This is a genomic window from Erwinia sp. V90_4, assembly GCF_029967685.1.
GTDB classification, from domain to species: domain Bacteria; phylum Pseudomonadota; class Gammaproteobacteria; order Enterobacterales; family Enterobacteriaceae; genus Erwinia; species Erwinia aphidicola.
Genome location: NZ_JASCAQ010000001.1, coordinates 1 through 57,671 on the forward strand (window position 1 = coordinate 1; position 57,671 = coordinate 57,671).

Annotated in this window: 52 protein-coding genes (1 of these 52 running past the window's edge); 25 read left to right on the top strand and 27 right to left on the bottom strand. The window is 57.0% G+C overall.

The annotated features are described in order from the left end of the window. The first annotated feature begins 227 nt into the window (after positions 1–227). Both QLG07_RS00005 and QLG07_RS00010 read left to right on the top strand, forming a co-directional pair. Complete coding sequence (locus QLG07_RS00005) at positions 228–893, top strand: DUF3313 domain-containing protein (RefSeq protein WP_282468179.1); 666 nt, start codon at positions 228–230, stop codon at positions 891–893. Between the two features lie 56 nt (positions 894–949). Beyond that, positions 950–2,059: a PQQ-dependent sugar dehydrogenase gene (locus QLG07_RS00010; RefSeq protein ID WP_282468180.1), complete on the top strand. Its 1,110-nt coding sequence runs from the start codon at positions 950–952 to the stop codon at positions 2,057–2,059. A 30-nt stretch (positions 2,060–2,089) separates the two neighbouring features. Here the strand turns inward: QLG07_RS00010 and QLG07_RS00015 are convergent, their stop codons facing one another. Beyond that, complete coding sequence (locus QLG07_RS00015; protein WP_048916586.1) at positions 2,090–2,746, bottom strand: HAD family hydrolase; 657 nt, start codon at positions 2,744–2,746, stop codon at positions 2,090–2,092. A gap of 277 nt (positions 2,747–3,023) precedes the next feature. Between QLG07_RS00015 and QLG07_RS00020 the strand changes: the two genes are divergently transcribed. After that, positions 3,024–4,229, top strand: coding sequence for a serine hydrolase (locus tag QLG07_RS00020; RefSeq protein WP_048916585.1), 1,206 nt, complete (start codon positions 3,024–3,026; stop codon positions 4,227–4,229). A 131-nt stretch (positions 4,230–4,360) separates the two neighbouring features. On the opposite strand, the gene QLG07_RS00025 is transcribed toward QLG07_RS00020, so the two are convergent. From QLG07_RS00025 to QLG07_RS00035, 3 genes are all read right to left on the bottom strand, one after another. Continuing rightward, entirely contained in the window at positions 4,361–5,644 is a 1,284-nt protein-coding gene (locus QLG07_RS00025) for an HAAAP family serine/threonine permease (protein ID WP_133624095.1), read from the bottom strand. A gap of 307 nt (positions 5,645–5,951) precedes the next feature. Then, a complete protein-coding gene (gene ybjG / locus QLG07_RS00030; RefSeq protein WP_048916583.1) occupies positions 5,952–6,557 on the bottom strand; it encodes an undecaprenyl-diphosphate phosphatase in 606 nt (201 codons plus the stop codon). A 311-nt stretch (positions 6,558–6,868) separates the two neighbouring features. Continuing rightward, positions 6,869–8,557 (bottom strand): aspartate:alanine antiporter, encoded by a 1,689-nt coding sequence (locus tag QLG07_RS00035; protein WP_048916582.1) that lies wholly within the window; start codon positions 8,555–8,557, stop codon positions 6,869–6,871. A gap of 257 nt (positions 8,558–8,814) precedes the next feature. On the opposite strand from QLG07_RS00035, the gene ybjM reads away from it, so the two are divergent. After that, on the top strand, positions 8,815–9,189 hold the full coding sequence (gene ybjM / locus QLG07_RS00040) for an inner membrane protein YbjM (RefSeq protein ID WP_048916581.1): 375 nt from the start codon (positions 8,815–8,817) through the stop codon (positions 9,187–9,189). Between the two features lie 52 nt (positions 9,190–9,241). Here ybjM and QLG07_RS00045 read toward each other — a convergent pair whose 3' ends face one another. Then, the gene (locus QLG07_RS00045; RefSeq protein WP_048916580.1) at positions 9,242–9,505 is read right to left on the bottom strand and encodes a GrxA family glutaredoxin; all 264 of its coding nucleotides are present in this window, start codon (positions 9,503–9,505) and stop codon (positions 9,242–9,244) included. A 198-nt stretch (positions 9,506–9,703) separates the two neighbouring features. Between QLG07_RS00045 and QLG07_RS00050 the strand changes: the two genes are divergently transcribed. From QLG07_RS00050 to potI, 8 genes are all read left to right on the top strand, one after another. Beyond that, on the top strand, positions 9,704–9,991 hold the full coding sequence (locus QLG07_RS00050) for a YbjC family protein (RefSeq protein ID WP_282468181.1): 288 nt from the start codon (positions 9,704–9,706) through the stop codon (positions 9,989–9,991). Further along, on the top strand, positions 9,975–10,697 hold the full coding sequence (gene nfsA, locus QLG07_RS00055; RefSeq protein ID WP_048916578.1) for an oxygen-insensitive NADPH nitroreductase: 723 nt from the start codon (positions 9,975–9,977) through the stop codon (positions 10,695–10,697). The genes QLG07_RS00050 and nfsA overlap by 17 nt, the downstream gene beginning before the upstream one ends. A 24-nt stretch (positions 10,698–10,721) precedes the next feature. Beyond that, positions 10,722–11,624: a 30S ribosomal protein S6--L-glutamate ligase gene (gene rimK, locus QLG07_RS00060; protein ID WP_187497114.1), complete on the top strand. Its 903-nt coding sequence runs from the start codon at positions 10,722–10,724 to the stop codon at positions 11,622–11,624. Positions 11,625–11,716: 92 nt separating this feature from the next. After that, complete coding sequence (locus QLG07_RS00065) at positions 11,717–12,199, top strand: YbjN domain-containing protein (RefSeq protein ID WP_048916576.1); 483 nt, start codon at positions 11,717–11,719, stop codon at positions 12,197–12,199. Positions 12,200–12,669: 470 nt separating this feature from the next. Beyond that, positions 12,670–13,776, top strand: coding sequence for a spermidine/putrescine ABC transporter substrate-binding protein PotF (gene potF / locus QLG07_RS00070; RefSeq protein ID WP_048916575.1), 1,107 nt, complete (start codon positions 12,670–12,672; stop codon positions 13,774–13,776). Positions 13,777–13,902: 126 nt separating this feature from the next. Continuing rightward, a complete protein-coding gene (gene potG / locus QLG07_RS00075; protein WP_282468182.1) occupies positions 13,903–15,042 on the top strand; it encodes a putrescine ABC transporter ATP-binding subunit PotG in 1,140 nt (379 codons plus the stop codon). Between the two features lie 11 nt (positions 15,043–15,053). Further along, positions 15,054–16,016, top strand: coding sequence for a putrescine ABC transporter permease PotH (potH, locus tag QLG07_RS00080; protein ID WP_048916573.1), 963 nt, complete (start codon positions 15,054–15,056; stop codon positions 16,014–16,016). Next, positions 16,013–16,858, top strand: coding sequence for a putrescine ABC transporter permease PotI (gene potI / locus QLG07_RS00085; RefSeq protein ID WP_048916572.1), 846 nt, complete (start codon positions 16,013–16,015; stop codon positions 16,856–16,858). Before potH ends, potI begins: the two co-directional genes overlap by 4 nt. A gap of 64 nt (positions 16,859–16,922) precedes the next feature. Here potI and QLG07_RS00090 read toward each other — a convergent pair whose 3' ends face one another. From QLG07_RS00090 to QLG07_RS00100, 3 genes are read right to left on the bottom strand one after another with little or no spacing between them, the layout of a single operon-like run. Continuing rightward, positions 16,923–18,026: an amidohydrolase gene (locus QLG07_RS00090; RefSeq protein ID WP_282468183.1), complete on the bottom strand. Its 1,104-nt coding sequence runs from the start codon at positions 18,024–18,026 to the stop codon at positions 16,923–16,925. A gap of 24 nt (positions 18,027–18,050) precedes the next feature. After that, positions 18,051–18,524 carry a YjiG family protein gene (locus tag QLG07_RS00095; protein ID WP_099754074.1) on the bottom strand — a complete coding sequence of 158 codons (474 nt, stop codon included), beginning with the start codon at positions 18,522–18,524 and terminating at the stop codon, positions 18,051–18,053. Next, on the bottom strand, positions 18,514–19,185 hold the full coding sequence (locus QLG07_RS00100; RefSeq protein ID WP_048916569.1) for a nucleoside recognition domain-containing protein: 672 nt from the start codon (positions 19,183–19,185) through the stop codon (positions 18,514–18,516). Before QLG07_RS00100 ends, QLG07_RS00095 begins: the two co-directional genes overlap by 11 nt. 380 nt (positions 19,186–19,565) lie before the next feature. On the opposite strand from QLG07_RS00100, the gene QLG07_RS00105 reads away from it, so the two are divergent. Further along, positions 19,566–20,054 carry a YbjO family protein gene (locus QLG07_RS00105; RefSeq protein WP_048916568.1) on the top strand — a complete coding sequence of 163 codons (489 nt, stop codon included), beginning with the start codon at positions 19,566–19,568 and terminating at the stop codon, positions 20,052–20,054. 120 nt (positions 20,055–20,174) lie between these two features. Further along, positions 20,175–21,302, top strand: a complete 1,128-nt coding sequence (gene rlmC, locus QLG07_RS00110; RefSeq protein ID WP_282468184.1) for a 23S rRNA (uracil(747)-C(5))-methyltransferase RlmC — start codon at positions 20,175–20,177, stop codon at positions 21,300–21,302. Between the two features lie 109 nt (positions 21,303–21,411). On the opposite strand, the gene QLG07_RS00115 is transcribed toward rlmC, so the two are convergent. The 6 genes from QLG07_RS00115 to QLG07_RS00140 form a co-directional block, all read right to left on the bottom strand. Continuing rightward, on the bottom strand, positions 21,412–22,143 hold the full coding sequence (locus QLG07_RS00115; protein WP_099754072.1) for an arginine ABC transporter substrate-binding protein: 732 nt from the start codon (positions 22,141–22,143) through the stop codon (positions 21,412–21,414). A gap of 134 nt (positions 22,144–22,277) precedes the next feature. Next, positions 22,278–22,946 carry an arginine ABC transporter permease ArtM gene (artM, locus tag QLG07_RS00120; RefSeq protein ID WP_048916565.1) on the bottom strand — a complete coding sequence of 223 codons (669 nt, stop codon included), beginning with the start codon at positions 22,944–22,946 and terminating at the stop codon, positions 22,278–22,280. Next, positions 22,946–23,662: an arginine ABC transporter permease ArtQ gene (gene artQ / locus QLG07_RS00125; protein ID WP_062818333.1), complete on the bottom strand. Its 717-nt coding sequence runs from the start codon at positions 23,660–23,662 to the stop codon at positions 22,946–22,948. The genes artM and artQ overlap by 1 nt, the downstream gene beginning before the upstream one ends. A gap of 3 nt (positions 23,663–23,665) precedes the next feature. Beyond that, positions 23,666–24,397 carry an arginine ABC transporter substrate-binding protein gene (gene artJ / locus QLG07_RS00130; RefSeq protein WP_282468185.1) on the bottom strand — a complete coding sequence of 244 codons (732 nt, stop codon included), beginning with the start codon at positions 24,395–24,397 and terminating at the stop codon, positions 23,666–23,668. A gap of 15 nt (positions 24,398–24,412) precedes the next feature. Then, a complete protein-coding gene (artP, locus tag QLG07_RS00135; RefSeq protein WP_099754071.1) occupies positions 24,413–25,141 on the bottom strand; it encodes an arginine ABC transporter ATP-binding protein ArtP in 729 nt (242 codons plus the stop codon). 213 nt (positions 25,142–25,354) lie between these two features. Beyond that, the gene (locus QLG07_RS00140) at positions 25,355–25,885 is read right to left on the bottom strand and encodes a lipoprotein (RefSeq protein WP_048916561.1); all 531 of its coding nucleotides are present in this window, start codon (positions 25,883–25,885) and stop codon (positions 25,355–25,357) included. Positions 25,886–25,983: 98 nt separating this feature from the next. On the opposite strand from QLG07_RS00140, the gene QLG07_RS00145 reads away from it, so the two are divergent. After that, on the top strand, positions 25,984–26,307 hold the full coding sequence (locus tag QLG07_RS00145) for a heavy metal-binding domain-containing protein (protein WP_048916560.1): 324 nt from the start codon (positions 25,984–25,986) through the stop codon (positions 26,305–26,307). Next, complete coding sequence (locus tag QLG07_RS00150; RefSeq protein WP_282468186.1) at positions 26,307–27,149, top strand: N-acetylmuramoyl-L-alanine amidase; 843 nt, start codon at positions 26,307–26,309, stop codon at positions 27,147–27,149. The genes QLG07_RS00145 and QLG07_RS00150 overlap by 1 nt, the downstream gene beginning before the upstream one ends. Positions 27,150–27,155: 6 nt before the next feature. Here the strand turns inward: QLG07_RS00150 and ltaE are convergent, their stop codons facing one another. Then, the gene (gene ltaE / locus QLG07_RS00155; protein WP_282468187.1) at positions 27,156–28,160 is read right to left on the bottom strand and encodes a low-specificity L-threonine aldolase; all 1,005 of its coding nucleotides are present in this window, start codon (positions 28,158–28,160) and stop codon (positions 27,156–27,158) included. 59 nt (positions 28,161–28,219) lie between these two features. Then, positions 28,220–29,941, bottom strand: a complete 1,722-nt coding sequence (gene poxB / locus QLG07_RS00160; RefSeq protein WP_048916557.1) for a ubiquinone-dependent pyruvate dehydrogenase — start codon at positions 29,939–29,941, stop codon at positions 28,220–28,222. Between the two features lie 153 nt (positions 29,942–30,094). Between poxB and QLG07_RS00165 the strand changes: the two genes are divergently transcribed. Further along, on the top strand, positions 30,095–31,753 hold the full coding sequence (locus tag QLG07_RS00165) for an ATP-dependent endonuclease (RefSeq protein ID WP_282468188.1): 1,659 nt from the start codon (positions 30,095–30,097) through the stop codon (positions 31,751–31,753). Between the two features lie 123 nt (positions 31,754–31,876). On the opposite strand, the gene cspD is transcribed toward QLG07_RS00165, so the two are convergent. Next, entirely contained in the window at positions 31,877–32,104 is a 228-nt protein-coding gene (gene cspD, locus QLG07_RS00170) for a cold shock-like protein CspD (protein WP_048916555.1), read from the bottom strand. A 322-nt stretch (positions 32,105–32,426) separates the two neighbouring features. Between cspD and clpS the strand changes: the two genes are divergently transcribed. After that, the gene (gene clpS, locus QLG07_RS00175; protein ID WP_048916554.1) at positions 32,427–32,747 is read left to right on the top strand and encodes an ATP-dependent Clp protease adapter ClpS; all 321 of its coding nucleotides are present in this window, start codon (positions 32,427–32,429) and stop codon (positions 32,745–32,747) included. Positions 32,748–32,775: 28 nt separating this feature from the next. Then, on the top strand, positions 32,776–35,052 hold the full coding sequence (gene clpA / locus QLG07_RS00180) for an ATP-dependent Clp protease ATP-binding subunit ClpA (protein ID WP_133624077.1): 2,277 nt from the start codon (positions 32,776–32,778) through the stop codon (positions 35,050–35,052). Between the two features lie 58 nt (positions 35,053–35,110). On the opposite strand, the gene QLG07_RS00185 is transcribed toward clpA, so the two are convergent. The 7 genes from QLG07_RS00185 to trxB form a co-directional block, all read right to left on the bottom strand. Continuing rightward, positions 35,111–35,941, bottom strand: coding sequence for an alpha/beta hydrolase (locus QLG07_RS00185; protein WP_282468189.1), 831 nt, complete (start codon positions 35,939–35,941; stop codon positions 35,111–35,113). Positions 35,942–35,948: 7 nt separating this feature from the next. Further along, positions 35,949–38,591 carry an autotransporter outer membrane beta-barrel domain-containing protein gene (locus QLG07_RS00190; RefSeq protein WP_282468190.1) on the bottom strand — a complete coding sequence of 881 codons (2,643 nt, stop codon included), beginning with the start codon at positions 38,589–38,591 and terminating at the stop codon, positions 35,949–35,951. Between the two features lie 201 nt (positions 38,592–38,792). Next, entirely contained in the window at positions 38,793–39,011 is a 219-nt protein-coding gene (gene infA, locus QLG07_RS00195) for a translation initiation factor IF-1 (RefSeq protein WP_002211347.1), read from the bottom strand. A 360-nt stretch (positions 39,012–39,371) separates the two neighbouring features. Continuing rightward, the gene (aat, locus tag QLG07_RS00200) at positions 39,372–40,064 is read right to left on the bottom strand and encodes a leucyl/phenylalanyl-tRNA--protein transferase (RefSeq protein WP_282468191.1); all 693 of its coding nucleotides are present in this window, start codon (positions 40,062–40,064) and stop codon (positions 39,372–39,374) included. 31 nt (positions 40,065–40,095) lie between these two features. Beyond that, positions 40,096–41,826, bottom strand: coding sequence for a cysteine/glutathione ABC transporter ATP-binding protein/permease CydC (cydC, locus tag QLG07_RS00205; protein WP_048916549.1), 1,731 nt, complete (start codon positions 41,824–41,826; stop codon positions 40,096–40,098). Next, entirely contained in the window at positions 41,823–43,592 is a 1,770-nt protein-coding gene (cydD, locus tag QLG07_RS00210; RefSeq protein WP_187497093.1) for a cysteine/glutathione ABC transporter permease/ATP-binding protein CydD, read from the bottom strand. The genes cydC and cydD overlap by 4 nt, the downstream gene beginning before the upstream one ends. Before the next feature lie 146 nt (positions 43,593–43,738). Continuing rightward, complete coding sequence (gene trxB, locus QLG07_RS00215; protein WP_048916547.1) at positions 43,739–44,704, bottom strand: thioredoxin-disulfide reductase; 966 nt, start codon at positions 44,702–44,704, stop codon at positions 43,739–43,741. A 526-nt stretch (positions 44,705–45,230) separates the two neighbouring features. Here trxB and lrp point away from each other — a divergent pair. From lrp to QLG07_RS00245, 6 genes are all read left to right on the top strand, one after another. Then, entirely contained in the window at positions 45,231–45,725 is a 495-nt protein-coding gene (gene lrp / locus QLG07_RS00220; protein ID WP_006118610.1) for a leucine-responsive transcriptional regulator Lrp, read from the top strand. 119 nt (positions 45,726–45,844) lie between these two features. Then, the gene (locus QLG07_RS00225) at positions 45,845–49,285 is read left to right on the top strand and encodes a DNA translocase FtsK 4TM domain-containing protein (protein WP_282468192.1); all 3,441 of its coding nucleotides are present in this window, start codon (positions 45,845–45,847) and stop codon (positions 49,283–49,285) included. A 183-nt stretch (positions 49,286–49,468) separates the two neighbouring features. Further along, the gene (lolA, locus tag QLG07_RS00230) at positions 49,469–50,080 is read left to right on the top strand and encodes an outer membrane lipoprotein chaperone LolA (protein ID WP_048916545.1); all 612 of its coding nucleotides are present in this window, start codon (positions 49,469–49,471) and stop codon (positions 50,078–50,080) included. A gap of 7 nt (positions 50,081–50,087) precedes the next feature. After that, the gene (locus QLG07_RS00235; RefSeq protein WP_048916544.1) at positions 50,088–51,431 is read left to right on the top strand and encodes a replication-associated recombination protein A; all 1,344 of its coding nucleotides are present in this window, start codon (positions 50,088–50,090) and stop codon (positions 51,429–51,431) included. 96 nt (positions 51,432–51,527) lie between these two features. Beyond that, on the top strand, positions 51,528–52,820 hold the full coding sequence (gene serS / locus QLG07_RS00240) for a serine--tRNA ligase (protein WP_099754065.1): 1,293 nt from the start codon (positions 51,528–51,530) through the stop codon (positions 52,818–52,820). Between the two features lie 291 nt (positions 52,821–53,111). Further along, positions 53,112–54,263, top strand: a complete 1,152-nt coding sequence (locus QLG07_RS00245) for an MFS transporter (RefSeq protein ID WP_187497543.1) — start codon at positions 53,112–53,114, stop codon at positions 54,261–54,263. Between the two features lie 88 nt (positions 54,264–54,351). On the opposite strand, the gene pflA is transcribed toward QLG07_RS00245, so the two are convergent. From pflA to focA, 3 genes are all read right to left on the bottom strand, one after another. Next, on the bottom strand, positions 54,352–55,092 hold the full coding sequence (gene pflA, locus QLG07_RS00250; protein WP_048916541.1) for a pyruvate formate lyase 1-activating protein: 741 nt from the start codon (positions 55,090–55,092) through the stop codon (positions 54,352–54,354). 131 nt (positions 55,093–55,223) lie between these two features. After that, entirely contained in the window at positions 55,224–57,506 is a 2,283-nt protein-coding gene (pflB, locus tag QLG07_RS00255) for a formate C-acetyltransferase (RefSeq protein WP_253538750.1), read from the bottom strand. An 89-nt stretch (positions 57,507–57,595) separates the two neighbouring features. Beyond that, positions 57,596–57,671, bottom strand: partial view of a formate transporter FocA gene (gene focA, locus QLG07_RS00260; RefSeq protein ID WP_048916539.1) — the end only. 782 nt of this gene lie beyond the right edge of the window; only the last 76 of its 858 coding nucleotides appear in the window; its start codon lies off the right edge, out of view; it ends in the stop codon at positions 57,596–57,598.

The window sequence follows — 57,671 nt, forward strand, 5'->3', positions numbered from 1 at the left end:
CACGCGATCCCTTGCAGGGTCGAGGCGTGCCTGGCCCCGGTGAAACCCCACGCGATCCCTTGCAGGGTCGAGGCATGCCTGGCCCCGGTGAAACCCCACGCGATCCCTTGTAGGGTCGAGGCATGCCTCGACCTTTGTCTGTGAGATCAAATATTTCTTAACCATTGCTGGTGAACGCCGCTGTGCACTCTATGATTGAAAGACCTTAATCGTAAAGGAACGTGACAATGCGCAATGTGCGTATACCTCTCATCGCGGGTCTGGCAATGGCGTGTCTGGTGCTGGCTGGCTGCTCGTCAAAAGTGGCTGATACCAGCCAGTATTCCGGTTTCCTGCCGGATTATAGCCACCTGAAGCCGGAAAAATCCGCCAGCGGCGTGCAAACCCTGCGCTGGGTGTCACCGGACTATCAATCCGCAAAATACAACGCTATCCATTACACGCCTGCCGTTTACTACCCTGCCGCGAAGCCGACCGCCCGCGTCAGCCAGCAGACCCTCGATCAAATCCGCGCCTATCTCGACCAGACGCTGAAAGCCGCCGTGGCCCGGCACAAACCGCTGGTTAACCACGCGGGGCCGGGCACGCTGGAGCTGAAAACCGCCATTACCGCCGTCAATGCCGAAAATCAGGATATGAAGTTCTATGAGGTCGTGCCGATTGCAGCAGTGGTCGCCAGCACCATGGCGGCTTCCGGCCACCGTACCCAGAACAGCGTGCTGTTCCTGGAGATGCAGCTGGTGGATAGCCAAACCGGTAAGCCCGTGATGGAGGCGGTGCGCAAGGCCTATGGCAACACGGTGCCGAACAATAATGCCCCCATTACTCTTACCCAGTTGAAAAGCGGTATCGACCAGATGGTCAGTGATGTAGTGAACTTCCCCGATAAGTAATTCCTGTTTTATGGGCTGACCAATAAAAAGGTTGGCCCCTGCCCGGAGTGATTACGATGACGCGTTATCTGCTGCTGCCTGCACTGGCTGCCTCCCTGCTGTTAAGCCCCGCCCTCAGAGCTGAAAAAATCACCGTACAGGAGCTGCAAAGCGGTCTCGATCACCCCTGGGCGCTGGCCTTTCTGCCGGGCGAAGAGGGGGTGTTGATCACCGAACGCGCCGGCCAGCTCAGGCGCTGGCAGCACGGCTCCGGCCTCTCCCAGCCCATCAGCGGGGTGCCGCAGGTGTGGGCTCAGCGCCAGGGGGGCCTGCTTGATGTGGCGCTGGCGCCGGACTTTGCCAGCAGCCGTCGCGTCTGGCTCAGCTACACGCTGGCCGGAGAAGATGGCGCGGCTGGGGCTGTAGTCGGTTATGGCCGCCTGAGCGAAGATTACCGCCAGCTCAGTGGCTTCCAACCGGTGCTGCGCCAGCAAGGTTTATCCAGCGGGGCGAATCTTGGTACGCGCATGGCGTTTGACCGCAGCGGTCATCTGTTCATCGCCTTTGGGGATAATTTCCAGGCTGCTAAAGCGCAGGATCTCAACGCATTGCAGGGCAAAATTGTGCGCCTGACCGCCGATGGCAAAATCCCCTCTGACAATCCGCTGGTTGGCCGCCAGGGCGTTCGTAGCGAGATCTGGAGTTGGGGAGTGCGTAACCCGCAGGGGTTAGCGCTCAACCCGCAGAGCGGTGAAGTCTGGGAGAGCGAGCACGGCCCGCGCGGCGGCGATGAGGTGAATATCCCGCGCAGGGGAAAAAACTACGGCTGGCCGCTGGCCACCTGGGGCATTGATTACAGCGGCGCGAAGGTACCGGGTTCAAAAGGCAGCACGGCCGCGGGAACCGAGCAGCCGCTGTTCTGGTGGAAAGTCTCCCCGGCTATCAGCGGCATGGCGTTTTACCAGGGTACGCGGTTTCCGCAGTGGAAAAATTCGCTGTTTATCGGGGCGCTAAAGGAGAAAAGCCTGATCCGCCTGAGCATCAACGGTGAACAGCTGAAAGAGCAGGAGCGCCTGCTGAGCGAGCGCGGGGAGCGCATTCGCGATGTGCGCAGCGGGCCAGACGGCTGGCTTTACGTGCTGACGGATGAAGCCAACGGCAAGCTGCTGAAAGTGGGTATTGAGTAAAATAAGCGGGCACTCCGTTGCCTGCCAATCTTATTTCACCCAGTGGCAGATTTCCCAGCCGCGCTGCTGCGCTAGCTGCTGCAGCGGCTCTGCCGGATTGATCACCCAGGCGTGATCGGCATGTTCCAGCATTGGCAGGTCGTTGATTGAGTCGCTGTAAGCCCAGGTGTGGGCAAAGCGGTGCTCCTGCTGCTGCGCCTTCCAGTCGCTGACGCGGCTGACTTTTCCCTCTTTGTAGGTCAGAGTGCCGTAGATTTCGCCGCTGTAGCGGTCATCAATAATCTCCACGCCAATCGCCAGCGCCGCGTGCGCGCCCAGCTGTTGCGCAATAGGCTTCACCAGATGTTCACCGCTGGCGGAGATCACGATGATTTTATCGCCGCGCTGCTGGTGCCACGCCAGGCGTTCGCGCGCGGCGGGGTAAACGCGCGGCAGGATATCGCGATGAATAAACCGGCGTATCCAGCCTGCTACCGTCGGCGTGGCCATTCCTGCCAGCGGCGACAGCGTGGTGCTCATATACTGTTCCATAGACAGCGACCCCTGATAGTAGTGCTCCATCAGCGCGCGTTCTTGTTCTATCAGCGCGGCCGGGGCAAACCCCTGGGAAACCAGCCAGCGCAGCCACAGGCCGGTACTGTCTTCACAAATCAGCGTTTCATCAAGGTCAAACAGCGCTAAATCCATCGTCGTCACTCCTCTGGCAGACTTTTCTCAGGTTAGCGGATTTTTGTGACGGGCTTAACTGTTCAGTGAAAATTCGGAATTTAACCTGTTTTCAGCCCACACCTAACGGCGATAATTTGGCCAGCCGTCTGGGCAAGCCTAAGATTTTTCTAATAAACTCTAAGAAACTTTACGGTTTAAACGTTTTTTTTAAGCTTATAACGCCTTAGTGTAGGGCGGCTAATCGTCAGATGCGCTTTGATAATCATTGTCTTTCAAATGGATACCTGGTCTCGCCATGAAGAAAACGCTCCTCTCTACCGGTGTGTATGCACTGGCTACTACTTCGACGTTATTGCTGTTTACCCTCTCCCCCGCGCGCGCAGAGCAGGCCCCTGCCGCCCCGCAGATCGATGCCAAAGCCTGGGTGCTGATGGACTACAACAGCGGTAAAGTGCTGGCAGAATCCAATGCGGATCAGCGGCTCGACCCGGCCAGCCTGACCAAAATGATGGCCAGCTATGTTACCGGGCAGGCGCTGAAGGCGGGCAAAATCAGCAATGACGACATGGTCACCGTGGGCAAAGATGCCTGGGCGACCGGCAACCCGATTCTGCAAGGCTCTTCGCTGATGTTCCTCAAGCCTGGGGACCGGATCCCGGTGTCGGAGCTGAATAAAGGGATTGTGATCCAGTCCGGTAACGATGCCAGCATTGCGCTCGCCGACCACGTAGCGGGCAGTCAGGACTCTTTCGTTGGCCTGATGAACAACTACGTGCAGGCGCTGGGCCTGAAGAATACCCACTTTAAAACGGTGCACGGGCTGGATTCGGACGGCCAGTACAGCACCGCGCGCGATATGGCCCTGATTGGTCAGGCGCTGATCCGCGACGTGCCGGATGAGTACGCGCTGCATAAAGAGAAAGAGTTCACCTTTAATAAGATCCGCCAGTACAACCGCAACCGCCTGCTGTGGAGCACCAATCTGCAGGTGGACGGGATCAAGACCGGGCACACTTCCGGCGCCGGCAATAATCTTGTGGCATCAGCGAAAGAGGGCGATCAGCGCTTAATTTCTGTGGTGCTGGGCGCGGCCACCGATGCTATCCGCTTCCGCGAGAGCGAAAAGCTGCTGACCTGGGGCTTCCGCTTCTGGGAAACGGTGACGCCAATCAAGGCCGGGACGGCGTTTGCCACCCAGCGCGTCTGGTATGGCGATAAGAGTGAAGTAAATCTTGGCGTAGCGAAGGATGCGGCGATTACCCTGCCAAAAGGGCAGATGAAAAACCTCAAGGCGAGCTTTACCCTCAGCCAGCCGCAGCTGACGGCCCCGCTGGCGAAGAATCAGGTGGTGGGAACGATTGATTTCCAGCTGGACGGAAAATCCATTGAGCAGCGCCCGCTGGTGGTGCTGGACGAAGTGAAAGAGGGCGGTTTCTTCAGCCGCATCTGGGATTTCGTTATGATGAAGATGACCGGATGGTTTGGCAGCTGGTTTTCATAATGGATAAGGGCCGACCGAAAAGAGGGTCGGCCCCTACATCTATCCTGCGTAAGGGCCGACCGAAAAAGAGGGTCGGCCCCTGCATCTATCCTGCGTAGGGGCCGACCGCTTTTCTGGTCGGCCCTGAACAATCAAAACAGATCGTAAGCCACCGCAGAAATCGCCACCAGGCCGACCAGCACCACGAACACATTACTTAACTTGCCGCTGTACTGGCGCATGGCCGGGACCTTGTTGATGGCATACATCGGCATCAGGAACAGCAGCACCGCAATAATTGGGCCGCCCAGGCTTTCGATCAGGCCGAGAATGCTCGGGTCCAGCGTCGCGACAATCCAGGTTGTTATCAGCATAAACAGCGCGGTAAAGCGGTTCAGCTTGTGCTCGGCAAGGGTTTTGCCACGGCTGCGCAACAGCTTATTCACCGTGCCGTTAAAGCCTTCACGCGCCCCAAGATAGTGGCCGAGGAACGATTTGGTGATCGCTACCATGGCGATAATCGGCGCCAGCCACGCCATCAGCGGGGTATCAAAGTGGTTCGCCAGGTAAGAGAGAATGGAAATGTTCTGCGCTTTGGCTTCCGCCAGGTTCTCCGGCGTCAGGCTCAGCACGCAGCTGAAGACAAAGAACATCACCGTCAGCACCATCATAATATGGCTGCGCGCGAGGATGCGGGAACACTTCGGCTCTGCCTGGTCGCCGTACTCTTCCCGTTTGGCCACGGCAAAGGCGGAAATAATCGGCGAGTGGTTAAAGGAGAACACCATCACCGGGATCGCTAACCACAGGGTCATCATCAACCCCTTGCCGCTGCCGCTCAGGCTGGCATTGGCAAAAATCGCGCTGCTCCAGTGCGGGATAAGATAGAGCGCCAGCAGCATCAGCACCAGCACGAACGGATAGACCAGTACGCTCATGGTTTTGACGATCATCTCTTTGCCGAAGCGCACAATGGTCATCAGGCCGACAATCAGGATTAGCGCCAGCAGCGCGCGCGGCGGAGCCTGCATCTGCAGCTGGTGGGTGATAAAACTCTCAACGGTGTTAGTGATGGCGACGCTGTAAACCAGCAGAATCGGGTAGATGGCGAAGAAGTAGAGCAGGGTGATCAGCTTGCCGGCGCCGACGCCGAAGTGCTCTTCTACTACCTCAGTAATATCCTCGCCGGGTTTGCGCCCGGAGAGCACGAAGCGGCACAGCCCACGGTGGGCAAAGAAGGTCATTGGAAACGCCAGCAGCGCCATAATGACCAGCGGGATAAGGCCGCCAATCCCGGCATTTATCGGCAGGAACAGTACGCCAGCACCAATGGCCGTGCCGTACAGCCCCAGCATCCACATAGTGTCGGTTTTACGCCATGCGCTGGCATCCTGAGACGCTTCGGGGCTGAGCACCGCCGTTTGGGATGTGTCCATTTGATTCTCCAGTGTTTAAAACGATGAAGTTAATCGCGCCATCGACGCGTCGATTGACTTCATTGCTCTGGTTTAATGGCGCACACTCTACCACCAGAAAAAATAGATGAAAGCTCTGCGTCGTGGTTTATTGGAGTTTTTGTGACTTGCGCAACATAGAGATTAATTTGCACATTTATCAAGCAGATTGCGCAATAAACCTTGAGGAAATGGCAGGTTTTTTTGGCAGTTTTTTAGCGGTTAATAGCAATTAGGATGATATTAATCAGGGTAAAGCGGGACCGGTTAATATAGTCCCGCCAGCGAGTTAATGGCGTACCCAGCCCTTGCTGATAGGGAAAGCAAAAACGACGCGATAGAGTGCAGAAAGCAGCGGCATCAGACGTGCCCCGGTCAGCTGCCAGAAAATTTGCGCAAACAGGCAGGAGAGCAGGCCCACCAGCATGCCGCCCAGCATATCCATCGGCCAGTGTACCCCAAGGTAGACGCGTGACCAGGCGATAGCGGCACCGGTCAGCAAGAGTACGGCCCCAGACCAGGCGCGATGCCAGCTGATAAAGGCGATGGCAAAGGTGAAAATTACCGTACCGTGATCGCTCGGGTAGGAGTCATCCGGCGCGTGCGACAGGAACTGATGACCCAGGCCAATGGCAAACGGGCGTGGATGAGGAAACAGCTGCGCCAGGCACCAGGAGATCGCCAGGGCATAGAGCAGGGCGATACCGGTTTTCACCACCAGCACGCGCTGCGAGGTCAGCTGGCTGCGCGGCCCCCACAGCCACAAGCCCACAATCAGCAGCGGCACAATGGCGATAAGATCGCGGGCAATAAAGGTGGCGAGGGCTATCAGCCACTCGGGGGAACGGCCGTCAGCGTTGATCAATAAAAATAGCGACCGGTTCAACTCATCCATCATGACTTTCTTTACCTTTTGTTCGCAGTAGTAGCACGAATTGCTTAAGGTAAAAGCGTGCGGCGGGCAGGTAAAGGGCCACACTCTTAATTACCGGGTTCGTTTGGCTTTTGTTGAGATTGAATGACGTTTTTGTGACGTTAAAAATATCGGCAGCAGATCAGACGATTCTGGGCCAAATGACAGGCAGAAAAAAACCCGCTAATCATAAGATTAACGGGCTCCTCAATTTGGGGATTTCAAAGAAAAGCAGTGGCACTAATTAAGACTGTGGCCCGCTATAAAAGTTCTCCCCAATCGATAAATTATTTTTAACCACCAAAAAACGGCCAGATTATCACAATCAGCGTGCCTGCCAGCGTCAGCAAAACGTTAGCAATAGCATAAGTTCCGGCATAGCCCAGTGCCGGAATGTTACTGCGCGCGGTGTCGCTGATAATCTCCATTGCCGGGGCGCAGGTGCGCGCGCCCATGATGGCGCCAAACAGCAGGGCGCGGTTCATTTTCAGTACCCAGGCACCGAACAGGAAGCAAATAATGACCGGCACCAGGCTGACCACCAGCCCGGCCCCGAGCATCAGCAGCCCGGTCTCCCCCAGGCCTTTGGTGATGCCGCTGCCGGCGCTCAGACCGACGCCCGCCATAAACACCATCAGCCCGAACTCTTTCACCATGGTCAACGCCCCCTGCGGGATGTAACCGAAGGTGGGGTGATTGGCACGCAGGAAGCCGAGCATAATGCCGGCGAACAGCAGCCCGGCCGCATTACCAATGCCAAAATTAAAGCTGCTGAACTGAAAGGTGATCATGCCGATCATCAGACCGATGATAAAGAAGGCGCAGAACGCCAGCAGATCGGTGACCTGACTGTGAATCGAGATAAAGCCAATGCGATCCGCCACCGATTTCACCCGGCGCGCCTCGCCGCTGATATGCAGCACGTCACCTTTATTCAGGATAATGCTGTCATCGATTGGCATCTCAATCTGGCTGCGGATCACGCGGTTAAGGAAACAGCCGTGATCGGTGAGCTTCAGCTGGCTGAGGCGTTTGTTCACCGCATTGTTGTTCTTCACCACGATCTCTTCATTAACGATGCGCATATCCAGCAGATCGCGGTCGAACACCTCTTTGCCGTTGCGGAAACTCGGGTCAAGGCGCGAGTGCGCATCCGGGTAGCCGACCAGTGAGATCTCATCGCCGGGCTGCAGCAGCGCATCGCCATCCGGATTTGCCAGAATGCCGTTGCGCCGAATACGCTCGATGTAGCAGCCGGTCTGGCGGTAGATGCCGAGCTCGCGCAGGTTTTTGCCGTCGCTCCAGGCGACCAGCTCTGGCCCGACGCGATAGGCGCGGATCACCGGCAGGTAAACTTTACGCTGGCTGTCCGGGTCGAGGCCGCGCTCACGGGCGATCTGCTGGGCGCTGGTGGGCAGATCCTGATGCTGCAGTTTTGGCAGATAGCGCGCGCCAAAAATCAGGCTGACGAGGCCAATCAGGTAGGTCAGAGCGTAGCCGAGGCTGAGGTGGTCCTGTGCCAGGCTCAGGCTCTTACCGTCGCTCAGCGTCTGGCGCAGGGTATCGCCCGCGCCGACCAGCACCGGGGTCGAGGTCATGGCACCGGCCAGCATCCCCGCCGTCAGGCCGATGTCCCAGCCAAACAGCTTGCCAAGCCCCAGCGCCAGCACCATCGCGCTGCTGACCATCACAATCGCCAGCATCAGGTAATTTTTACCGTCGCGGAAGAAGATAGAAAAAAAGTTGGGTCCGGCTTCGACGCCGACGCAAAAAATAAATAGCATAAAGCCCAGATTCAGCGCATCGGTATTAATCGCGAAATGCTGCTGGCCGAGCAGTAAGGAGACAACTAAAACGCCAATAGAATTACCGAGTTGAACAGAACCTAACCGAAGTTTGCCTAAGCATAACCCCAGCGCCAGTACGACAAATAACAACAGAATGTAATTTCCACTTAACAAATCTGCGACGTTTATATTCACGGTTTAACTTCTTATTTACCAGTAACCTATTGATGGGAAGGGGTTTATGCGCTAAATTTCACCCACTGATGCGATGAGCGCTATGCTCAATCGGCAATAATCACGCTGAATGGGATAAAAACGCCGCTCATTTTAATCGCAATAGCTTATGACAGCCAGCATTCGCCTGGCTTATTTGTTACGGATTTTAATTTTATCACTGCGCTATCCGTAGGCTTATTTTTATCGTGAAGGGAAAATAGCCTGGAGAAAATTCTATGTGGATAAAAGGGATTAGCTGGCCCGGCCTGGTCGCCTGTAGCATTTTGTATGGCGCGATCTATATTGCCGTGCGTTTTCCGCTACCGGTGGGCTATGTCGGCCATGCTCAGCTGGGGTTGCTGCTGTTTTTACTGCCCGGGGCGCTGGCGGCACTGACCTCGAGAGAGGCGCCGCTGACCGCGATGGCGCTGGCGATTGCCCTCGCTTCTGCACCCTGCCTGGCGCTAATGCAGCTGAGTGCATTTCATCACCTGGAGCTGGTTCAGGAGATCGCGTTTATCACCAGCGCAGTGTTCTGGTGTGGTTCAGGGACGTTGGCAGTGATGTTGGGCAGGACGCTGCTGGAGATGCGGCATCAGCAGCGGTTGTAGGGGGCGGGCATGCCCGACCCCTACGGTAACAATAACCGCAAGGCGGTTATTGTTACTGGTACAGACCGAGGTTTTCTTTGGCCCAGGCCTGGAATTCGGTGCAGCCGCCAATGTGTTTCTCGTCGACGAAGATCTGCGGGACGGTTTCAACGGGCTTACCTACAGTTTTTTCCAGATCGGCTTTGGTGATGCCTTCAGCATGGATGTCGATATAGCGGAAGTTGAAATCATCACGCTCTGCGGTCAGTTTCTCTGCCAGCTCTGTTGCACGTACACAGTAAGGGCAGCCCGGACGTCCAAAAATCACTGTAAACATAGCTCTCTCCTCAAAGGTCAGATTCTTTTATGTGACTCAAGTCACACCTTAACGCTTAATGGCGCCTATGATGCCCGCATCAACGAGTGAAATAAAGAAGGAGTTGCCTGTCAGTCCGATTGGTCGCTATGCATAACTTGCCGACTTAGGCTTTAATAACCCCACTGTTTTTATCATGCCGCCTGTCGGAGAGTGTTCATGCGTGCCTTTAGTCAGATGCCCCATGCCGTACTTATCCTTGAAGTTATCGGCATCCTGCTGCTGGTCCTCTCTTACCTGACGTTGCACGAAGTGCTACCTTTACCGTCGCTGTTACGCGGTAAGCTGGCGGCAACGGTGATGATTTTCGCCGGTATCGCGCTGATGCTGCCTGCGGCCACGGTAATGATGTGGCGCACGGCGAAAGTAATGGCACCCGAACTTTTTAACACGCGCGCTTCGCGTGACACGTCTAAACCAGGAGATTCCCATGACGCCGACCATTGACCTGCTGCGCTCACACCGCTCAATTCGCGCTTTTACCGATCGCGCTATCAGCGACGAGCAGCGCGCAGCCATTCTTGCTGCTGCCCAGTCGGCTTCCAGCTCCAGCTTTCTGCAATGCACCTCAATCATTCGTATTACCGATCCCGCACTGCGCGAACAGCTGGTGACGCTGAGCGGTGGCCAGAAGTATGTGGCGCAGGCCGCAGAGTTCTGGGTGTTCTGCGCCGATTTTAACCGCCTGCAGCAGATCTGCCCGGATGCCCAGCTGGGTATGGCGGAGCAGCTGCTGCTGGGCTGTGTCGATACCGCTCTGATGGCGCAGAATGCGCTGACTGCAGCGGAATCGCTCGGCCTGGGCGGCGTGTATATCGGCGGTATTCGTAACAATATCGCGCAGGTGACCGAGCTTCTGCATCTGCCGAAATTTGTCCTGCCGCTGTTTGGCATGTGCCTGGGTGAACCAGCGCAGGACCCTGAACTCAAGCCGCGCATGCCCGCCGCGATGCTGGTGCATGAAAACAGCTATCAGCCGATCAACCCGGAAGTGCTGGCGCAGTATGACAACGAGCTGGTGGAATATTATCAGCACCGCGACAGCAATCGCCGCAGCGAGAGCTGGAGCGAACACATCCAGAAAACCATCATCAAAGAGAGCCGTCCGTTTATTCTTGACTACCTGCACAAGCAGGGCTGGGCGACGCGCTAATTCTGACGGCTTCGGAGGCTGCTGGTGAAAATTGCCATTCTTTCCCGCGACAGTACGCTTTACTCCTGTCAACGCCTGCTGGAGGCCGCCCGCAGCCGCGGGCATAGCATTGAGGTGATTGATCCGCTCTCCTGCTATATGAATATCAATCCCGGCTCGTCGGCCATTCACTATCGCGGTCGGCAGCTGGCGCATTTCGATGCGGTGATCCCGCGTATCGGTTCGGCGATCACCTTTTACGGCACGGCAGTGCTGCGTCAGTTTGAGATGTGCGGCAGTTACCCGCTGAACGAGTCGCTGGCGATTGCGCGCGCGCGCGACAAGCTGCGCTCGCTACAGCTGCTGGCGCGCGCAGGGATTGCCATGCCGATCACCGGTTTTGCTCATTCGCCGGATGACACCCGTGACCTGATCGAGATGGTCGGCGGCGCGCCGCTGGTGGTAAAACTGGTGGAAGGGACGCAGGGAATTGGCGTGGTGCTGGCGGAAACTCGTCAGGCGGCAGAGAGCGTGATTGATGCCTTTCGCGGGCTGAATGCGCACATTCTGGTGCAGGAGTTTATTCAAGAGGCACGCGGCAGCGATGTGCGCTGCCTGGTGATCGGCGGGGAAGTGGTCGCAGCGATAGAGCGCCAGGCGAAAGAGGGGGATTTCCGCTCCAATCTGCACCGCGGCGGTAGCGCCCGGCGCGTGACCATCAGCGACAGCGAGCGTGAAATCGCTATCAAAGCCACGGCCACGCTCGGTCTGGACGTGGCCGGCGTCGATATTTTACGCGCCAGTCGCGGCCCGCTGGTGATGGAGGTGAATGCCTCGCCGGGGCTGGAAGGGATTGAAAAGACAACCGGTCTGGATATCGCCGCCATGATGATTCACTGGATAGAGCAGCAGGCGCAACCTGGCTTCAGTCTTAAAACCGGTGGTTGACGTCATATTTCTGTCGTAATCGTGGTTTTTGGCGAGGTTTTTACGTAAGCTAGTGCGCAATTTTGTGGCGGCCAGAGAAAGAGACAAAGCCTATGGATTCACTCGTTGTTCCCGATATCGACGTGTTACGACGTTGGTTGGATCAGCAAAGTATCACCTGGTTTGAGTGTGACTCCTGCCAGGCCCTTCATCTGCCTCATATGCAGAATTTTGATGGGGTGTTTGATGCCAAGCTCGATTTGGTGGATAACGTGATCCTGTTTTCCGCCCTGGCGGAAGTTAAACCGACGGCGCTGATCCCGCTGGCGGGCGATTTGTCGCAGATTAACGCCAGCTCGCTATCGGCGAAAGCCTTCCTCGATATCCAGGATGATAACCTGCCGAAGCTGATCGTCTGCCAGTCGCTGAGCATTACCGCAGGCCTGACCTACGGGCAGTTCGCCTATTTTATGAAGCAGAGCGAAGAGCAGATCTCGATGATTGTGATGGAAGCCTTTGCCAATCATCTGCTGATGATCGGTGAAGATGACGATGACCGTACGCCGATGCTCGGCGGCCAACCGATGCTGCATTAAGCGGCTGACGTTTACGGCATTTTTTCCTGCGGGCGGACCTCTAATCCGCCCGTTTTTATTCTGTCTTTCTTACCCCATTCAATTTCTACGCTACTCCCTGTGTTAAATGCTGTTTTTAGCGACACTTCGTTCTGGAGCAATACCACTTTTTATTCTGCATTTTGCCCTCTAATGCCAGATTTCTATCGCCATTTATGCCGTGAATGGCATATCACATAGAGGAAACGTGCATAAAAAATCGATAAAAGGCGTTTTTTACCCTGAGGGCTGGTCTGGCCGGGTGAGTGGGGCTATTCTTGCGTGGCTGCATGAAGCGTGCAACGTCCCCAGATATATAGGTTTTTAGTATTAACCACGGGATGAATAATGATTCATTCTGTAGCCTTTAATGTACTGACCTATATTAAGAGGCAGGTGCTAACCAGTTAGCCTGCCCGGCATAAGATTATCCCTGTTCAGGAGGATGGAAGATGTTCAACCAACGTAAAAAATGGTTGTCAGGTGTGGTTGCGGGAACGCTGATGGCGATCTCTGCAGGCTCACTGGCCGCAGACAAGACGCTGCACGTTTATAACTGGTCAGATTATATTGCGCCAAATACCGTGGCGGATTTTGAAAAGCAAACCGGCATTAAAGTGGTGTACGACGTCTTCGACTCCAACGAAGTGCTGGAAGGCAAACTGATGGCGGGCAGCACCGGCTATGATGTGGTCGTCCCTTCCTCCAGCTTCCTGGCGCGTCAGCTGCAGTCCGGCGTGTTCCAGCCGCTGGATAAGAGCAAGCTGCCAAACTACAAGAATCTTGACCCCGATCTGATGAAGAAGCTGGAACAGCACGATCCGGGCAACAAATATGCCATCCCTTACCTGTGGGCGACCACCGGTATTGGCTATAACGTGGAAAAAGTGAAAGCCGCGCTGGGCAAAGATGCGCCGGTCAACAGCTGGGACCTGGTGCTGAAGCCGGAGAACCTGGAAAAACTGAAAAGCTGCGGCGTGTCGTTCCTTGATGCCCCGGAAGAGATCTTCGCCACCGTGCTGAACTACATGGGCAAAGATCCGAACAGCAGCGATGCCAAAGATTACACTGCGGCAACCGACCTGCTGCTGAAGCTGCGTCCAAGCATCCGTTATTTCCACTCGTCCCAGTACATTAACGACCTGGCGAACGGCAATACCTGCGTGGCTATCGGCTGGGCAGGGGATATTCTGCAGGCGAAAAAACGTGCGGTAGAAGCGAAGAACGGCGTCGATATTGCTTACAGCATCCCTAAAGAGGGCGCGCTGGCGTTCTTCGATACCCTGGCGATCCCCAAAGATGCCAAAAACCTGGATGCAGCCTATCAGTTCCTCAACTATCTGATGGATCCAAAAGTGATGGCGAACATCTCTAACTCGGTCTACTACGCCAGCGGCAACAAGGCCTCTGTGCCGTTCGTTGATGAAGCGATTCGTAACAACCCGGGCGTCTATCCAACGCCGGACACCATGGCGAAACTGTTCACCCTTAAGGTGCAGGATCCAAAACTTGACCGTGTACGTACGCGTGCATGGACTAAAGTTAAAAGTGGTAAGTAACTGATTGCAGTGACTGCATAACTGCACACTGTCAGCCCACAACAGAGGCGCGTTACCGGCCTCTGTTTTGTTATTTTTAGGGTGGGGCACCCGCACAGCCGTCCCCTCTTTTAGCGCCGGAGTAAAATGGTCGTGAACGACGCAACCCCTCGTACTCAAAGCAAAGCAGGCAAGGCGTTAACGCCGCTGCTGGAGATCCGCAACCTGACCAAGTCGTTTGACGGTCAGCACGCGGTGGATGATGTGAACCTCACCATCTATAAAGGCGAAATTTTCGCGCTGCTGGGTGCTTCAGGCTGTGGTAAGTCCACGCTGCTGCGCATGCTGGCAGGTTTTGAGCCCCCGACTCACGGGCAAATTGTGCTCGACGGCCAGGATCTCTCTCACGTGCCGCCGTATCAGCGCCCAATCAATATGATGTTTCAGTCCTACGCACTGTTCCCCCATATGACGGTGGAGCAGAATATCGCCTTTGGCCTGAAGCAGGACCGTCTGCCAAAAGCTGAAATCAATGAGCGCGTGGCTGAGATGCTAACGCTGGTTCATATGCAGGAGTACGCCAGGCGTAAGCCGCACCAGCTGTCTGGCGGACAGCGGCAGCGCGTGGCGCTGGCACGCAGCCTGGCCAAGCGGCCGAAGCTGCTGCTGCTGGATGAACCGATGGGCGCGCTGGATAAAAAACTGCGCGACCGCATGCAGCACGAAGTGGTGGATATCCTTGAGCGCGTGGGTGCCACCTGCGTGATGGTGACGCACGACCAGGAAGAAGCGATGACCATGGCCGGGCGTATCGCCATTATGAACCGTGGCAAATTCGTGCAGATTGGCGAGCCGGAAGAGATTTACGAGCACCCGACCACCCGCTTCAGCGCTGAGTTTATCGGCTCGGTAAACCTGTTCGAGGGGCTGCTGCGCGAGCGGCAAACCGATGGCCTGATTATCGACAGCCCGGGCCTGCTTCATCCGCTGAAAGTGGCGAGCGATGTCTCGATCGTGGACGGCGTGCCGGTCTCGGTGGCGCTGCGCCCGGAAAAAGTGATGCTGTGCGATGATATCCCGCCGGACGGCTGCAACTTTGCCGTGGGTGAAGTGGTGCACATTGCCTATCTTGGCGACCTGTCGATCTATCATGTCCGCCTGCACAGCGGCCAGATGATCAGCGCCCAGCTGCAGAACGCGCACCGTTTCCGCAAAGGTGCCCCGACCTGGGGTGACGAAGTGCGCCTCTGTTGGGAAGCCGACAGCTGCGTGGTTCTGACGGTTTAAGTGGGGGAGAGATGAGCCAATATTCTGAACGTACCACTGAGCCACCGAGCGGCCAGCAAACCGGCTTCAAAGGGCTGCTGACGCGCTTCCAGATGGCGCACGGTCGCAAGCTGGTGATTGCGCTGCCTTACCTCTGGCTGTCGCTGCTGTTCCTGCTGCCGTTCCTGATCGTGCTGAAGATCAGCTTTGCCGATATTGCGCGCGCTATTCCGCCCTATACCGAGCTGCTGAGCTGGGCCGACGGCCAGCTGAATATGGTGCTGAACTTTGGTAACTATATTACGCTGACCGATGATCCGCTGTATGTCGATGCTTATCTGCATTCACTGCAGGTGGCGGCGATCTCGACGCTGATCTGCCTGGCGATAGGTTATCCGCTGGCGTGGGCAATCGCCCATGCAGCCCCGTCGACGCGCAACATTCTGCTGCTGCTGGTGATCCTGCCGTCGTGGACCTCTTTCCTGGTACGCGTTTATGCCTGGATGGGTATCCTCAACGATAACGGCGTGCTGAACCGCTTCCTGATGTGGACTGGCATTACCGACCATCCGATCGCCATTCTTTACACTAACCTGGCGGTCTATATCGGCATTGTTTACTGCTATCTGCCGTTTATGGTGTTACCGATCTACACGGCGCTGACGCGCATTGACTACTCGCTGGTGGAAGCTTCGCTCGATCTGGGCGCGCGCCCGCTGAAAACGTTCTTTAGCGTGATCGTCCCCCTGACCAAAGGCGGAATTATCGCCGGGTCGATGCTGGTGTTCATTCCGGCGGTCGGGGAGTACGTGATCCCGGAACTGCTCGGTGGCCCGGACAGTATTATGATTGGCCGCGTGCTGTGGCAGGAGTTCTTCAACAACCGCGACTGGCCGGTGGCTTCCGCGCTGGCGGTGATTATCCTGCTGATCCTGATCCTGCCGATTATCTGGTTCCACAAACATCAGAATAAAGAAGTGGGGGATGAGGGATGAGTAATCTGCCGACCATTAAATCCAAGTGGCGCACGGCGATCCTCTCCGTCTGCTTCTTCTTCCTGTATGCGCCGATGCTGCTGCTGGTGATCTACTCGTTTAACTCATCGCAGCTGGCGGCGTGGGAAAGCTTCTCCCTGCACTGGTACAGCGTGCTATTCCACGACGATGCGATGATTAGCGCGGTGACGCTTAGCCTGTCGATTGCCGCGCTGGCGGCCACGGCGGCGGTGATCCTCGGTACTATCGCGGCAGTAGTGATTGTGCGCTTTGGCCGTTTTAAGGGATCGACCGGGTTTGCCTTTATGCTGACCGCACCGCTGGTGATGCCGGACGTGATTACCGGGCTGTCGCTGCTGCTGCTGTTTGTTGCAATGGCCAATGCATTTGGCTGGCCCGCCGACCGCGGCATGCTGACTATCTGGCTGGCGCACGTGACGTTCTGTACCGCCTATGTCGCAGTGGTGATCAACTCGCGCCTGCGCGAGCTGGACCGTTCGATCGAGGAAGCGGCAATGGACCTCGGTGCTACGCCGCTGAAGGTGTTCTTCGTGATTACCGTGCCGATGATTGCCCCGGCAATTGTCACCGGCTGGCTGCTGGCGTTTACCCTGTCGCTGGATGACCTGGTGATATCCAGCTTTGTTACCGGGCCGGGCGCGACTACGCTGCCGATGCAGATCTTCGCCACCGTGCGCCGTGGGATTAACCCGGAGATTAACGCCCTGGCATCGCTGATCCTGATTGTGGTGGGGCTGGTCGGGTTTATCGCCTGGCGCTTTATGGCGCACGAAGAGAAACAGCGTTTGAAGGATATCCAGAAGGCGCGTGGCGGCCATTAAAAGGGACGGGCATGCCCGTCCCCTACGATATTTGTAGGGGCGAGGCATGCCTCGCCCGTGCCTTTTATCCCAGCACCTTCTTCACGCAGGCTTTGAAGATCTTGATGCCGACCGGCAGCGAGTTGAGATCAAAGTGCATATCCGGGTGATGCAGACCCGGCACCAGCCCCGTTCCTAATCCCCAAAAACCAGCCTTTAGCGATGGGCGCTGGACCGGATAGTGGAAGAAATCTTCGCTGCCCGGCGTGGAGCGCGGCTCCATCAGTGCGTCTTCGCCCAGCACTTCAACAATCGCGCCGGAGATAAGCGCGCTCATCTCGTCATCAATTTCTGCGGCGGGCATCGCTTTTAACGTCAGCACTTCAGCCGTTGCGCCAAAGGCGGCCACGCTGTGTTCGATAGCGCGCTGCACCCGGCTCTGCAACTCCATCATATCCTCGTTTTTCGCGGCGCGCAGGTCGAATACCACGCGTGCTTCATCCGGGATCGAGTTGGTGACGCCCGCGTCGCACAGGAAACGCGTGGCTTTGGCGCTCCAGACGCTGTTCGGGGCCATATGAATAGCGTTGACGGCGTTCACCGCGCTGACTGCAGCATCCAGCGCATTGACGCCGAGATGCGGGCGCGCGCCGTGGGCGGTCTGGCCGCGAACGATCGCCTCAACGGTGACGCAGGCGGAGTAGTAAACTGCCGGGATGGCGGTGCCAACCGCGCACTCTTCCGCCGGGCGCACGTGGAAGCCGAGAATCATATCGACATCGTCGATTGCTCCCCCGGCGATCATCGCCAGCGCGCCGGTGCCTAACTCTTCGGCCGGCTGGAAAATCAGCTTCAGGCGGCCTTTCTTGACCGCCTGCTCGGCGATCAGCTCCTGGGCTGCCGTCAGCACCACTGAGGAGTGTCCATCGTGGCCGCAGGTATGGCGGGCGCAGGGCACGCCGTTAATCACATGGCCGAGGGCATCCATATCGGCACGCAGCGCCAGCGTTGGGCCAGGTATGCCGCTGTCCAGCACCGCGACGATCCCCGTGGTGGCATTGAAATTGTCCTGCACGGCGTAACCGGCGGCCTTCAGCTGCTGGCTGATATACGCCGAGGTTTTAAATTCCTCGAAACCCAGCTCCGGGATTTCATGCAGGTAGTTGTAATGCTCCAATACTTTTAACACGTTATGCACTCCATTCAGCTTTTATTACGCAACGACTCGCATCACCAGCATGGAAATTACCGCATTCATAATGCTGGTCAGCATTAACAGGGGCCAGTACTTTTTCGGCACGTCAGACACGCCCAGCAGGCGGCCCATATACTGTAACTGAGAACCCATCAAAAAGATCGCCGGGGTTAAAATGGTAATATCCGCGCCGCTCAGTACGCCCTTAGCCAGCAGGCTGATCGCCACGCCAGTGCCGGCAGAAGAGGAGAGCCAGGCAGTGAGCAGCACGGTGACCGCTTGCCCCGGCAGGCCAAACAGGCCCATTACCGGGGCGAAAACATCACCAATCAGCGTCATCACCCCGAGCAGATTCAGCACCTCAGCAATGACATACGCCATCACTACGTTAGGCATTAAGTTGTGGATGGCAATATGGAAGCCTTTACGCGCCCCCACCACAAAGATATCAAACGGATTATTTGAGACGTTAACCTGAGGGTTATTCTGCATGCTGGAAGTCTCGCTTATACAGGGTATTCAACATCAGGCGCACAAACGCGCCGCCGACAAATTTCAGTACAAACATCAGCACCAGCGGAACCAGTACCGGCGTTGCCAGCGAAGCAAATAGCGCTGAGCCAATTGAGAAGTAGTTATTAATCAGCCCGGCGCCGGAATATTGCCAGGCGCCCATAATCACCACATCTTTTTTACTCACCTGCTTGTTGTCGTACAGCTCTTTGGTTAATGCTGCACCCGCGTCGGTGCTTTGCAGATCGGTAATCAGCGCCAGCCCGGTACGGCCCGGAATGCCTAACAGCGGGCGCAGCAGCGGCGTCAGCAGTTTGTGGGCGGCGCGGATGGCGCCATAGTGGGTAAAGATCTCCAGCAGGCCGAGTGCCAGCATCACCGTGGGCACCAGCGACAGTGCGAACAGAAAGCCCGCTTTGGCGCTCAGGCCACCGGCGCCAACGAAGGTGTTATGCGCCGGATCTTTCATGGTGCCGAAGCTGCCGCCGAGGGTGGTAAAATCAAAGGCGCCCAGCCAGGCCATGCCCTCCACGTTAAAAAACAGGCCGGAGAAAAACAGGATGGCCAATATTAATGCCAGCCAGGCTCCTGTGCCGACTGACCACTTTTCAGCCGAAAGCGGTAATTTATCTTCAGACATCGATCTTGCGACTCCCTGATAGTTTCAAAAATAAACAAAATAGCTTTCTGGCAATTTTTGTTCCGCATAGTGGAATTAATTGCGCATTCAGGCTAAAAATAGAGGGGCCGTTGCCGATATTTAGCGAACCCCCTGATATCGATTGCAGGGATCGTGCCAGAAATAAGTGGCTTATTTTATTGCGGCAATAGATCGCGGCAGCAAGGGGCAATTTGGCTGCGCGGGCAGAGTTAAAAAAGTTAATTTATTTTCACTGGTGAAATAAAAGACGCTTTTTTTCTCATCCGGCCAGGGATATTCTTAGCGGGGCGGCAGTGAGACACCACCATGGATCAGTTGCACCAGCGTGGGGCAAACGTTCGGAAAAGTTGGAGAGAGCGATGTCAGAGGTGTTGAGAGAGGTCAAAGCGGTGTCGCACACGGCATCCGGCATTCCGGTGCCGGTGTGGATTGCCGGCAGTGCCATTATTGCCACCCGTTGTCTGGGCGTCGTGCTGCTGGCTAACGAACTGGGCGTTGAAGAGGTGATGAACTTTATTCATCGCAGCGCTCAGGCCTGGGATTCAACGCTGATCTTCATCGCCAGCCAGCTGATCTTTTTTATCGAACTGCGCTGTGCCATCGCCCTGATGCGCGGCCATAACTGGGGGCGCTGGGGTTACCTGCTGACGCAGGTGGTGGTGCTGTTGTATATGTTCGCTGCGTCGATGGGCTGGATCTATCCGGAGATTTTCAGCATCAGCGGTGACACTAATCGTCAGATTATTCAGGCGTTACTGGCGCACAAGTTTCCCGATTTTGTGGTACTGCTGCTGCTGTTTGTGCCGCTCAGTAGCCGCCACTTCTACCGTAAGCGTGGCTATCGCTAAACCAACACTGCTATATCCGTCCTGGATGTGAGCTCATCGGACTTGCCGCCTTGATGCAACCTCACCTATTTTGGGTATATACTTATCGGCTGCATTTCGCTTCCCTGATTAGGCTTTATCATGCATTGCGCGCTTTATGACGCGGGCCGCTGCCGCTCCTGCCAGTGGCTTGAGACCCCGTACCCCCAGCAACTCTCGCAAAAACAGTCGCACCTGCAGCAGCTGCTGGACGCGTTTCCGGTCGGCCAATGGCTGCCGCCGGTGGTCTCTGCCCAGCAGAAATTTCGTAATAAAGCCAAGATGGTGGTCAGCGGCAGCGTTGAGCGCCCTCTGCTGGGGATGCTGCATCGTGACGGCACACCGGTGGATCTGTGCGACTGCCCGCTCTATCCCGACAGCTTCGCGGCCGTCTTTGCCGAGCTGCGTCCGTTTATTGCCCGCGCCGGACTGACGCCCTATAACGTGGCGCGCCGCCGCGGTGAGCTGAAATATATTCTGCTGACGGAAAGTCAGCACAGCGGCGAGCTGATGCTGCGCTTTGTACTGCGCTCCACGACCAAGCTGGCACAGCTGCGCGCGGCGCTGCCGCAGCTCCAGCAGGCGCTACCGCAGCTGGTGGCGATCTCAGCCAATATCCAGCCGGTGCCGATGGCGATTATGGAAGGGGAGGAGGAGATCCCGCTGACGGACAATCAGCAGCTGGCCGAACGCTTCAACGATGTGCCGCTCTCCATGCTGCCGAAAAGTTTCTTCCAGACCAACCCGCGCGTGGCCGCTGAGCTGTATGCGACGGCGCGCGAATGGGTACGCGATCTCAAGGTTAAAGCGATGTGGGATCTGTTCTGCGGCGTCGGCGGCTTTGGTCTGCACTGCGCCACGCAGGAGATGGCGCTGACGGGTATTGAGATTAGCAAAGAAGCGATAGCCTGCGCGCAGCAGTCCGCCCGGCAGATGGGATTAACTCAGGTGAGCTTTGCCGCGCTGGACTCCACCGCCTTTGCTACCGGCGAGGGCAGCGTGCCGGAACTGGTACTGGTCAACCCGCCGCGCCGGGGGATCGGCGCCGCGCTGTGCGACTATCTGGAGCAGATGGCACCGCCGTGGGTGCTCTATTCAAGCTGTAATGCCGTGACGATGGCGGCCGATATCGGGCGTCTGCCCGCTTATCGTGTGGTCAGGGTGCAGCTGTTTGATATGTTCCCGCACACCGCACATTACGAAGTGCTAACGCTGTTGCAGCGGGTTTGATGCGGTAAAAAGGGTCGACCGAAAAAAAGGTCGACCCTGGACGTTGCAGGATGGCGGCTAAACGTAGGGGCGAGGCATGCTTCGCCCGCCGGTCGTTCACCCGGATGAGTTATTCCGGGAACCACTGCTTATTAAGTTTCGCGATTGTGCCATTCGCCTTTAGCACCTCGATCGCCGCATTGAGCTTTGCCAGCAGCGCATCATTGTCTTTACGCACCGCGATACCAAGACCGGTGCCGAAATAGCTGCTGTCGGTAATATGCTCGCCGACCGGGGCCAGATTCGGGTTGGTTTTCAGCCATGCACCCACCACTGCGCTGTCGCCTAGGATCCCATCGAGACGGTTATTTTTCAGGTCGAGAATCGCATTCTGGTAGCTGTCGTAGGAGACAGAGGTGACATCCGGGTATTTGTCCTGCAAATATTTCTGATGCGTAGTGCCATTCTCAATACCAATGCGCTTACCGTTAAACTGCGCCAGGCTGGTGAACTTGCCTTTAGGGGCGATCACAATGGCGGAGTTGGCATAGTACGGTTGGGTAAAGCTCACCTGCTTGCTGCGCTCCTCGGTAATATCCATACCGGAAATCACCGCATCATAGCGGCGGAACTTCAGTGCGGGCACCAGGCTGTCAAACGGGTTGTTGGTGAAGCTGCACTCGGCTTTCATCTCGGCACACAGCGCTTTTGCCAGGTCGATATCAAATCCCACGATCTGGTTGTCGCTATTGAGAGATTCAAATGGCGGGTAGGTTGCCGAAGAGGCAAAGCGGATCTTTTCTGCAGCCTGGGTTCCAAAGGCTACGCCGGCAAGCAGGGCTGCCAGAACGAGTTTTTTCATCTGTAAATTCCTTGCGATCTCAAAGTCCAACTCAGTATCAGCCCACCAGCAGGCGAGTCATTGAGTGATTAAGCTGCGGTGAAGGCGTTTTATTCGCCGATGCCAGCCGGAAAAAACCGTGCCGGCCGTCGGCATTAGTTTCGGTGCTCAAAACGCAATGCCCGGCGCTCAATCAGCCGCATCAGCAGCGTCAGCAGGCCGTTAACACACAGGTAAACCACGCCGGCAGCGGCAAACACCGTGACGTCATAGGTGCGCCCATACAGCAGCTGGCCGTGCCCCATCACTTCCATCAGCGTGATGGTGTAGGCCAGTGACGTGCTTTTAAATACCAGCACCACCTCATTGGAATAGGAGGAGAGGGCGCGTTTAAAGGCATAGGGCAGCAGAATGCGCAGCGTATCCTGGCGGTTCATCCCCAGCGCCGCGCAGGAGTGCCACTGTCCGGCAGGGATAGCCTTCACCGCGCCGTGAAACAGCAGGGTGGTATAGGCAGCACTGTTGAGCGACAGCGCCAGCAGCGCGCACAGCCACGGCTGGGAAAGCAGGTTCCATAGCCAGCCAATATTCTGGATGGCGGGGAACTGGCCCGGCCCGTAGTAAATCAGGAAGATCTGCACCAGCAGCGGGGTGCCGGTAAACAGCGTGATATAGCCGCGGGTAATCAGGCTGAGCACCGGCACCTTCAGCGCGAGGATCACGGTAAACGCCAGCGCCAGAACCAGCGCGAGGAGCAGTGAAGCTACAGTCAGCGTCAGGCTGGTGTGCAGCCCCTTTAACAGTTCGGGAAAATAGCTCAGCATCAGGAGTCTCCGCGCTCAAAACGGGTGGTGCGCAGTTCAATGCGTTTGAGCACCTGCTGGCTGAACAGGGTGATCAGCAGATAGATCGCCGCCGCAATCAGATACCAGGTGAATGGCTCCTGGGTGCGGGTGGCAATACTTTTGGTCTGCAGCATGATGTCGTTGACGCTGATCAGCGAGACCAGCGCGGTATCTTTTAGCAGCACCAGCCACTGATTGCCCAGCCCCGGCAGCGCATGACGCCACATCTGCGGCATCACCAGACGGAAGAAGATCGCTGAGGTTTTCATCCCCAGCGCCTGACCGGACTCCCACTGACCAACCGGCACCGCTTGCAGCGCGCCGCGCAGGGTTTGTGATGCGTAGGAGGAGTAGAGCACGGCCAGGGCAATCACCCCGCAGAGGAACGGGCTGACGTCGAAGTTTTCAATGTTGACCTGCACCGGGATCTGGGTAAATCCGAGGTTAATGTTGAATCCGTCAGACAGCGTCAGCAGCAGCTGCGACGCGCCGAAGTAGACAAACAGCACCACGAGGATTTCCGGCAGGCCGCGAAACAGCGTCACCAGCCCGGTGCCGAGCCACGCCAGCGGGCGCCAGCGTGCCGATTCCCAGACGGCAAACACCATCGCCAGCACCAGGCCGGCGACCAGGGAACAGAGGGCCAGGCCGACGGTCATCCCGGCGGCGCTGACAAGAGGATAAAGTTCGTTCATTAATTACTGCTGAAACCACTTGCTGTAGATAGTTTTGTAGGTGCCGTCGGCTTTCACCTTGTCCAGCGCGGCGTTGAACTTGCCCTGCAGTTCGCTGTTACCCTGGCGAACGGCAATGCCGAGGCCGGTGCCAAAGTAGGCTTTATCCGTCACTTTCTCGCCGATTGGGGCCAGCGTGCTGTTCTGCTTCAGCCATTCGTTCACCACCGCGGTGTCACCGAAGACAGCATCAATACGGCCATTTTTCAGGTCAAGAATAGCGTTCTGGTAGCTGTCGTAAGGGACAACGTTGACACCTGGCAGCTTCTCACCGAGATATTTTTGGTGCGTGGTACCGTTCTGTACGCCAACGCGTTTGCCCTTCAGCGCCGCCACGTCAGCCACTTTGCCTTTCTGGGTGATAAACAGGGCAGAGTTGTCGTAATAAGCTTTAGTGAACAGCACCTGCTTTTCACGCTCAGGAGTAATATCCATACCGGCCATCACCGCGTCGAAGCGGCGGAACTTCAGGCTGGGGATCAGGCTGTCGAAGGCCTGGTTAGTAAAGGTGCAAGTCGCGCCCATTTCGCGGCACAGCGCGTTCGCCAGATCGACGTCGAAGCCCTGAATTTTGTTATCGGAGTCAACAAACTCAAACGGAGGGTAAGACGCTTCAGTGGCAAAACGAATGGTCTGAGCAGCGCTGGCGCTCAGGCTGAAACCGGCTAACAGTGCGGCAATTACAACTTTTTTCATCATTATTTCCTGCAGTTAGTGCGAAAGATAATTGGCAAACGCGTCGGTTTGCGGCTGTGTAAAGCGGCTGGCATCACCCTGTTCGACGATATAACCGTTTTCCATATACACCACGCGGCTGGCCGTTTTACGCGCCACTTCCACTTCGTGGGTCACGATCACTTGAGTGATGTTGGTCTGCGCCAGCTCGCGGATAATGCTGACGACCTGGGCGGTGATCTCCGGATCCAGTGCGGCGGTGGGTTCGTCAAACAGCAGCACGGCTGGCTCCATCATCAGCGCACGGGCGATCGCCACGCGCTGCTGCTGTCCACCGGAAAGGTGCAGCGGGAAACGGTCGGCAAAGTCTTTCAGACGCAGGCGATCGAGCAATTTCGCCGCCCGCTGATGGGCCAGCTCTTTGCTTAAACCGAGCACGCGGCACGGCGCTTCGATCAGGTTCTGGGTGACGGTCAGATGCGGCCAGAGATTATACTGCTGGAACACCATGCCAACGTTCTGGCGCAGTTCGCGGATGGCGCTGTCGGACGGGGGCTTGCTGAAATCAAAGCGGCTACCGGCGATGTCGAGCGTACCGGAACGCGGCATCTCCAGCAGGTTTAAGACACGCAGGAGTGAGCTTTTCCCGGCACCGCTAGGCCCCAGCAGAACCAACGTCTCGCCCTGTGGGCACGTCAGCTGAATGTCAAATAGCGCCTGGTAGGCACCGTAGTAGCAGTTTATACCGTTTAGTTGAATACTCATGCGCAAAAACTGAATAGTAATTAGTGCCGCGAATCTTAACGTTGACAGCATAGTTATGCAATCATCGTGCGTTAAAATTTATTTTTGCGGGCAGGGTGGTTAAAGAGTAGCACAACATCGCGTGATGTTACGGCTTTCACCGCAATGCGCCACTGCGGTTATGCAAATGTGTGCGCGGGATCGTGCCGCCGGTTGGCGGCACGCATAATTTGCCTATTTTAGCAGCAGCTGGCTGAGCGAACCGCCAGCCAGATGCGGGGCTGCCCCAAGGTAGCGCACATCATCGACCGTCCAGCAGGTGCCTTCACGGACCATTAGCACCTCATCCTGCCATTCGCTGCTGCCACGCGATAAGTTGACGCGCAGCGGAATATTGCGCGCATCGGTGTTGGGGATGGTCGAGGCATCCGCCACGCTGGCCGCAGTTGCGCCGTCACGCTGGCTGGAGAACAGATCGCCGCTCAGCAGGCGCGCCTTCTGCGGTTCGCTGCGCTCTTTCAGCAAAGTCTGGTAGAGCTTATCGCTAAGATATGGCCGATATTTCGCCAGCTGTTGCGCATCGGGCACGCCCTGGCTGGGCTGTTGCAGGCGCATGTCGTAGAATTGCTGCGCCACGCTATCGGGGCCGCCGTCGACGCACGGCCCGATGCGGGTGCCGATATCCTTGTAGGCGGGCTCCACGCTGGTACAGGCGCTGAGTAACAGGGCCAGTGGAGCAATTGCAGCAAGTGCTTGGTATTTCATCCTGATTTCCTTATTGTTCTGCAAGAAAGGGTTTTTACCACTGAGTATAGCCGCTCTGCTTAACTGTACGGGCGCTGAGATCTATCAAGGAGAGAGTTATGCAATTTTCAACGACCCCAACGCTGGAAGGCCAGCCGATTACGGGTTACTGCGGTGTTGTGACGGGCGAGGCGATCCTCGGGGCGAATATCTTCCGCGATTTCTTCGCCGGCATTCGCGATATCGTCGGCGGTCGCTCCGGCGCCTATGAGAAAGAGCTGCGAAAAGCGCGACAGATAGCGTTTAAGGAGCTGGAAGAACAGGCGAAAGCGCTGGGCGCTGATGCCGTGGTCGGCATTGATATTGATTATGAAACCGTGGGCAAAGACAGCAGCATGCTGATGGTCAGCGTAACGGGTACCGCGGTCAAACTGAGCCGTTGATGAGCCCGATGTCGATTATACGCCCGCTGCTGGTGCTGCTGGCAGTGTGGCTCTACACCTCGATTACCCCGCAGGGACTGCATCCGCAGCAGGGTTACACGGTTGATACCCGTCAGGAGGCTTACGGCGCCCGCCCGCGCATTAAAGTGCTGGTGATCCACTATACCGCCGGGGATTTCTCTAACTCCCTCACTACGCTGACCGAGCGAGCCGTCAGCGCTCACTATCTGCTGCCCGCCACGCCGCCAAAATATGACGGTCAGCCGCTGGTGTGGCGCTTAGTGCCGGAGTCGATGCTCGCCTGGCATGCCGGGATCAGCTACTGGCGCGGCGCCACGCGGCTGAATGATACCTCGATAGGCATTGAGCTGGAGAACCCCGGCTGGCAGCGCACCGCCAACGGCATCAGCTGGACGCCGTTCCCCGCCGGGCAGATGGCGGCGCTGCTGCCGCTGGCGCGTGACATCGTCAAACGCTACGGTATTCGTGCGCAGGACGTGGTGGCGCACAGTGATATTGCGCCGCTGCGCAAGCAGGATCCCGGCCCGCTGTTTCCCTGGCAGTGGTTTGCTCAGCAGGGCGTGGGGGCCTGGCCAGATGCCGCGCGCGTGACCTTTTTCCTCGCCGGAAGGGCGCCGGGGCAGCGGGTAGATAAAGCGAAGCTGCTGGGTCTGCTGGCCAGCTATGGCTACGAGGTGACTAAAGAGATGGCGCCGTACCAGCAGCAGGCGCTGATTGCGGCGTTTCAGATGCACTTCCGTCCGGCGGATTATCGCGGCGTGGCCGATGCGGAAACCGAAGCCATCGCCGCTGCGCTGGTGGAAAAATATGGGACAGAGTAAGCGCGGTTAGTGTGCGGCGATAAATGCCTGCCACTCGCTGACCAGCGTCTGCAGGGCGGCGCGATCAACGTCGAGGTGCGTCACCAGGCGCGTGACCGCGCCGGCGCTCACCAGGATACCGCGTGCTTTCATCCACGGCCCCAGCTGCGCGACCTGCGCCTGCGGCAGGCGCAGGAACACCATGTTGGTATCCTGACGCGTGACGTCGACGCCAATTTCACGCAGCGCCCCGGCAAGCCAGGCGGCGTTGTCGTGATCCTCTTTTAAGCGCTCAACATGATGCTCCAGCGCGTACAGCCCGGCCGCTGCCAGAATTCCCGCCTGGCGCATGCCGCCGCCGGTCATTTTACGCCAGCGGCGCGCTCGCGCGATAAACTCATGACTCCCGCACAGCATTGCACCCACGGGGCAGCCCAGCCCTTTTGACAGGCAGAGGGTCAGCGTGTCGCAGTAGCGGGCGAGGGCCTCCAGCGGCACATCCAGCGCCACGGCGGCGTTAAAAATACGTGCGCCGTCAACATGCAGCGCCAGTTTATGTTCGCGGGTAAAATCCCATGCCTGCTGCAGATAGGCGAGCGGCAGCACTTTACCGTTGTGAGTGTTTTCCAGACTGAGCAGGCGGGTGATGGCGAAGTGCACATCATCAGGTTTGATAAACTGCGCCACGACATCCAGCGGCAGCGTACCGTCAGCCGCCGCCAGAATCGGCTGTGGCTGGATGCTGCCCAAAACCGCTGCACCGCCCGCTTCGTATTTATAGTTGTGTGCCAGCTGGCCGACAATATACTCTTCGCCACGCTGGCAGTGGCACAGCAGCGCTACGAGATTGGCCTGTGTTGCGCTGGGGAGAAGCAGGGCGGCAGGCTTACCGCTCAGGCGTGCCACTTCAGCTTCCAGCTTATTGACGGTGGGATCATCGCCGTACACATCATCCCCGGTTTCAGCTGCCATCATGGCGGCCAGCATCGCCTGAGTGGGGCGGGTTACGGTATCACTACGTAAGTCGATCACGCTTGCTCTCCTGAAGTAAAAACGGACGCCGCAGCGTCCGTGAAAAGGCTTTAACTCTTTTACCGCAGCCAGTTGGTTTTTGCCAGATCAACCACCTCGTCGCCGCGACCGTTAATGATGGCGCGCAGCATATACAGGCTGAAGCCTTTGGCCTGCTCAAACTCAATCTGCGGCGGCATCGCCAGCTCCTCTTTGGCGGTCACCACATCAATCAGCGCCGGGCCATCGTGCGCCAGCGCCTGCTGGATCGCCTCATCCAGCTGCGAGGCCTGCTCAACGCGAATGCCTTTTACCCCGCAGGCATTGGCGATAGCGGCAAAGTTAGGATTCTCCAGTTCGGTACCGTCGGTGAGATAGCCGCCGGTTTTCATCTCCATCGCCACGAAGCCAAGCACGCTGTTGTTAAACACCACGATTTTGACCGGCAGTTTGAGCTGCGCTAACGAGAGGAAGTCGCCCATCAGCATGCTGAAGCCGCCATCGCCGCACATGGCAATCACCTGGCGCTGCTTATCAATGGCCTGTGCGCCAATCGCCTGCGGCATCGCATTGGCCATTGAACCGTGGCTGAAGGAGCCGAGCAGGCGACGCTTACCGTTCATTTTCAGATAGCGCGCCGCCCAGACGGTTGGCGTGCCGACATCGCAGGTGAAAATGGCATCTTCGCTGGCGTGCAGGCTGAGCTGCTGCGCCAGATACTGCGGATGGATCGGTTGCTTGTCATTGGCGGTAGCGAGGTCGTCCAGCTCTTTACGCGCTTTGGCATAGTGCTCCAGCGCCTTGTCCAGGAATCTGCGCTCTGACTTCACGCTCAGCTGCGGCAGCAGCGCGCTGAGGGTCGCTTTGATGTCGCCGACCAGCGCCATCTCCACGTGGCAGTGGCTGCCGATACTGCCCGGATTGATATCGATCTGAATAATCCTGGCTTTCGGCGGATAGAAGGCGCGATACGGGAACTGGCTGCCCAGCACCAGCAGCGTGTCGGCATTCATCATGGCATGATAGCCGGAGGAGAAGCCGATCAGTCCCGTCATGCCGACATCGTAGGGATTGTCGTACTCAATATGCTCTTTACCGCGCAGGGCGTGAACCACCGGCGCTTTCAGCGTCTCCGCCAGCTTCACCACTTCGGCATGTGCTCCGGCGCAGCCGCTGCCGCACAGCAGTGTGATATCACCCGCCTGATTCAGCGCCTCCGCCAGCTTTGCCAGCTCGGCGGGGACCGGTTGCACCTGCGGCAGCTGCGGCGGATACCACTCGGATGATGCGCCTTCCGGGGCGGCACTCAGGGCGATGTCGCCGGGCAGCACCACCACTGAGACACCGCGATTGAGGATCGCTTTGCGCATCGCAATCGCCAGCACCTGCGGCAGCTGCTCCGGGTTTGAGACCAGCTCACAATAGTGGCTGCATTCGCGGAACAGCTCCTGCGGATGCGTTTCCTGAAAATAGTTGCTGCCAATTTCGGCAGAAGGAATATGGGCGGCAATCGCCAGCACCGGAACATGGTTGCGGTGGCAGTCGTACAGGCCGTTGATCAGATGCAGGTTGCCCGGCCCGCAGGAACCCGCGCACACCGCCAGCTCCCCGCTAAGGTGCGCCTCTGCACCCGCGGCGAAGGCGGCCACCTCCTCATGACGGGTCGGCATCCACTGGATAGTGCCCATTTTATTCAGGCTGTCACTCAGGCCGTTTAACGAGTCGCCGGTGACGCCCCAGATACGTTTCACGCCCGCGCTCTCAAGGGTTTTAGCCAGCAGTGCGGCAATAGTTTGCTTCATTAAATTCTCCCAGGTCAGAAATCCATTCGAATTGGCGAACAGTGCAAAGCATAGACGACTCTGCCAGACGGGGAGGATGATGTGATGCGTTAGCTCACTTGACCACCAGCAAGCCTGCTACCATCCTGATTAGAAACAACAGGAAAGCGCCCTATGATACTGCAACTGATTGAGATTAGCGGTTTTCGCGGTTTGAACCAGCTCTCACTACCGCTGGAGCAGGATAACGTGCTGATCGGGGAGAATGCCTGGGGGAAATCGAGCCTGCTGGATGCGCTGACCCTGCTGCTGGCACCCGGGGAACTCTACCAGTTTACCCCCGCCGACTTTCACTGTTCGCCCGATGGCGCAGCAGCGCGCGCGCAGCAGATTGAGGTGCGCTTTACTTTTGCTGAGTATGAGGCCGGGCAGCATCAGGCGGCGCGCTATCAGCCGCTTAACGGGCTGTGGCAGCCCGCGCAGGGCGAGTTAAAACGGCTCTGTTACCGGGTTTGCGGCGAGCTGCAGCCAGAGAAGGCGGTGGTCACGCGCCATGAATTTGTTGATGCGAACGGCGCGGTAATCCCGGGGGATCAGACGGCGCGGGTGCAGACGCTGACGCGGCTCCATCCGGTTTTACGCCTGCGCGATGCGCGCTTTAACCGGCGGCTGCATCTGGAAGCGGACGCCTCTGGCGACCCGTCGTCATTTAACCAGCTGGCCAGCCAGATTGAGACGCTGACGCGGGATTTACAGTCGCGGCCACAGAATCTCACCGATGGCGCACTGCGTCAGGGGCTGAGCACCATGCAGCAGCTGTTAGAGCACTACTTCTCGGTTCAGCTGCCGGCGGCCTCTTCCCAGAGCGGACGTGCTGCTCATCAGCAGGCATCGCGGCGTGGCTGGCGCTATCTCGACAACATTAATCAGCTGATTGCGGATGCCGACAGCCGCAGCCGTCGCCTGATCCTGCTGCGGATGTTTGCCCTGCTGGTACAGGCGCGCGGCGCGCATCATCTTGACCCGCAGGCCAGGCCGCTGCTGCTGATTGAGGATCCGGAAACGCGCCTGCACCCGATTATGCTGGCGGTGGCCTGGGGACTGTTATCGCTGCTGCCGCTGCAAAAAATGGCCACCACCAACTCTGGCGAACTGCTCTCAATGGTATCGGTCGAGCAGGTCTGCCGCCTGGTGCGCGAGCCGCAGCGGGTCAAAGCCTGGCGCGTGGGGCCGCAGGGCATGAGTGCGGAAGAGAGCCGCCGCATTGCGTTCCACATCCGCTTTAACCGCCCCTCGGCGCTGTTTGCCCGCTGCTGGCTGCTGGTCGAAGGTGAGACGGAGGTGTGGGTAATGAACGAGCTGGCGCGCCAGTGCGGCTATCACTTTGCCGCGGAAGGGGTGAAAGTGATGGAGTTCGCGCAATCCGGGCTGCGCCCGCTGCTGAAATTTGCCCGCCGCATGGGCATCGAGTGGCATGTACTGACCGACGGCGATGAAGCGGGCAGGAAGTATTCTGCTACCGCCCGCAGCCAGCTGGAAGGGGACAGCCAGGCAGAACAGCAGCACCTGACGCAGTTACCCGCACTGGATATGGAGCATTTCCTGTACAGGCAGGGATTCGCAGAGGTATATCATCGGACGGCACGGTTGCCGCCCAATGCGCCAATGAACCTGCGGCGCGTCATCGCCAAAGCGATTCAGCACTCTTCTAAACCGGATTTAGCCATCGCGGTGGCGATGGATGCGGCACAGCGTGGTACGGAGTCCATTCCTCTGCTGTTACGCAACATGTTCGCCCAGGTACAGTGGCTGGCACGCGGCAAAGCGGATTAACGCGGTGGGCTTGAAAACGGCTTAACACAACCCATATCAGTTGAACGTCAGCGAGAAACAGAAAAATGCCAGCATCAGTGGCTGGCATTTTACCGTAGGGTTGTACAGAATGATTGTGAAGGGTCAGGCGCTAATTGCCATGGCCTCTTCCACAGGGACGATGAGGCTCGCATGATTGCCTTTTGGCCCTTCATGCACATCGAACTGGACTTGTTGCCCGGCTTTTAGCGTTCTGTATCCGTCCATCTTAATGGTCGAGTAGTGGGCGAAGATATCTTCGCCACCGCCCACCGGACAGATGAAACCGAAGCCTTTGGCGTTATTGAACCATTTAACAGTACCCGTCTCCATGCTTCTACATCCCTCGCAAGACATTCTAATTGAGTGGAGGTGTTCAGGTTTGTTGACCTGACGGCTGATTAAAAGATATTCAGCCTGTTGCTGTACTGTAGAGAAATGGTATCAAGGGTCAAGCAAACGGACGGTTATCGCAGGGACAAAATCATCAAAATTTGAAGCAGTTAACGCTATTGCAAATTTTGTGATGAAGGTCGCGAAAGACCAGCTCTGTAGACAATTTCCACCGCGCCGCTCAACATTTTCTTCATGTTATTCCTAACCTGAATGATGTTAGTCTGGCGTAATCAGGTAACGTTGATCACACTGGATATGTATGGGAAAGACTAACGACTGGCTTAACTTTGAACAGCTTGCTGATAACAAAGTGCGTGAAGAGCTCAAGCCACCATCGATGTATAAAGTTATTCTGAACAATGACGATTATACGCCTATGGAATTTGTTATTGACGTGCTGCAAAAGTTCTTTTCTTATGATGTTGAACGTGCAACGCAACTGATGCTTACGGTTCACTACCAGGGAAAGGCGATTTGTGGTGTTTTCACTGCCGAAGTGGCAGAGACCAAAGTCGCTCACGTGAACAAATATGCCAGGGAAAATGAGCATCCGTTGCTTTGTACGCTGGAAAAAGCCTGAATAAGGCGATCTATTGGGGGAGGTGCCTATGCTCAATCAAGAACTGGAACTCAGTTTAAATATGGCTTTCGCCAGAGCGCGTGAGCACCGACATGAGTTTATGACCGTCGAGCATTTGTTACTGGCTCTGCTCAGTAACCCGTCGGCCAGAGAGGCACTGGAAGCCTGTACGGTGGATATCGTGGCATTACGCCAGGAGCTTGAAGCCTTCATTGAACAAACCACCCCGGTCCTGCCGGTTAGTGAAGAAGAGCGCGACACACAGCCGACGCTCAGTTTCCAGCGCGTACTGCAGCGTGCAGTATTCCATGTCCAGTCTTCCGGCCGCAGTGAAGTGGCTGGGGCAAACGTCCTCGTGGCTATTTTTAGCGAGCAGGAATCACAGGCAGCTTATCTGCTGCGCAAGCATGAAGTCAGCCGCCTTGATGTGGTGAACTTTATCTCTCACGGCACGCGCAAAGATGAGCCAGGCCCGGCATCTGGCGCGGAAAATCCGGTTAACGAAGAGCAAGCAGGCGGGGAGGATCGTATGGAAAACTTCACCACCAACCTTAACCAGCTTGCCCGTGTTGGCGGTATCGATCCGCTGATCGGCCGCGATAAAGAGCTGGAGCGTGCTGTCCAGGTACTGTGCCGTCGCCGCAAGAATAACCCGCTGCTGGTGGGGGAATCGGGCGTCGGTAAAACCGCGATTGCTGAGGGGCTGGCCTGGCGTATTGTGCAGGGCGACGTGCCGGAAGTGATGAAAGAGTGCACCATCTACTCGCTGGATATTGGCTCACTGCTGGCCGGTACTAAATATCGGGGTGACTTCGAGAAGCGTTTTAAAGCGCTGTTGAAGCAGCTCGAACAGGATAACAACAGCATTCTGTTTATCGATGAGATCCACACCATCATCGGTGCAGGTGCGGCCTCCGGTGGCCAGGTCGATGCGGCTAATCTGATCAAACCGCTGCTGTCGAGCGGCAAGATCCGCGTGATGGGTTCGACCACCTATCAGGAATTCAGCAATATCTTCGAAAAAGATCGTGCGCTGGCACGCCGCTTCCAGAAGATCGATATTACTGAACCATCGATTGATGAAACGGTGCAGATCCTTACCGGTTTGAAGCCGAAGTACGAAGCGCACCACGACGTGCGTTATACCGCGAAAGCGGTGCGTGCAGCGGTGGAACTGGCGGTGAAATACATCAACGATCGTCATCTGCCGGACAAGGCGATCGACGTCATTGATGAAGCGGGTGCGCGTGCGCGCCTGATGCCAGTCAGCAAACGCAAGAAAACGGTGAATGTGTCTGACATCGAAACGGTGGTGGCGCGTATTGCGCGTATTCCGGAGAAGAGCGTATCGGCTTCCGATCGCGACTCCCTGAAAACCCTGGGCGATCGCCTGAAAATGCTGGTGTTCGGCCAGGACAATGCCATTGAAGTGCTGACTGAAGCCATCAAGATGAGCCGTGCAGGGCTGGGACAGGATCGTAAACCGGTCGGTTCCTTCCTGTTTGCTGGCCCTACCGGCGTCGGTAAAACCGAGGTGACCGTTCAGCTGGCGAAAGCGCTGGGCATTGAGCTGCTGCGTTTTGATATGTCCGAATATATGGAGCGCCACACCGTCAGTCGCCTGATTGGTGCGCCTCCGGGCTATGTTGGTTTTGACCAGGGCGGCCTGTTAACCGATGCGGTAATTAAACATCCGCACGCGGTGGTGCTGCTGGACGAAATCGAGAAGGCTCACCCTGACGTATTCAACCTGCTGCTGCAGGTGATGGATAACGGGATGCTGACCGATAACAACGGCCGCAAAGCGGACTTCCGCAATGTGGTGGTGGTGATGACCACCAACGCCGGGGTAAGGGAAACGGAACGTAAATCTATCGGCCTGATCCAGCAGGACAACAGCACCGATGCGATGGAAGAGATCAAAAAGATCTTTACCCCAGAGTTCCGTAACCGTCTGGATAATATTATCTGGTTCAAGCATCTCGACCAGGCCGTTATTCATCAGGTGGTCGACAAGTTTATTGTCGAACTGCAGGCTCAGCTGGATGCCAAAGGCGTCTCGCTGGAAGTCAGTGATGATGCGCGTGACTGGCTGGCAGAGAAAGGTTACGACAAAGCGATGGGTGCGCGTCCGATGGCGCGTACCGTGCAGGAGAGCCTGAAGAAACCGCTGGCTAATGAACTGCTGTTTGGTTCGCTGGTTGACGGCGGCTCGGTGTCGGTGGCGCTGGATAAAGACAAAAACCAGCTGACCTATCACTTCCTCAGTGCCGAGAAGCGTAAAGCGGAAGGTACCGTTCACTAACCGCTAACCGGGATGTGAATAACAAAGCCTGATGAATATCGTCAGGCTTTTTTTTTACCTATCGACAGGTGGGTTGCAGCCGGAGTAACGACGGCCAGAGTGCGGCCCAGCCGCCGCCGTGCGTCATTCCCGCCACGCTGACAATACGCACGCAGGCGCTGTGGCTGGCTTGCGCGTAACTCTGCGTCACGCTTTCAGGTACTACCCGATCGTCGCTGCCGGAGAAGTGGATCTGCGGCAGCCGCGCCAGGGCAGGCGCGACGTCTTTAGCATTCAGCGAGCCGGGCATTGCGCTGGCCTGATGCAGTCGGTTCACTTCCTCACTGTCCAGGTTGCCCGCCACGGTGCGCAGTGACTGGATATCGTGGCGTCTTGCCGCTACCAGCGCGGCCACCGCACCGCCGCCTGAATACCCGGTCAGCACCACCGGCTGAGCGGGCGTCTGGCGTACCAGCTGGCTGACGGCATCATTCATGGCGTCAATCACTGTGGGCGCAAAGCGCAGATCGGTCCACCAGCGGGGGGCACAGCTTGGGTTGCGCGTCATCGCAATGAACTGGCAGGGGCGGGCGAGGTAGATCACATTGGCCGCGCGGTCTGCGGCAGCAAGCCTGAGCGCCACAGGGTTAAAAGGTGTCGGGTCATGGGAAGGCTGGCTGGGCGTGACCCAGGCAAAGCCATCGCCCTCAATGTAGAGATGCAGCGGCTGGCGCGGATCGCTTATTCGCCCCCACCAGCTGAGAATAAAGGGCGCGGCGTGAATTTCGCCGCGCTGGAATCCCGCCGACTGCGCAATGGCCTCGGCAGTTTCAGGACGATTGGCTGAGGTACAGCCGCCGCAAAGCAGGCTGCACCCCAGTAATCCTGCGCTTAAAAACGTCAGTCGCATCGGCAGATTAGAACAGCTTGCGCACTTGCAGGCTGACGGTTTGCCCCTCAAAGTGCGGAGCGGCCTGCAGGTCATAGCGCGCTTCCAGGCTCAGATCATCAGCATGGGCCAGCGTGGCACCAATACTGGCTTCGGCACTGTCTTTAGCCGGGCTGGCACCCGAAGTGGTGAAGCGCGTCTCGCCAATACTGTCTGCACTGAAGCCGGAGGAGGTTTTCATCGGGCTGCGGTCATACTGATGCGTCCACATCAGCTGTACAAACGGCGACAGCTCTCCGGCACCGGTCGACCAGCTGTGCGCCAGCTTGCTGCCGAGGCTGCTTTCGAACGACTGGCTGTGCGCGCTGTCAACGGATAATGCACTGCCGCCATCGCTGCTCTCCTGATAGCTGCCCTGATGCAGATAGCTGTAGCTCAGGCTGGCCAGCGGGGTGAGCACGGTGGCATCGCCCAGCGCCAGCGGGTAGCCCAATTCACCTTTCACTGCGGCCTGCTGACCGTGGAAATGGCTGCTGGCGCTGTCGCTAAAGCCGCTGAAGTCAACGGCGCGCTGGCTTTCGTAAGACTGGCGGGTCAGGCTGGTGCTGAGGTTGACAAACCACGGTTCGCCGGTGTAGCTGGCGTAAGCGATACCGCCCCAGGCGTCGACATCGCTGCTGTTGCCCTTCAGGTTATCAGCACCTTTTACCGAGGTGCGGCTGTAGCTCAGCGCCACGCCCGCGCGCCAGTTGCCGGGCAGCTGGCGGTCAAGACCTAGCACCAGGCCGCCGTAGTGGGCGCGGTAGCCGCTGACGTTATCAGTCATTCCCTGGCGAGCACTGCCGTAGAACGGTTTGCCCCAGGCCGCCCAGTCGAGGCTGTCATCACCGGTGGCGATACCGCGAGCGCTGCCGCTTTGCGCAGTGCGCAGACCGTCCAGATGGCTGCCTACAACGCCCAGTGCATCCATTGATGCGGAGGAGGTTGCGGCGGAAGCCATACTGTTCTGTGCCGGAGCCAGCTGTTCGCCAATACGGTTAGCCTCAGCCTGCGTGGTAAGGGTTTTAGAGGCGTTAAACAGGTCGAGCAGGCCGGCAGAAAAGCCGCTGTAGCTGGAGAGACCGCTGATCGATGCTATCGCATTACCGGTGGTGGGCAGCGGTTTGGCCGCTACCGGAGCAGTTGGCGTGGTCGGCGTCACCGGGATGACCGGGATGACCGGGATGACCGGGATGACCGGAATGACCGGAATGACTGGCGTTACCGGAATGACCGGGGTGACTGGCTCTGTCGGCGTGGTCGGGGGTGAAACCGGCACCGTTGGCGTGGTCGGGGTGACTGGCGTCACTGGTGTTGGTGGAGTTACTGGTGGTGTCACTGGTGGTGTTACAGGTGGTGTTACAGGTGGTGTTACAGGTGGTGTTACAGGTGGTGCGGGTTCATCGAGATAGAGGGCCAGATCGCTGGTGCTACCGTTATCGATCACTTTCGCCGTAACCACACCGTTATAGTTATCCACCACGTAGTGCAGGGCGCTGGTATTGTAGGTCGCGCTGCCTGCACTGATTGCCAGATAGCGTTGGCCGCTGGCAAAGCCATAGCTGCTGCCGGTGCTGCTTAAACGGATGGTCGAGCCGGAATCAATCAGCGCGTTGCCGCTGACGGTCAGGCGGCCATAGCCGATATCAAGCGCGCTGCCCTGGGCATACGTGGTGTCAGAAACCCCGAGATTGAGGATAGCATCCTGGGTCTGATGGTAATTGCCGCGAATGGTAAGTGGCTGAGTGACCAGCACATCAGCACGGTTGGTAAGGGTATGGCTGCCACCCAGGTCCACATTATCATTCAGCAGCAGCATTCCCCCGCCAAAGCTGACATCGGCGCCGGTGGCGACAATCTGGCCTGTCGGGTTAGCCATTACTGGACCGATGATAAAATTGTTTGCGCCTGTCAGCTGGCCCCGTTGGTCACTGCCGCCGTTAATCACCAATTCATTGCTGGAAGTGTGGATAATATTGCCAGCAATGGTACCGCTGTTATTTATGGTGCCGATGGCACCATTAAAACTGTTGGTTATTGCATTGTTAGTAGATACGTTCAAACCTGGATTAAAGGGACCGATAAAACCGTCGTTGTTCAGCGTGGTAATCTGCCCCTGGTTGAAAATCGCCGTTTGGGTACCGGAGATAATCCCGCTTGCGGTGTTGTTTAACGCGCTCAGGGTGCCGAAATTGGCGATGCCAATACCACTATATCGCGAACCTGAAGAGCTGTTGGTGTTGATATAACCGCTGTTGATCAGTGAGCCAATATTATTGTCGTTTTCAAGCGCTATGCCGGTATCGGAGGTGATGAAACCGGAGTTTTTCAATGTTGCGAGATCGCCGCCGTTGTACAAGCCAATCGCTGTTTGATTGTAAATGGATCCCTGATTATCAATCAGCGTAGTGGTACTGGAGTTGCGCACGGCGAACTGCTGAGTATCAGCACTCACCATGCCGTTAGGGGTGATTGTTAAGGTGTCTGTGGAAACCACGTAAGGGGCAGCATACGAGGAGTCGTTAATCTCATTGCTGGGTACGGGCGTCGCGTGGGCCAGGGTTAAACTTTGCGCTGCTGTCAGGGCAATGACCAGCGGTTTAAGCGGGAAAGCGTGAAGCGTTTTTTTCATTATTATTGCCACCATCAGAGTTATCAGAGCTGATTCATTCAGCTATTTTTAAGAATATTCTGATTTATCGGCACGGCCTGAAGGCACTTTAGCGGGGCTGGAAAATATATTTGGCGCATAAAAAAACCGGACTGAGAGCAGTCCGGTTTGGATTATCAGTGCGGCAAGCGTTAACGCGGCAGCACGGCAGAATGGGGCAAATTAGCGACTACGGAAGACAATGCGGCCTTTGCTCAGGTCGTACGGGGTCAGCTCTACAGTGACTTTGTCGCCCGTCAGGATGCGGATATAGTTTTTGCGCATTTTACCGGAGATATGAGCGGTAACCACGTGACCGTTTTCCAATTCAACGCGGAACATGGTGTTAGGTAACGTATCGAGTACGGTACCCTGCATTTCAATATTGTCTTCTTTGGCCATCGAATCCTCTAGGTGGACTACCTTAGTTTTGAACCGGCAAGATAATGCCGAATTTCACGTATTAAGTAAAGAATTGTGGATGAATTCACCCACATCAACCCCTCTAAAGCGCACACCTGCGCAGACGGGTTACGTTTAAATCTGGAGTAAATGGCGTCAGCGTGGGGGAACAGCGGGCTAAGAATCTGTTTAAATATGCTTTTGTCGCACGATTAAAACAGTTCTGACAAGGTGCGTTGAGATTCCCAGCCTGGTATTCCGCATCACCATCTTGTACCGGTGAAAGGCGGACGACATACCAAACGCGCATATTATATCACTGTTCTCATCGCCATGCCTGAAAAACATCGGGGAATTGCATTAAAAAAGCCGCTGCGGTTGCCAGCAGCCGGTGATAAGTGGCTGATGTGCGAGGGAATAGACGGTTTGCAGATAGCGCGCGCGCGCGATCTCTTCTGCGCCGAGTGAGGCGGTGTGAGGGTTAAGCACCTGGCAGTCTATCAGCTTTCCGCCCTGGCGATGGAACCACTCGCTAAATACCAGCAGTGCCGTTTTGGAGGCATTCTCCCGCCGGCTGAACATCGACTCACCGCAAAAAATTTGCCCGAGCGCCAGCCCATACATGCCGCCCACCAGTTCATCGCCGAACCACACTTCAACCGACTGCGCATGCCCGAGTTCGAAAAGCTTGAGCCAGGCGCGCTTCACCTCAAAGGTGATCCAGGTACCTTCCTGGCGATCGCTGGCGCAGCCCTCGATCACTTGCTGAAAGTCCTGATTGATCGTCACCCGGTAGGGTGACCTGCTGTGAAAGCGTTTCATGCTGCGGCTGAGGTGAAAGGCTTCGGGTAACAGCACGGCGCGCGGATCGGGTGACCACCACAGGATAGGATCGCCAGGGGAAAACCACGGGAAGATCCCCTTATGGTAGGCATTTAGCAAACGAGCCGGGCTAAGGTCGCCGCCCATCGCCAGCAGGCCATTAGGTTCCCGCAGCGCCATTTCTGGCGGCGGGAAGTTTAACGATTCGCGTGAAAGCTGTATCAGGCGCATCCGCAGATTCTCAACAGGGCAGAGCTAATGACTATAGCGCAAAGCGCTGCAGAAAAGTCCAGTAGCGACCCTGTTTTGCGACTAATTCGGCATGATTTCCCTGTTCGATGATTTCGCCGCTGTCCATAACGCAAATCCGGTCAAAATGTGCCAGGCCGCGCAGGCGGTGGGTGACCATGATGAGGGTTTTGTTTTGTGCCACCTGGCGCAGCAGCGCGAGGATCTGCTGTTCGGTCTCCGCATCCAGCCCTTCGGTCGGCTCATCCAGCAGCATCAGATCGCCGCCGTGCAGCAGCGCACGCGCCAGTCCCAGACGGCGCAGTTCGCCACCCGACAGCTGACGGCCGCCTTCACCGAGCCAGGCGTTGAGACCCTGATTGTTTTCCAGCAGTTTCTCCAGCCCGACCTGCTGCAGCGCGGCGCTCAGCTGTTCATCGCTCGCGTCGGGCGCGGCCAGCAGCAGGTTATCGCGCAGCGTGCTGCTGAACAGATGCACGCGCTGGGTGACGACGCTGGTGCGCGCGCGCAGGTCGGCTTCGCTGTACTGGTCAAGCGGCTGGCCATTGAGCTGAATAGTGCCGTGTTGAGGATCCCAGGCGCGCGTCAGCAGCTGCAGCAGCGTCGACTTGCCGCATCCGGTGCGCCCCAGCAGCGCTATGTGTTCGCCTGGGGTGATATCCAGAGAGAGATCCCTGATCGCCAGCGGTGCGTTGTCAGCGTAGCCGAAGCTGATGTTGCTCAGCGTGAGCGCAGCCTGTCCCGAGGCCTGCGTCGTAGCCTGGCGGAAGGTGACCGCCGGGCGCTGTTCGATAATCTGCGTTACGCGCTGCGCGGAGGCAATCACATGGCCAAGATGCTGAAAAGCGGTGCCCACCGGACCGAGTGCTTCGAACGCGGAGAGTGCACAGAAGACAAACAGCGCAATATACGCACCCGGATACGGGTCGCCACCAATGCCTGCGGCACTCAGCCACAGCATCAGCGTGACGGCAATCCCGCCCATCAGCATCACCAGCCCCTGTGACAGCCCTGTCAGGCTGGCCTGGCGCTGCTGTGCGCTCAGCCAGGCCTGTTCCGTGGCATCCATCGCGTCACGAAAGCGCTGTGCCGCACCATACAGGCTCAGCTCTGCCTGGCCCTGGAGCCAGCGCGTCAGGCCGCTACGATACTCGCCGCGCAGGCGGGTAAGATCGGCGCCGACGGGCAGCCCGGCACGGTAAAACAGCGGTGGCAGTGCGACCAGCGTCAGCAGCATCAGGCCGCCGAGCGTCAGGGCCAGATAAGTATCAAGGAAGCTCAGGCCAAAAGTGACCACGACAATCACCACCAGCGCCCCGACCAGCGGTGAAATCACCCGCAGGTAGAGGTGATCGAGCGTGTCGACATCCGCCACCAGTCGGTTAAGCAGCTCTCCCTGGCGGAAGCGGGCAATGCCGGCAGGGGAGAGCGGCAACAGCTTACTGAAGGTAAACACCCGCAGATGCTGCAGCACGCGGAAGGTGCCGTCATGGCTCACCAGGCGCTCAAGATAACGCGCGACGGTGCGGCTGATGGCGGCACCGCGTACTCCGGCGGCGGGCAGCATATAGTTAAAGCTGTAAATCCCTGCGACACCGGCCAGTGAGGTAGCGGCGAGGAACCAGCCGGACAGCGTAATCAGGCCGATGCTGGCCAGCAGCGTCACCACCGCCAGCAGCATGCCGAACAGCAGGCGCAGAATGTGGCGACGATACAGTTTTAAAAACGGCAGCAGGGTTTTCATTCAAGCGATCCTCCGCGCTGAGCCAGCAGGTCAGCAAATGCGCCGGGCTGATTCGCCAGCGTCTGCCAACGGCCCTGTTGGACAATTTTACCGTCGCGCATCAGCCAGATTTCATCCCACTGTGACAGGCGGTCGAGCTGATGGGTGATTAACAGCGTGCTTTGCGCATGCGAAGCCGCCAGCAGCGCGTGATTGACGTGCTGCTCGCTGTGCGCATCAAGGCTGGCATCAGGTTCATCCAGCAGCAGCAGCTGGCAGGGCTTCATCAACGCGCGGGCAACGGCAACGCGCTGCGCCTGGCCAACCGACAGGCTGGCAGCCTGATCGCCGGTTTCACTGTCCAGCCCGGCAGGCAGGCGCGGCAGAAACTCATTGACCCCGGCAAGTTCCAGCACCTGCTGCAAACGGGCTTCATCGTGGTTGCCGCTTAGCAGAATATTCTGCCGCAGCGTGCTGGCGGGAAGGTGCGGGTTTTGCCCCACCCACGCCAGCTGCTGCTGCCAGTGGGGCAGGGCAATATCGCGTAATTCGACGCCGTTAACCTGTAACGATCCCTGATAGGGCAGATAGCCGAGCAGCACGTTCATCAGCGAGGTTTTCCCGGCGCCGCTTTGCCCCACCAGCGCCACGCGCTGCCCTGGCTGCAGGGTGAAGCTAAGTGGCCCGGCGAGCTGACTGCCGTCAGCGGTGACGATCGTCAGATCGGTCGCGACCAGGCTTAAGCCATGGTGTAATTCAGGCGTGAGTTCACCACGCTGGAGCGCCGCGCCTTCACTCTCTTCAATAAAGGTTTGTAGTGCATCGGCGGCACCCACAGCCTGCGCCTTGGCATGATAGAACGCCCCCAGATCGCGCAGCGGCTGGTAAAACTCAGGCGCCAGGATCAGCACCAGGAATCCGGCAAACATCGTCACCGCACCGCTGTAGTGGCCGAAGTCGAACACGCCAAGATAGGAGAAACCGAAATAGACAGCGATCAGAGCAATTGAGATAGAGGCAAAGAACTCCAGCACCGCCGAGGAGAGGAAGGCCATGCGCAGCACTTCCATGGTGCGCTGGCGGAATTGCTCGGAAGCCTCGGCAATGTTTGCCGTTTCAGCCTCGGCACGGTGAAACAGGCGCAGCGTTTCCAGCCCGCGCAGGCGGTCAAGAAACTGCCCGCTCAGGCGCGCCAGTGCCTGGAAGTTGCGGCGGTTGGCATCTGCGGCGCCCATACCGACCATCGCCATAAACAGCGGGATCAGCGGCGCGGTGGCGAGCAGGATCAGCGAAGCCGCCCAGTTAACCGGGAATAGTAGGATAAGCACCAGCAGCGGGATAATCCCCGCCAGCATCATCTGCGGCAGATAGCGCGCGTAGTAATCCTGCATCTCTTCGATCTGCTCCAGCAGCAGGGTCGCCCAGCTGCCGGCAGGTTTGCCCTGAACCCAGGCGGGGCCGAGATCGGAGAGGCGGTTAAGCACCTGCTGGCGCAGTACCTGGCGGATCGCCTGACCCGTTTTGAACCCGACCTTTTCCCGCAGCCACGCCAGCCAGGCGCGCGCCGCAAAGCAGGCCAGCAGCAGAATAAAATGCAGCAGTTGCGTATCGCGCGGTTGATGATCAACCAGCAGCGCCTGCAGCAGCGAGGCGAGGAACCAGGCCTGCGCGAGGATCAGGAGCGCACTTAACGTGCCCAGCATGTAGGAGAGACGCAGCCAGCGATGGCCGTGCACACTCTGACTTTTCAACCAGCGGGTGAGTTGTTGTTGCCGTGTTTTATTCATCTGTTGCCGTGTTGCCCTGACGTAAACAGTAGTGAGGCAAAGCCCCAGGAAGATCGGTGTCAAGCGCGGCAATGTTACAATGGGGAGGGTGAAAAGGCGACAATTGCTCGTCGCCTTGGGCAAGATTAGCTCAGAGTTTTAACAACTTACTGATTATTTTTAACCAAACCGTCAAGATAACGCTCGGCATCCAGCGCGGCCATACAGCCGGTACCGGCGGAAGTAATCGCCTGACGATAGATATGGTCCATGACATCTCCGGCGGCAAACACGCCCGGGATGCTGGTCTGAGTTGCGTTGCCGTGGATGCCGGACTGCACCTTGATGTAGCCGTTTTCCAACTCCAGCTGACCGTTAAAGATTGCAGTGTTCGGGCTGTGGCCGATCGCGACAAACAGTCCGGCAACGTCCAGTGTCTTAGTCTGGTCATCTTTGGTCGAACGCAAGCGCAGGGAGCTGACGCCCATCTGGTCGCCCAGCACTTCGTCCAGAGTATGATCGGTATGCAGCACAATATTGCCGTTTCTGACCTTCTCATTCAGGCGGTCAATGAGGATTTTTTCTGCACGGAAGCTGTCGCGGCGGTGAATCAGGTGCACCTCAGCCGCGATATTCGCCAGATAGAGCGCTTCTTCCACTGCGGTATTACCGCCGCCAATCACCGCGACTTTCTGATTGCGATAGAAGAAACCATCACAGGTTGCGCAGGCGGAGACGCCGCGGCCTTTAAATGCCTCTTCTGACGGCAGGCCGAGGTAGCGAGCCGAGGCACCGGTAGCGATGATCAGGGCATCCGCCGTGTACTCACCTTCGTCGCCGGTCAGACGGAAAGGGCGGTTCTGCAGGTCGACGCTGTGGATATGGTCGAAGATGATCTCGGTATTGAATTTCACCGCGTGCTCATGCATACGCTCCATCAGCAGGGGGCCGGTCAGTTCGTTAGCATCACCCGGCCAGTTTTCCACGTCGGTGGTGGTGGTCAGCTGGCCGCCTTTTTCCAGCCCGGTGATCAGCACCGGGTTGAGGTTGGCGCGTGCAGCATACACCGCTGCGGTGTAGCCCGCCGGGCCGGAACCCAGAATCAGTAATTTACTGTGTTTCGCCGTACTCATGAGACCCTCATTATTTAACTGGCAAACAGATGCAGCGATTGTAGGGAATTTACCGGGGCAAAAAAAGCGTTCTGCAATTTTGTTAACAATTAATGAAAAAGGTTTAACCAATCGTGGGCCAGGCAAACGACTGCGCTGTCTGCAAAACAGACTATATGGCCCGGACTATGCCATTTTAAGTCAAAAATAGTCATTGAAAAACAGAGAGACAGCCACTGCTATGGCATGTTGTACTGATTTTATTTGTTTTGCTTTGACAATCGGCTGAGCTTTTGCGAAAACATTATGAGAAGCAGAGGGAATTCGGCCCGCTCTTCCAGGATTTCATCCCGGATTTTCTATTTATGGCCGGATAAACTCAGCCTGTTATGTGCAATGACTCATGGTGTGGACAGACAACATGCGTCAGGTAGATAAAGCGATTAGTCCCGCAACAGGCTCACTGTCTTCACTTAGATCAACCCTGTTACATTGATGGCGTTCAGGGTATGGCAGGTAGGGAAGGATTTTAAGAGAGACAATAATAATGGTAGACAATAAAAAACGACCTGGTAAAGACCTCGACAGAATCGACCGCAATATCCTGAATGAGCTGCAGAAGGACGGTCGTATTTCTAACGTCGAGCTTTCCAAACGCGTAGGGTTATCCCCAACGCCATGTCTGGAGCGCGTGCGCCGCCTGGAGCGTCAGGGCTTCATTCTCGGTTATACCGCACAGTTAAACCCGCACTACCTGGATGCTTCTCTGCTGGTATTCGTTGAGATTACTCTGAATCGTGGTGCGCCGGATGTGTTTGAGCAATTTAACGCCGCCGTGCAAAAACTTGAGGAAACTCAAGAGTGTCACCTGGTTTCCGGTGATTTCGACTACCTGTTGAAAACCCGCGTGCCAGACATGTCTGCATATCGTAAACTGCTCGGCGAAACCTTGCTGCGTCTGCCGGGCGTGAACGATACCCGTACCTATGTGGTCATGGAAGAAGTGAAACAAAGTAACCGGTTAGTGATTAAAACGCGGTAACACAGGGCAGGTGCAAAACCTGGTAGTTTTCGGTACACTCCTGTGAATTCATACAGGTTCAGCGTCGGGCATGCCCGGCGCTGTTGCCTTCATAGTTTACAGGCACCTGGAGAGTACTCTTGAGCCAGGAATACACAGAAGATAAAGAAGTTTCGTTACAACCGCTGAGCAGTGGGCGTCGCCTGCTGGAAGCGTTACTGATTATTGTTGCTCTTTTCGCCGTTTATCTGATGGTGGCGTTGATGAGCTTCAACCCTTCCGATCCCAGCTGGTCGCAAACCGCCTGGCATGAACCCATCCACAATTTAGGTGGGGGGGTAGGGGCCTGGCTTGCTGACACGCTGTTCTTTATTTTCGGCGTGATGGCGTACGCCCTTCCTCCGGTGATTTTAGGCCTGTGCTGGATCACCTTCCGTCAGCGTCATTCTCAGGATTACATCGACTACTTCGCGGTAGCACTACGTCTGATCGGCGTGCTGGCGCTGGTAGTGACCTCCTGTGGCCTGGCCGCGCTGAATGCCGATGATATTTGGTACTTTGCCTCTGGCGGTGTGATCGGCAGCCTGCTGAGTAACGCGATGGCCGCCTATTTCAGCGGTCCCGGCGGCACGTTGACGCTGCTGTGCATCTGGGCGGCGGGCCTGACGCTCTACACGGGCTGGTCCTGGCTGACGATTGCCGAGAAAATTGGCGGGGTAGTGATGGGTGTCTTAACCTTCGCCAGCAACCGCTCGCGCGCCGATGAAAAATGGCATGAAGAGGATGACGAAGCCTATCAGGAAGACGATCGTCCTGCGCGAGAGTCCACCGCGCCATTAATGAAACGCAGCGCGCAGGCAGACGATGCAGACGATGTGCTGCTGGCAAAACCGCAGCCAATTTATGCTGATGTTGAGGATGACGAGCAGCACGATCCGCTGTTGGCGAAACCCGCTGTTGCTGCTGCCGGTGCTGCGGCGGCCAGCGAAGTGGCTGCGGCGCAGCCTGCCGCTCCACAAATCTCCGCGGCGCAGGTTGAAGCTCCTGCCGCAGCGCCAGCGGCTCCCGTTCAGGTTTCAACCCCGGTTGAACCCGCTCAGCCGCCGTTATACCGCTTTGAAGTGCCTGCCGCAGCTGAGACCCCGGCACCTTCTGTTCCGGTTCAGCCGATGGAAGATGACGACGGTCCGCAGATGGGCAACTGGCGCGATACGTCAACCTCCTCGCCGTTTGATTTCTCGACGCAGCATGCCTCTCACCCCGCTTCCGTCGCTGCGGCGGCAACCGGTGTGGCCATTGGCGCCGTGGCGCAGTCTGCCACCTCCAATACGCCGTTTATGCCGGGCTTCACCGCCACCAGCGGTGATGAACTTAATCCGCAGGTGAAGCAGGGCATTGGTCCTGAACTGCCGCGCCCGAACCCGGTGAAACTGCCAACCCGTCGCGAGCTGGCTTCCTACGGCATTAAGCTGCCTTCGCAGCGCATGGCGGAAGAGAAAGCTAAACAGCAGGAGCAGAGTCAGGCTCAGCCTCAAGCCTCTTATCACGCTGAAGTCGACGACGAGCAGGATGCAGCGGAACAGGCACAGCTGCGCGAAGCGTTCTTCGCTCAGCAGCAGCAGCGCTACGGCGAAGAGTTTGCCGCTGAAGATGAGGAAGCTCTGGAGCAGGCTGCACTGGCTCGCCAGTTTGCCGACCAGCAACAGCAGCGTTATGCCGCCGAGCCGCAGAACAGCGCGCCAACCTTTAACCTTGATACTGCCGGTGCGTTTGATTTCTCACCAATGGACGATCTGGTTGATGACGGCCCAGCTGAGCCGCTGTTCACGATCGCTGCCGCGCCGGAAGTGGAGCCTGTAGCCCCGCAGCCAGCACAATGGCAGCAGCCGGAAAGCGCGCCGCAGCAACCTGCCGCCTGGCAGCAGCCTGCTCAGGCCCCGGCCGCTCAACAGCCGGTTGCCCCTTCATGGCAGGCCAGCGCGCCTGCAGCGCCGCAGCCGGTTGCCGCTGAAGCACCTAAGCCGCAGGAGCCGGATATGGACAGCCTGATCCACCCGTTCCTGATGCGCCATGAACAGCCGACGTATAAACCGACGACGCCACTGCCTACGCTCGATCTGCTCTCGTCGCCTCCGGCGGAAACCGAGCCGGTCGATCAGTTTGCCCTGGAACAGACCTCGCGCCTGATTGAGGCACGTCTGGCTGACTACCGCGTTAAAGCGGAGGTTGTGGGTTCTTCACCTGGCCCGGTGATCACCCGTTTCGAGCTGGATCTGGCACCGGGTGTCAAAGCGGCGCGTATTTCCAACCTCTCGCGCGACCTGGCCCGTTCCCTCTCAGCCGTTGCGGTGCGTGTGGTGGAAGTGATCCCTGGTCGCCCCTATGTTGGCCTTGAGTTGCCAAACCTGCATCGCCAGACGGTTTACCTGCGTGAAGTGCTGGACTGCCCGGCGTTCCGTGATAATCCGTCGCCGCTATCTATCGTACTGGGTAAAGATATTTCCGGCGATCCGGTGGTGGCCGATCTTGGCAAAATGCCGCACCTGCTGGTTGCCGGTACGACCGGTTCCGGTAAGTCGGTCGGCGTGAACGCCATGATCCTCAGCATCCTGTATAAAGCCACGCCGAAAGAGGTGCGCTTTATCATGATCGACCCGAAAATGCTTGAGCTGTCGGTTTATGAAGGTATTCCGCATCTGTTAACTGACGTCGTTACCGACATGAAGGATGCAGCCAATGCACTGCGCTGGTGTGTGGTGGAGATGGAGCGCCGCTACAAGCTGATGTCGGCACTTGGCGTGCGTAATATTGCGGGCTACAACGAAAAAGTGGATATGGCTGATGCCATGGGCCGCCCAATTCCCGACCCGTTCTGGAAACCGACCGACAGCATGGATATGACGCCGCCAGTGCTGGAGAAAGAACCGTACATCGTGGTGATGGTCGACGAATTTGCCGACCTGATCATGACCGTCGGGAAAAAGGTGGAAGAGCTGATCGCTCGCCTGGCGCAGAAAGCGCGTGCAGCGGGTATTCACCTGGTGCTGGCAACGCAGCGTCCGTCAGTCGATGTCATTACCGGCCTGATTAAAGCTAACATCCCGACGCGTATCGCCTTTACCGTCTCCAGCAAAATTGACTCACGTACCATCCTCGATCAGGGCGGTGCCGAATCTCTGCTGGGAATGGGTGACATGCTTTATCTGGCGCCAAACTCATCGATTCCGGTGCGTGTTCACGGCGCGTTTGTGCGCGACCAGGAAGTCCACGCGGTAGTGGCTGACTGGAAGGCACGCGAACGTCCTCAGTATAAAGAGGGCATTCTCAGCGGTGGTGAGGATAGCGAGGCCGGCGGCGGCGGTATCGACGGTGATGAAGAGCTGGACCAGCTGTTTGACCAGGCGGTGCAGTTCGTCGTTGATAAGCGTCGCGCGTCGATCTCCGGCGTCCAGCGTCAGTTCCGCATCGGCTACAACCGTGCGGCGCGCATTATCGAACAGATGGAAGCGCAGGGAATTGTCTCCTCTCCGGGCCATAATGGTAACCGCGAGGTGCTGGCACCACCGCCGCACGAAATGTAACAATCACTCCGGGCCGGCCACGTTGGCTGGCCCGTTGATTTTTTGCCAGCAGTCCCCATATCTGCTCAGTGCCGCCGGGGAATTCAGTTTATTCTTCTGTCGTTCCTGCCAGCGCCTGGCTAAAGTTATCCACGTCACGCTTAACCCGCAACGGGATACAAAAGTTTTAATAAGGATGCCGTAATGAAAAAATTAATGATTTCCTGCTGTTTGCTGGCGGCCTTTACTTCTGCAAGCGTACTGGCAGATGCTGCCAGTGATTTGCAGCAGCGCTTGGATAAAGTGAAAAGCTTCCATGCGACCTTTAATCAAAAAGTGACCGACGGCAGCGGCCAGTCCGTGCAGGATGGTGAAGGTGAGATGTGGGTACAGCGCCCGAATCTGTTTAACTGGCACATGACCGCGCCGGATGAAAGCATCCTGATCTCGGATGGCAAAACCCTGTGGTTTTATAACCCGTTTGTTGAGCAGGTCAGCGCCAGCTGGCTGAAAGACGCCACCAGCAATACGCCGTTTATGCTGATTGCCCGCAACCAGTCGAGTGACTGGAAGCAGTACAACGTGGCGCAAAAAGGCAATGACTTCTCGCTGACGCCGAAAGCGGCAGATGGCAACCTGAAGCAGTTCACCATTAACGTTTCGCCGAACGGTACGATCAACCAGTTCAGCGCGATTGAGCAGGATGGCCAGCGCAGCAGCTACGCGTTGAAAAGCCAGCAAAACGGCTCCGTCAGCGCTGATAAGTTTAAGTTTACGCCGCCGCAGGGTGTGACCGTGGACGACCAGCGTCAGTGAGGTTTGCGTGAGTAATATGTCCCTGGATTTTTCCCGTAATGAATTTCAGCCTCTGGCCGCCCGTATGCGGCCACGCACGCTGGCCGAATATATCGGTCAGCAGCATCTGCTGGCGGCAGGCAAACCGCTGCCGCGCGCGATTGAGGCAGGTCATCTGCATTCGATGATCTTATGGGGACCACCAGGGACAGGGAAAACCACGCTGGCAGAAATTATCGGCCACTATGGCCAGGCCGACGTGGAGCGCATCTCAGCCGTGACCTCAGGGGTGAAAGAGATCCGTGAGGCAATCGAACGCGCCAGACAGAATCGCAATGCCGGGCGCCGCACCATCCTGTTTGTCGATGAGGTGCACCGCTTCAATAAAAGTCAGCAGGATGCTTTTCTGCCGCATATTGAAGACGGCACCATTACCTTTATCGGTGCCACCACTGAAAACCCCTCCTTTGAACTGAACTCCGCGCTGTTATCTCGTGCCCGCGTCTATCTGCTGAAATCTTTGACCGTTGAGGATATCTCAGCGGTGCTTGAGCAGGCGATGCAGGACAGCGAACGCGGTTACGGCAAAGAGAACATCGTGCTGCCGGAAAATACCCGCAACATGATTGCCGAGTTGGTTAACGGCGATGCGCGCCGGGCGCTTAACACGCTGGAGATGATGGCGGATATGGCGGAGGTCAACGCACAAGGCCAGCGCGAATTGACGCCGCAGTTGCTCAATGAAGTGTCAGGCGAGCGCAGTGCGCGTTTTGATAACAAAGGCGACCGCTTTTACGATCTGATCTCCGCGCTGCATAAGTCCGTGCGCGGTTCCGCCCCCGACGCGGCGCTTTACTGGTATGCGCGCATTATTACCGCCGGGGGGGACCCGCTGTATGTGGCGCGCCGCCTGCTGGCGATTGCATCCGAGGATGTTGGCAATGCCGACCCACGCGGAATGCAGGTGGCGATTGCTGCCTGGGACTGCTTTACCCGCGTTGGCCCGGCGGAAGGCGAGCGCGCCATTGCTCAGGCGATTGTTTACCTCGCCTGCGCCCCCAAAAGCAATGCCGTTTACAGCGCGTTCAAGTCAGCGATGCGCGATGCGCGTGAAAGCCCGGATTACGACGTGCCGGAACATCTGCGTAATGCGCCAACGAAGCTGATGAAGGAGATGGGGCTGGGGGCAGAATATCGCTATGCCCACAATGAACCGAACGCCTATGCCGCCGGTGAAGAGTACTTCCCGGCGCAAATGGCGCAGACACGTTATTATCAGCCAACCACACGCGGGCTGGAAGGCAAAATCGGCGAAAAGCTCGCCTGGCTTGCTGAACAGGATCAAAATAGCCCGACAAAACGCTACCGCTGACAGTGACGTTGCGGTAAGGTTAGCAATGAATTCAACGTATTCTGCATAAGAGTACGTCCCTTCCTTTGACACTCAAACAATAAGCACAGGACAAGCATGCTCGATCCCAATCTGCTGCGTAATGAGCCAGACGCAGTCGCTGAAAAACTGGCACGCCGGGGCTATAAGCTGGACGTTGATACGCTGCGCGCGCACGAAGAGCGTCGCAAAGTACTGCAGGTAGAAACTGAAAATCTGCAGGCTGAACGTAACTCGCGATCCAAATCCATCGGGCAGGCCAAAGCACGTGGGGAAGATATCGAGCCGTTGCGCCAGGAAGTGAGCGCACTGGGTGAACGTCTGGATGCCGCGAAAGCCGAGCTGGAAACACTACTGACCAGCATTAACGACTTCGCGATGGCTATCCCTAATATTCCTGCGGATGTGGTGCCACTGGGTAAAGACGACAGTGAAAACCAGGAAATCAGCCGCTGGGGTGAACCGCGTAAGTTCGATTTTGCCGTGCGCGATCACGTCGAACTCGGCGAAATGGCTGCCGGACTGGACTTCGCTGCCGCGGTTAAGCTGACCGGTTCACGCTTTATCGTAATGCGCGGTCAGATTGCCCTGATGCACCGTGCGCTGAGCCAGTTTATGCTCGACCTGCACACCGAGCAGCACGGCTACCAGGAAACCTATGTTCCTTACCTGGTCAACCATGCCAGCCTGTACGGTACCGGCCAGCTGCCAAAATTTGGCGAGGACCTGTTCCATACTCGTCCGCTGGAAGAAGAGGCATCAAGCAGTAACTATGCGCTGATCCCGACTTCGGAAGTGCCACTCACCAATCTGGTGCGCGACGAGATCCTTGAAGAAGAGTCACTGCCGATCAAAATGACCGCGCACACGCCGTGCTTCCGCTCTGAAGCGGGGGCTTATGGCCGCGATACGCGTGGTCTGATCCGCATGCACCAGTTCGATAAAGTGGAGATGGTGCACATCACCCGTCCGGAAGATTCGATGGACGCGCTGGAAGAGCTGGTCGGCCACGCTGAGAAAGTGCTGCAGCTGCTGAATCTGCCCTATCGTAAAGTGCTGTTGTGTACCGGCGACATGGGCTTCGGTTCGCACAAAACTTACGATTTGGAAGTCTGGCTGCCTGCGCAGGATACTTACCGTGAAATCTCTTCCTGCTCAAATATGGGGGATTTCCAGGCGCGCCGCATGAAAGCACGCTGCCGTGCGCGCGGCGAAAAAGCCACCCGCCTGGTGCATACCCTGAATGGCTCCGGCCTGGCAGTAGGGCGTACACTGGTGGCGGTGCTGGAAAACTACCAGCAGGCTGATGGCCGTATTGAAGTGCCGGAAGTGCTGCGCCCGTACATGAAAGGACTTGAGTTTATCGGCTAATCACCTCGCCGATTGCAATGTTCAAAACCCGCCGCTGGCGGGTTTTTTTATGCCGGCGATCGAGCAAAATAAATGATGGAGAGTTTGGTTCGCCCTAAGCCAATTTAAAGAGAATTCAATGAGATAATTCGTGGCGAAAAGTTGTGGCTGAGATCTCCCACTCGTTGTAGATAAGAAAATTAAATCGCTGTACTACAAATCGTGCTGCGGCTGATTTATTCCGCTTTTACAATTGCTTGCATGGTGGCATTATGCGCGCAAAATCCTCTCTCGCTGCGGTTCTTCACTACTATGTCCACCTGGTCACGCCCTGTTATCGTGCTGCTTTGCGGCTTGCTGCTGATGACGGTCTCAATTGCTGTGCTCAATACGCTGGTGCCACTGTGGCTGACCCATGATGCGTTGCCAACGTGGCAGGTGGGCATGGTCAGCTCCTCTTATTATTGCGGCAACCTGCTGGGCACGCTGATTGCCGGTTGGACGATCAAAAATTACGGTTTCAACCGCAGCTATTATTTTGCTTCCCTGCTGTTCGCCCTGGCAACCGTGGCTTTGGGGCTGGGCACTGGATTCTGGTCCTGGGCGCTCTGGCGCTTTATTGCCGGGGTCGGCTGTGCGTTGATCTGGGTGGTGGTTGAGAGTGCGCTATTATGCAACGGTACGTTGCGCAACCGTGGCCGCCTGCTGGCTGCTTATATGATTATGTACTATATCGGCACCGTCCTTGGACAGCTGCTGGTGAGTAAGGTCTCTACCGAACTGCTGCACGTGCTGCCGTGGGTAACCGGCGTGGTGCTGGCCGCTATCCTGCCGTTGGTATTCTGCCGCGTGACGGCAAACCAGATGGAAGAAGAGGCCACGCCAGGCCGACTCTGGCCGATGTTGCGCCGCCGCAGCGCGCGCCTGGGGATCAACGGCTGCATTATCTCCGGTATCGTTCTGGGCTCGCTGTATGGCCTGATGCCGCTCTACCTTTCCCATCAGGGAATGAGCGACTCGACGATTGGTTACTGGATGGCGCTGCTGGTCAGTGCGGGGATCATTGGCCAGTGGCCGATTGGCCGCCTGGCTGACCGCTTTGGCCGCTTGCTGGTGCTGCGCGTTCAGGTGTTTGTGGTGATCCTCGGTGCGCTGGCGATGCTCGGTAATGCGGCGATGGCTCCCGCCCTGTTTATCCTTGGCTGCGCCGGTTTTACGCTGTATCCGGTGGCGATGTCCTGGGCTTGTGAAAAGGTTGGGCACCACGAACTGGTGGCAATGAACCAGGCGCTGCTGCTGAGCTATACGGTGGGTAGCCTTGCCGGTCCGACGATGACGTCAATGCTGATGCAGAGCTACTCTGACCGCGTGCTGTTTGTGATGATTGCGGCGGTAGCGCTGGTTTATCTGGTGATGCTGCTGCGTAAAGCCGATCATCATGCGACGCCGGTGGCGCACGCATAAAAAAAGGTCGACCGGAACAAAGGGTCGACCTCTACAGCGTTCGTTTGAAATTTTTTGCAGGGGCGGGTCTTCTTTTGCGGCCCACCCTTTAATACATCACGTAGTGGCCGTAACCTTCCAGAATACCCTTCACCCGATCCATGGTTTCGGCTTTCGGTGGGTGAACGCCATCCAGCTTGTACTCCTCCCCCATCGCTATCCATTTATGCTTGCCGAGTTCGTGGTAGGGCAGCAGCTCAATCTTCTCAACGTTACCCATATCGCGGGTAAATTCACCCAGTCGATGCGCAGAATCATCATCATCTGAATAGCCAGGCACCACCACATAGCGGATCCAGGTGCGAATTTTACGCTTTGCCAGGTAACGGGCAAAATCCAGCGTGCGGTGGTTAGACACGCCGACCAGCACCTGATGCACGTCGTCATTCATCTGCTTGAGGTCAAGCATCACCAGATCGGTCACGTCCAGCAGTTCATCAATCACCGGGTCGTAGCGGCGCACAAAACCGTTAGTGTCGAGGCAGGTATGAATACCTTCGGCATGGCAGGCGCGGAACCAGTCGCGCACGAACTCAGCCTGTAATATCGCCTCGCCGCCGGAAGCGGTCACGCCGCCGCCGGAAGCATTCATAAAGTGACGATAGGAAACCACATCCTTCATCAACTCTTCGACGGTAATCTCTTTGCCACCGTGCGTGTCCCAGGTGTCGCGGTTGTGACAGTACAGGCAGCGCATCAGGCAGCCCTGGAAGAAGGTGATAAATCGGATGCCGGGGCCGTCGACGGTCCCGCAGGATTCAAATGAGTGAATACGGCCGGTAACTGACATTGCGATGAGTTCTCCACGGTGACACAGTCTTTAGCTGTGTTTTAAGTCTGTTTTGGCAGTGGTCCGTGTGGGCGACTGACAAAACGGGCTGAGTGGTGATCTGGCCCCTTTGCAGGGGCCAGCGGTGCTTGTTACATGCTCTGAGTGAAGGTACGGGTGATCACATCCTGCTGCTGTTCTTTAGTCAGCGAGTTGAAACGTACCGCATAGCCCGACACGCGAATGGTTAACTGCGGATATTTTTCCGGGTCTTCCATCGCTTCCAGCAGCATTTCACGGTTCATCACGTTGACGTTGAGGTGCTGACCCCCTTCAATGCTGGCTTCATGATGGAAGTAGCCATCCATCAGACCGGCAAGGTTGGTTTTGCGCACGTCATCGTTTTTACCCAGCGCGTTTGGCACGATAGAGAAGGTATAAGAGATACCGTCTTTGGCGTAGGCAAACGGCAGTTTCGCTACCGAAGTCAGTGAGGCTACAGCACCTTTCTGGTCACGACCGTGCATTGGGTTGGCGCCTGGACCAAATGGCGCGCCTGCGCGACGGCCGTCCGGAGTATTCCCGGTTTTCTTACCATACACCACGTTAGAAGTAATGGTGAGGACCGACTGAGTTGGCACCGCATTGCGGTAGGTCTGCAGTTTCTGAATTTTCTTCATGAAACGTTCAACCAGGTCACAGGCAATATCATCAACGCGCGAGTCGTTGTTACCGAACTGTGGATACTCACCCTCGATTTTGAAGTCCACGGCCAGGCCATCTTCATCACGAATGGTTGAAACTTTGGCGTATTTAATCGCTGACAGGGAATCAGCCGCTACCGACAGACCGGCGATGCCGCAGGCCATGGTGCGGTAAACATCACGGTCATGCAGCGCCATTAGCGACGCTTCGTAGCTGTATTTGTCATGCATGTAGTGGATGACGTTCAGGGCAGTGACATACTGTTTTGCCAGCCAGTCCATAAAGTGATCCATGCGGTTCATCACTTTATCGTAGTCCAGCACTTCATCCATCATTGGCGCTTCTTTCGGGCCAACCTGCATTTTCATTTTTTCATCCACGCCGCCGTTAATCGCGTACAGCATGGTTTTTGCCAGGTTGGCACGGGCGCCGAAGAACTGCATCTGTTTACCGACGATCATCGGGCTGACGCAGCAGGCAATCGCATAGTCATCGTTATTGAAGTCCGGGCGCATCAGGTCATCGTTCTCATACTGCAGTGAAGAGGTATCGATGGAGACTTTCGCGGCGAATTTCTTAAAGTTCAGCGGCAGCTTTTCTGACCACAGGATGGTCATATTAGGTTCCGGTGAAGGGCCCATGGTGTAGAGCGTATTCAGGAAACGGAAGGTGTTTTTTGTCACCATAGTACGGCCGTCAACGCCCATACCTGCCAGTGATTCAGTTGCCCAGATTGGGTCGCCGGAGAACAGCTCATCGTATTCCGGGGTGCGCAGGAAGCGAACCATACGCAGTTTCATCACCAGGTGGTCGATCAGCTCCTGGGCTTCCTCCTCGTTGATGACGCCTGCTTTCAGGTCGCGTTCAAAATAGATATCGAGGAAGGTAGAGACGCGGCCGAATGACATGGCTGCGCCATTCTGCGATTTCACTGCGGCCAGATAGCCGAAGTAGGTCCACTGGACGGCTTCTTTGGCGCTGGTTGCCGGGCCAGAGATATCGCAGCCGTATTTTGCCGCCATCTCTTTAATCTGCTGCAGCGCATGGTGCTGGTCAGCAATCTCTTCACGCAGGCGGATAGTAGCTTCGAGGTTTACGCCATTTTCCAGGTCGCTTTGCAGTGAAGTGAACTGGGCAAACTTGTCTTTCATCAGGGCATCGATGCCGTACAGCGCTACGCGGCGATAGTCACCAATGATACGGCCACGGCCATAGGCGTCAGGCAGGCCGGTCAGTACGCCAGATTTGCGGCAGCGCAGGATATCCGGCGTGTAAACGTCGAATACGCCCTGGTTGTGCGTCTTACGATATTCCGAGAAGATTTTTTTCACTGACGGATCAAGTTCGCGACCGTAAACTTTACACGAACCTTCCACCATTTTGATGCCGCCGAAGGGGATCAGGGCACGTTTCAGTGGAGCTTCAGTTTGTAACCCAACAATTTTTTCCAGGCTTTTGTTGATGTAACCCGCGTCATGGGAAGTGACGGTTGAGACCAGATCGGTATCAAAATCGACCGGGGCGTGGGTGCGGTTTTCCAGCTTGATGCCTTCCATCACCTGGTCCCACAGTGCGGTGGTGGCCTTAGTGGCACCGGCCAGGAACGTTTCATCGCCTTCATACGGAGTGTAGTTTTTCTGAATGAAGTCACGGACGTTGACGCTGGTCTGCCATTCACCTTGTGCAAAGCTTTCCCAGGCTGATGCCATTTTTTGATTAAGCTCGGTCATTTGATACCTACCTTATAACGTGAAGTTCGTTGTACGTTCCCGCCGGGTAGTGTCACGCCGACGGTTGCAAGATTCTTGAGCTGGGATAATCAGTGATGGTCGCCATCACGCAGATAAATTACCCAGTAGGTCAACCCGACCAGCAAACCACCGCCGATGATATTG

Excerpts from the sequence above, each read along its gene's own strand:
- QLG07_RS00005 (WP_282468179.1), top strand. The coding sequence starts at position 228 with ATGCGCAATGTGCGTATACCTCTCATCGCGGGTCTGGCAATGGCGTGT.
- QLG07_RS00010 (WP_282468180.1), top strand. The coding sequence starts at position 950 with ATGACGCGTTATCTGCTGCTGCCTGCACTGGCTGCCTCCCTGCTGTTA.
- QLG07_RS00015 (WP_048916586.1), bottom strand. The coding sequence starts at position 2,746 with ATGGATTTAGCGCTGTTTGACCTTGATGAAACGCTGATTTGTGAAGAC.
- QLG07_RS00020 (WP_048916585.1), top strand. The coding sequence starts at position 3,024 with ATGAAGAAAACGCTCCTCTCTACCGGTGTGTATGCACTGGCTACTACT.
- QLG07_RS00025 (WP_133624095.1), bottom strand. The coding sequence starts at position 5,644 with ATGGACACATCCCAAACGGCGGTGCTCAGCCCCGAAGCGTCTCAGGAT.
- ybjG (WP_048916583.1), bottom strand. The coding sequence starts at position 6,557 with ATGGATGAGTTGAACCGGTCGCTATTTTTATTGATCAACGCTGACGGC.
- ybjM (WP_048916581.1), top strand. The coding sequence starts at position 8,815 with ATGTGGATAAAAGGGATTAGCTGGCCCGGCCTGGTCGCCTGTAGCATT.
- QLG07_RS00045 (WP_048916580.1), bottom strand. The coding sequence starts at position 9,505 with ATGTTTACAGTGATTTTTGGACGTCCGGGCTGCCCTTACTGTGTACGT.
- QLG07_RS00050 (WP_282468181.1), top strand. The coding sequence starts at position 9,704 with ATGCGTGCCTTTAGTCAGATGCCCCATGCCGTACTTATCCTTGAAGTT.
- nfsA (WP_048916578.1), top strand. The coding sequence starts at position 9,975 with ATGACGCCGACCATTGACCTGCTGCGCTCACACCGCTCAATTCGCGCT.
- QLG07_RS00065 (WP_048916576.1), top strand. The coding sequence starts at position 11,717 with ATGGATTCACTCGTTGTTCCCGATATCGACGTGTTACGACGTTGGTTG.
- potF (WP_048916575.1), top strand. The coding sequence starts at position 12,670 with ATGTTCAACCAACGTAAAAAATGGTTGTCAGGTGTGGTTGCGGGAACG.
- potG (WP_282468182.1), top strand. The coding sequence starts at position 13,903 with ATGGTCGTGAACGACGCAACCCCTCGTACTCAAAGCAAAGCAGGCAAG.
- potH (WP_048916573.1), top strand. The coding sequence starts at position 15,054 with ATGAGCCAATATTCTGAACGTACCACTGAGCCACCGAGCGGCCAGCAA.
- potI (WP_048916572.1), top strand. The coding sequence starts at position 16,013 with ATGAGTAATCTGCCGACCATTAAATCCAAGTGGCGCACGGCGATCCTC.
- QLG07_RS00095 (WP_099754074.1), bottom strand. The coding sequence starts at position 18,524 with ATGCAGAATAACCCTCAGGTTAACGTCTCAAATAATCCGTTTGATATC.
- QLG07_RS00100 (WP_048916569.1), bottom strand. The coding sequence starts at position 19,185 with ATGTCTGAAGATAAATTACCGCTTTCGGCTGAAAAGTGGTCAGTCGGC.
- QLG07_RS00105 (WP_048916568.1), top strand. The coding sequence starts at position 19,566 with ATGTCAGAGGTGTTGAGAGAGGTCAAAGCGGTGTCGCACACGGCATCC.
- rlmC (WP_282468184.1), top strand. The coding sequence starts at position 20,175 with ATGCATTGCGCGCTTTATGACGCGGGCCGCTGCCGCTCCTGCCAGTGG.
- QLG07_RS00115 (WP_099754072.1), bottom strand. The coding sequence starts at position 22,143 with ATGAAAAAACTCGTTCTGGCAGCCCTGCTTGCCGGCGTAGCCTTTGGA.
- artM (WP_048916565.1), bottom strand. The coding sequence starts at position 22,946 with ATGCTGAGCTATTTTCCCGAACTGTTAAAGGGGCTGCACACCAGCCTG.
- artQ (WP_062818333.1), bottom strand. The coding sequence starts at position 23,662 with ATGAACGAACTTTATCCTCTTGTCAGCGCCGCCGGGATGACCGTCGGC.
- artJ (WP_282468185.1), bottom strand. The coding sequence starts at position 24,397 with ATGAAAAAAGTTGTAATTGCCGCACTGTTAGCCGGTTTCAGCCTGAGC.
- artP (WP_099754071.1), bottom strand. The coding sequence starts at position 25,141 with ATGAGTATTCAACTAAACGGTATAAACTGCTACTACGGTGCCTACCAG.
- QLG07_RS00140 (WP_048916561.1), bottom strand. The coding sequence starts at position 25,885 with ATGAAATACCAAGCACTTGCTGCAATTGCTCCACTGGCCCTGTTACTC.
- QLG07_RS00145 (WP_048916560.1), top strand. The coding sequence starts at position 25,984 with ATGCAATTTTCAACGACCCCAACGCTGGAAGGCCAGCCGATTACGGGT.
- QLG07_RS00150 (WP_282468186.1), top strand. The coding sequence starts at position 26,307 with ATGAGCCCGATGTCGATTATACGCCCGCTGCTGGTGCTGCTGGCAGTG.
- poxB (WP_048916557.1), bottom strand. The coding sequence starts at position 29,941 with ATGAAGCAAACTATTGCCGCACTGCTGGCTAAAACCCTTGAGAGCGCG.
- QLG07_RS00165 (WP_282468188.1), top strand. The coding sequence starts at position 30,095 with ATGATACTGCAACTGATTGAGATTAGCGGTTTTCGCGGTTTGAACCAG.
- cspD (WP_048916555.1), bottom strand. The coding sequence starts at position 32,104 with ATGGAGACGGGTACTGTTAAATGGTTCAATAACGCCAAAGGCTTCGGT.
- clpS (WP_048916554.1), top strand. The coding sequence starts at position 32,427 with ATGGGAAAGACTAACGACTGGCTTAACTTTGAACAGCTTGCTGATAAC.
- clpA (WP_133624077.1), top strand. The coding sequence starts at position 32,776 with ATGCTCAATCAAGAACTGGAACTCAGTTTAAATATGGCTTTCGCCAGA.
- QLG07_RS00185 (WP_282468189.1), bottom strand. The coding sequence starts at position 35,941 with ATGCGACTGACGTTTTTAAGCGCAGGATTACTGGGGTGCAGCCTGCTT.
- QLG07_RS00190 (WP_282468190.1), bottom strand. The coding sequence starts at position 38,591 with ATGAAAAAAACGCTTCACGCTTTCCCGCTTAAACCGCTGGTCATTGCC.
- infA (WP_002211347.1), bottom strand. The coding sequence starts at position 39,011 with ATGGCCAAAGAAGACAATATTGAAATGCAGGGTACCGTACTCGATACG.
- aat (WP_282468191.1), bottom strand. The coding sequence starts at position 40,064 with ATGCGCCTGATACAGCTTTCACGCGAATCGTTAAACTTCCCGCCGCCA.
- cydC (WP_048916549.1), bottom strand. The coding sequence starts at position 41,826 with ATGAAAACCCTGCTGCCGTTTTTAAAACTGTATCGTCGCCACATTCTG.
- cydD (WP_187497093.1), bottom strand. The coding sequence starts at position 43,592 with ATGAATAAAACACGGCAACAACAACTCACCCGCTGGTTGAAAAGTCAG.
- trxB (WP_048916547.1), bottom strand. The coding sequence starts at position 44,704 with ATGAGTACGGCGAAACACAGTAAATTACTGATTCTGGGTTCCGGCCCG.
- lrp (WP_006118610.1), top strand. The coding sequence starts at position 45,231 with ATGGTAGACAATAAAAAACGACCTGGTAAAGACCTCGACAGAATCGAC.
- lolA (WP_048916545.1), top strand. The coding sequence starts at position 49,469 with ATGAAAAAATTAATGATTTCCTGCTGTTTGCTGGCGGCCTTTACTTCT.
- serS (WP_099754065.1), top strand. The coding sequence starts at position 51,528 with ATGCTCGATCCCAATCTGCTGCGTAATGAGCCAGACGCAGTCGCTGAA.
- QLG07_RS00245 (WP_187497543.1), top strand. The coding sequence starts at position 53,112 with ATGTCCACCTGGTCACGCCCTGTTATCGTGCTGCTTTGCGGCTTGCTG.
- pflA (WP_048916541.1), bottom strand. The coding sequence starts at position 55,092 with ATGTCAGTTACCGGCCGTATTCACTCATTTGAATCCTGCGGGACCGTC.
- pflB (WP_253538750.1), bottom strand. The coding sequence starts at position 57,506 with ATGACCGAGCTTAATCAAAAAATGGCATCAGCCTGGGAAAGCTTTGCA.